This window comes from Clostridium estertheticum (assembly GCF_011065935.2).
In the GTDB taxonomy this organism is placed as follows: domain Bacteria; phylum Bacillota; class Clostridia; order Clostridiales; family Clostridiaceae; genus Clostridium_AD; species Clostridium_AD estertheticum_A.
The window spans coordinates 2509527-2567197 of the sequence record NZ_JAAMNH020000001.1; the positions used below are offsets into that span (position 1 = coordinate 2509527).

Annotated in this window: 63 protein-coding genes and 3 pseudogenes (2 of these 66 cut by a window edge); 38 read left to right on the forward strand and 28 right to left on the reverse strand. The window is 31.3% G+C overall.

What is annotated here, in order from left to right:
* Positions 1-338, forward strand: partial view of an SRPBCC family protein gene (locus G9F72_RS11700; RefSeq protein ID WP_164957518.1) — the 3' portion only. The gene continues 103 nt to the left of window position 1, outside the view; only the last 338 of its 441 coding nucleotides appear in the window; the start codon falls outside the window, past its left edge; the stop codon is at positions 336-338.
* An 81-nt stretch (positions 339-419) separates the two neighbouring features.
* Here the strand turns inward: G9F72_RS11700 and G9F72_RS11705 are convergent.
* Positions 420-727: pseudogene (locus tag G9F72_RS11705) on the reverse strand (aminotransferase class III-fold pyridoxal phosphate-dependent enzyme); the annotation flags it as partial.
* 109 nt (positions 728-836) lie between these two features.
* Here G9F72_RS11705 and G9F72_RS11710 point away from each other — a divergent pair.
* The 4 genes from G9F72_RS11710 to G9F72_RS11725 all read left to right on the forward strand — a co-directional run bounded on the left by G9F72_RS11710 (position 837) and on the right by G9F72_RS11725 (position 3783).
* Positions 837-1370, forward strand: coding sequence for a GNAT family N-acetyltransferase (locus G9F72_RS11710; RefSeq protein ID WP_164957517.1), 534 nt, complete (start codon positions 837-839; stop codon positions 1368-1370).
* Between the two features lie 268 nt (positions 1371-1638).
* The gene (locus G9F72_RS11715) at positions 1639-2175 is read left to right on the forward strand and encodes a hypothetical protein (protein WP_164957516.1); all 537 of its coding nucleotides are present in this window, start codon (positions 1639-1641) and stop codon (positions 2173-2175) included.
* A gap of 387 nt (positions 2176-2562) precedes the next feature.
* Positions 2563-2694 carry an EAL domain-containing protein gene (locus G9F72_RS11720; RefSeq protein ID WP_164957515.1) on the forward strand — a complete coding sequence of 44 codons (132 nt, stop codon included), beginning with the start codon at positions 2563-2565 and terminating at the stop codon, positions 2692-2694.
* A 174-nt stretch (positions 2695-2868) separates the two neighbouring features.
* The gene (locus tag G9F72_RS11725; protein ID WP_164957581.1) at positions 2869-3783 is read left to right on the forward strand and encodes a DMT family transporter; all 915 of its coding nucleotides are present in this window, start codon (positions 2869-2871) and stop codon (positions 3781-3783) included.
* 199 nt (positions 3784-3982) lie between these two features.
* Here the strand turns inward: G9F72_RS11725 and G9F72_RS11730 are convergent, their stop codons facing one another.
* Positions 3983-4291, reverse strand: coding sequence for a hypothetical protein (locus tag G9F72_RS11730; protein ID WP_164957514.1), 309 nt, complete (start codon positions 4289-4291; stop codon positions 3983-3985).
* A 445-nt stretch (positions 4292-4736) separates the two neighbouring features.
* Here G9F72_RS11730 and G9F72_RS11735 point away from each other — a divergent pair, with 445 nt between their 5' ends.
* Both G9F72_RS11735 and G9F72_RS27420 read left to right on the forward strand, forming a co-directional pair.
* The gene (locus G9F72_RS11735) at positions 4737-5618 is read left to right on the forward strand and encodes a sulfite exporter TauE/SafE family protein (RefSeq protein WP_164957513.1); all 882 of its coding nucleotides are present in this window, start codon (positions 4737-4739) and stop codon (positions 5616-5618) included.
* Positions 5619-5748: 130 nt separating this feature from the next.
* Positions 5749-6675 carry an MBL fold metallo-hydrolase gene (locus G9F72_RS27420; RefSeq protein ID WP_224676094.1) on the forward strand — a complete coding sequence of 309 codons (927 nt, stop codon included), beginning with the start codon at positions 5749-5751 and terminating at the stop codon, positions 6673-6675.
* Between the two features lie 9 nt (positions 6676-6684).
* Here the strand turns inward: G9F72_RS27420 and G9F72_RS11745 are convergent, their stop codons facing one another.
* Complete coding sequence (locus G9F72_RS11745; RefSeq protein ID WP_164957512.1) at positions 6685-7551, reverse strand: polysaccharide deacetylase family protein; 867 nt, start codon at positions 7549-7551, stop codon at positions 6685-6687.
* 163 nt (positions 7552-7714) lie between these two features.
* A complete protein-coding gene (locus G9F72_RS11750) occupies positions 7715-7873 on the reverse strand; it encodes a lmo0937 family membrane protein (RefSeq protein ID WP_164957511.1) in 159 nt (52 codons plus the stop codon).
* Positions 7874-8216: 343 nt separating this feature from the next.
* On the opposite strand from G9F72_RS11750, the gene G9F72_RS11755 reads away from it, so the two are divergent.
* From G9F72_RS11755 to G9F72_RS11780, 6 genes are all read left to right on the forward strand, one after another.
* On the forward strand, positions 8217-8795 hold the full coding sequence (locus G9F72_RS11755; protein WP_164957510.1) for a TerD family protein: 579 nt from the start codon (positions 8217-8219) through the stop codon (positions 8793-8795).
* Between the two features lie 32 nt (positions 8796-8827).
* The gene (locus tag G9F72_RS11760) at positions 8828-9427 is read left to right on the forward strand and encodes a TerD family protein (protein WP_164957509.1); all 600 of its coding nucleotides are present in this window, start codon (positions 8828-8830) and stop codon (positions 9425-9427) included.
* A 566-nt stretch (positions 9428-9993) separates the two neighbouring features.
* Positions 9994-11316, forward strand: coding sequence for a hypothetical protein (locus tag G9F72_RS11765; protein ID WP_164957508.1), 1323 nt, complete (start codon positions 9994-9996; stop codon positions 11314-11316).
* Positions 11309-11956, forward strand: a complete 648-nt coding sequence (locus G9F72_RS11770) for a class D sortase (RefSeq protein ID WP_164957507.1) — start codon at positions 11309-11311, stop codon at positions 11954-11956. The genes G9F72_RS11765 and G9F72_RS11770 overlap by 8 nt, the downstream gene beginning before the upstream one ends.
* Before the next feature lie 256 nt (positions 11957-12212).
* Positions 12213-12461 carry a hypothetical protein gene (locus G9F72_RS11775; RefSeq protein WP_164957506.1) on the forward strand — a complete coding sequence of 83 codons (249 nt, stop codon included), beginning with the start codon at positions 12213-12215 and terminating at the stop codon, positions 12459-12461.
* Between the two features lie 329 nt (positions 12462-12790).
* Positions 12791-14413, forward strand: a complete 1623-nt coding sequence (locus G9F72_RS11780; protein ID WP_164957505.1) for a tetratricopeptide repeat protein — start codon at positions 12791-12793, stop codon at positions 14411-14413.
* Between the two features lie 60 nt (positions 14414-14473).
* Here the strand turns inward: G9F72_RS11780 and G9F72_RS11785 are convergent, their stop codons facing one another.
* A complete protein-coding gene (locus tag G9F72_RS11785; RefSeq protein WP_164957504.1) occupies positions 14474-15118 on the reverse strand; it encodes an adenylate kinase in 645 nt (214 codons plus the stop codon).
* 475 nt (positions 15119-15593) lie between these two features.
* Here G9F72_RS11785 and G9F72_RS11790 point away from each other — a divergent pair, with 475 nt between their 5' ends.
* A complete protein-coding gene (locus tag G9F72_RS11790; protein ID WP_164957503.1) occupies positions 15594-16073 on the forward strand; it encodes a hypothetical protein in 480 nt (159 codons plus the stop codon).
* A gap of 69 nt (positions 16074-16142) precedes the next feature.
* Here the strand turns inward: G9F72_RS11790 and G9F72_RS11795 are convergent, their stop codons facing one another.
* Positions 16143-16922 carry a TrmB family transcriptional regulator gene (locus tag G9F72_RS11795; protein ID WP_164957502.1) on the reverse strand — a complete coding sequence of 260 codons (780 nt, stop codon included), beginning with the start codon at positions 16920-16922 and terminating at the stop codon, positions 16143-16145.
* 19 nt (positions 16923-16941) lie between these two features.
* Positions 16942-18330, reverse strand: coding sequence for an MATE family efflux transporter (locus tag G9F72_RS11800; RefSeq protein ID WP_164957501.1), 1389 nt, complete (start codon positions 18328-18330; stop codon positions 16942-16944).
* 343 nt (positions 18331-18673) lie between these two features.
* Here G9F72_RS11800 and G9F72_RS11805 point away from each other — a divergent pair, with 343 nt between their 5' ends.
* Positions 18674-19534, forward strand: a complete 861-nt coding sequence (locus tag G9F72_RS11805; protein WP_164957500.1) for a YitT family protein — start codon at positions 18674-18676, stop codon at positions 19532-19534.
* Positions 19535-19660: 126 nt separating this feature from the next.
* Here G9F72_RS11805 and G9F72_RS11810 read toward each other — a convergent pair whose 3' ends face one another.
* The gene (locus G9F72_RS11810; protein ID WP_164957499.1) at positions 19661-20194 is read right to left on the reverse strand and encodes a GNAT family N-acetyltransferase; all 534 of its coding nucleotides are present in this window, start codon (positions 20192-20194) and stop codon (positions 19661-19663) included.
* Positions 20195-20365: 171 nt separating this feature from the next.
* Positions 20366-20515: a DUF975 family protein gene (locus G9F72_RS11815; RefSeq protein ID WP_202054857.1), complete on the reverse strand. Its 150-nt coding sequence runs from the start codon at positions 20513-20515 to the stop codon at positions 20366-20368.
* A 236-nt stretch (positions 20516-20751) separates the two neighbouring features.
* Here G9F72_RS11815 and G9F72_RS11820 point away from each other — a divergent pair, with 236 nt between their 5' ends.
* Together G9F72_RS11820 and G9F72_RS11825 are read left to right on the forward strand one after the other, a co-directional pair.
* Positions 20752-21537, forward strand: a complete 786-nt coding sequence (locus tag G9F72_RS11820) for an ABC transporter ATP-binding protein (RefSeq protein ID WP_164957498.1) — start codon at positions 20752-20754, stop codon at positions 21535-21537.
* Between the two features lie 2 nt (positions 21538-21539).
* Complete coding sequence (locus G9F72_RS11825; RefSeq protein WP_164957497.1) at positions 21540-23204, forward strand: hypothetical protein; 1665 nt, start codon at positions 21540-21542, stop codon at positions 23202-23204.
* Between the two features lie 145 nt (positions 23205-23349).
* Here G9F72_RS11825 and G9F72_RS11830 read toward each other — a convergent pair whose 3' ends face one another.
* Positions 23350-23622, reverse strand: a complete 273-nt coding sequence (locus tag G9F72_RS11830; RefSeq protein ID WP_164957496.1) for a hypothetical protein — start codon at positions 23620-23622, stop codon at positions 23350-23352.
* A 219-nt stretch (positions 23623-23841) separates the two neighbouring features.
* Between G9F72_RS11830 and G9F72_RS11835 the strand changes: the two genes are divergently transcribed.
* Positions 23842-24423: a manganese efflux pump MntP family protein gene (locus G9F72_RS11835; protein ID WP_164957495.1), complete on the forward strand. Its 582-nt coding sequence runs from the start codon at positions 23842-23844 to the stop codon at positions 24421-24423.
* A gap of 134 nt (positions 24424-24557) precedes the next feature.
* Here the strand turns inward: G9F72_RS11835 and G9F72_RS11840 are convergent, their stop codons facing one another.
* A complete protein-coding gene (locus G9F72_RS11840; protein WP_224676095.1) occupies positions 24558-25193 on the reverse strand; it encodes an SH3 domain-containing protein in 636 nt (211 codons plus the stop codon).
* 135 nt (positions 25194-25328) lie between these two features.
* Entirely contained in the window at positions 25329-25709 is a 381-nt protein-coding gene (locus G9F72_RS11845; RefSeq protein WP_224676096.1) for a hypothetical protein, read from the reverse strand.
* A 199-nt stretch (positions 25710-25908) separates the two neighbouring features.
* Here G9F72_RS11845 and G9F72_RS11850 point away from each other — a divergent pair, with 199 nt between their 5' ends.
* The 6 genes from G9F72_RS11850 (at position 25909) to G9F72_RS11875 (ending at position 33474) form a co-directional block, all read left to right on the forward strand.
* The gene (locus tag G9F72_RS11850) at positions 25909-26700 is read left to right on the forward strand and encodes a GntR family transcriptional regulator (RefSeq protein WP_224676097.1); all 792 of its coding nucleotides are present in this window, start codon (positions 25909-25911) and stop codon (positions 26698-26700) included.
* An 86-nt stretch (positions 26701-26786) separates the two neighbouring features.
* Positions 26787-28529 (forward strand): NAD(P)/FAD-dependent oxidoreductase, encoded by a 1743-nt coding sequence (locus tag G9F72_RS11855; protein ID WP_164957493.1) that lies wholly within the window; start codon positions 26787-26789, stop codon positions 28527-28529.
* Complete coding sequence (locus G9F72_RS11860; protein ID WP_164957492.1) at positions 28516-29772, forward strand: NAD(P)/FAD-dependent oxidoreductase; 1257 nt, start codon at positions 28516-28518, stop codon at positions 29770-29772. The genes G9F72_RS11855 and G9F72_RS11860 overlap by 14 nt, the downstream gene beginning before the upstream one ends.
* A 17-nt stretch (positions 29773-29789) precedes the next feature.
* Positions 29790-30158, forward strand: a complete 369-nt coding sequence (locus G9F72_RS11865; protein WP_164957491.1) for a DUF1667 domain-containing protein — start codon at positions 29790-29792, stop codon at positions 30156-30158.
* Position 30159: 1 nt separating this feature from the next.
* Positions 30160-31722: an FGGY-family carbohydrate kinase gene (locus G9F72_RS11870; protein WP_164957490.1), complete on the forward strand. Its 1563-nt coding sequence runs from the start codon at positions 30160-30162 to the stop codon at positions 31720-31722.
* Between the two features lie 24 nt (positions 31723-31746).
* Positions 31747-33474, forward strand: a complete 1728-nt coding sequence (locus tag G9F72_RS11875) for an FAD-binding oxidoreductase (protein WP_202054856.1) — start codon at positions 31747-31749, stop codon at positions 33472-33474.
* Positions 33475-33550: 76 nt separating this feature from the next.
* Here the strand turns inward: G9F72_RS11875 and dsdA are convergent, their stop codons facing one another.
* The 4 genes from dsdA to G9F72_RS27610 are packed head-to-tail and all read right to left on the reverse strand — an operon-like array spanning position 33551 to position 35719.
* Entirely contained in the window at positions 33551-34918 is a 1368-nt protein-coding gene (gene dsdA / locus G9F72_RS11880) for a D-serine ammonia-lyase (RefSeq protein WP_164957489.1), read from the reverse strand.
* Positions 34919-34954: 36 nt separating this feature from the next.
* Positions 34955-35368 (reverse strand): hypothetical protein, encoded by a 414-nt coding sequence (locus G9F72_RS11885; RefSeq protein WP_411955933.1) that lies wholly within the window; start codon positions 35366-35368, stop codon positions 34955-34957.
* 58 nt (positions 35369-35426) lie between these two features.
* Complete coding sequence (locus G9F72_RS27085; RefSeq protein WP_202054854.1) at positions 35427-35609, reverse strand: hypothetical protein; 183 nt, start codon at positions 35607-35609, stop codon at positions 35427-35429.
* On the reverse strand, positions 35600-35719 hold the full coding sequence (locus G9F72_RS27610) for a hypothetical protein (protein WP_411955934.1): 120 nt from the start codon (positions 35717-35719) through the stop codon (positions 35600-35602). The genes G9F72_RS27085 and G9F72_RS27610 overlap by 10 nt, the downstream gene beginning before the upstream one ends.
* 377 nt (positions 35720-36096) lie before the next feature.
* Between G9F72_RS27610 and G9F72_RS11895 the strand changes: the two genes are divergently transcribed.
* The 3 genes from G9F72_RS11895 (at position 36097) to G9F72_RS11905 (ending at position 39707) form a co-directional block, all read left to right on the forward strand.
* A complete protein-coding gene (locus tag G9F72_RS11895) occupies positions 36097-36651 on the forward strand; it encodes a helix-turn-helix domain-containing protein (protein ID WP_164957488.1) in 555 nt (184 codons plus the stop codon).
* A gap of 330 nt (positions 36652-36981) precedes the next feature.
* Positions 36982-38682 carry a methyl-accepting chemotaxis protein gene (locus G9F72_RS11900; RefSeq protein WP_164957487.1) on the forward strand — a complete coding sequence of 567 codons (1701 nt, stop codon included), beginning with the start codon at positions 36982-36984 and terminating at the stop codon, positions 38680-38682.
* A 203-nt stretch (positions 38683-38885) separates the two neighbouring features.
* Positions 38886-39707, forward strand: coding sequence for a metallophosphoesterase (locus G9F72_RS11905; RefSeq protein WP_164957486.1), 822 nt, complete (start codon positions 38886-38888; stop codon positions 39705-39707).
* Between the two features lie 86 nt (positions 39708-39793).
* Here G9F72_RS11905 and corA read toward each other — a convergent pair whose 3' ends face one another.
* The 3 genes from corA to G9F72_RS11920 all read right to left on the reverse strand — a co-directional run bounded on the left by corA (position 39794) and on the right by G9F72_RS11920 (position 41639).
* On the reverse strand, positions 39794-40747 hold the full coding sequence (gene corA / locus G9F72_RS11910; protein WP_164957485.1) for a magnesium/cobalt transporter CorA: 954 nt from the start codon (positions 40745-40747) through the stop codon (positions 39794-39796).
* A gap of 170 nt (positions 40748-40917) precedes the next feature.
* Entirely contained in the window at positions 40918-41298 is a 381-nt protein-coding gene (locus tag G9F72_RS11915) for an MATE family efflux transporter (RefSeq protein WP_224676098.1), read from the reverse strand.
* Entirely contained in the window at positions 41295-41639 is a 345-nt protein-coding gene (locus G9F72_RS11920) for an MATE family efflux transporter (RefSeq protein ID WP_224676099.1), read from the reverse strand. The genes G9F72_RS11915 and G9F72_RS11920 overlap by 4 nt, the downstream gene beginning before the upstream one ends.
* A gap of 255 nt (positions 41640-41894) precedes the next feature.
* Between G9F72_RS11920 and G9F72_RS11925 the strand changes: the two genes are divergently transcribed.
* Positions 41895-42335 (forward strand): GatB/YqeY domain-containing protein, encoded by a 441-nt coding sequence (locus G9F72_RS11925; RefSeq protein ID WP_164957484.1) that lies wholly within the window; start codon positions 41895-41897, stop codon positions 42333-42335.
* Between the two features lie 108 nt (positions 42336-42443).
* Here G9F72_RS11925 and G9F72_RS11930 read toward each other — a convergent pair whose 3' ends face one another.
* On the reverse strand, positions 42444-42716 hold the full coding sequence (locus G9F72_RS11930) for an SHOCT domain-containing protein (protein WP_224676283.1): 273 nt from the start codon (positions 42714-42716) through the stop codon (positions 42444-42446).
* A 124-nt stretch (positions 42717-42840) separates the two neighbouring features.
* Between G9F72_RS11930 and G9F72_RS11935 the strand changes: the two are divergent.
* A pseudogene (locus G9F72_RS11935) lies at positions 42841-43179 on the forward strand (methyl-accepting chemotaxis protein); the annotation flags it as partial.
* A 206-nt stretch (positions 43180-43385) separates the two neighbouring features.
* Here G9F72_RS11935 and G9F72_RS11940 read toward each other — a convergent pair.
* The gene (locus G9F72_RS11940) at positions 43386-43838 is read right to left on the reverse strand and encodes a hypothetical protein (RefSeq protein WP_164957483.1); all 453 of its coding nucleotides are present in this window, start codon (positions 43836-43838) and stop codon (positions 43386-43388) included.
* A 329-nt stretch (positions 43839-44167) separates the two neighbouring features.
* On the opposite strand from G9F72_RS11940, the pseudogene G9F72_RS27615 reads away from it, so the two are divergent.
* The 3 genes and pseudogenes from G9F72_RS27615 to G9F72_RS11950 all read left to right on the forward strand — a co-directional run.
* Positions 44168-44304 (forward strand): annotated as a pseudogene (locus G9F72_RS27615) (aminotransferase class I/II-fold pyridoxal phosphate-dependent enzyme); the annotation flags it as partial.
* Between the two features lie 116 nt (positions 44305-44420).
* Positions 44421-45152, forward strand: coding sequence for a lysoplasmalogenase family protein (locus G9F72_RS11945; protein ID WP_164957482.1), 732 nt, complete (start codon positions 44421-44423; stop codon positions 45150-45152).
* A gap of 86 nt (positions 45153-45238) precedes the next feature.
* Entirely contained in the window at positions 45239-45463 is a 225-nt protein-coding gene (locus tag G9F72_RS11950; RefSeq protein ID WP_164957481.1) for an alpha/beta-type small acid-soluble spore protein, read from the forward strand.
* Positions 45464-45535: 72 nt separating this feature from the next.
* Here the strand turns inward: G9F72_RS11950 and greA are convergent, their stop codons facing one another.
* On the reverse strand, positions 45536-46000 hold the full coding sequence (gene greA, locus G9F72_RS11955; RefSeq protein WP_164957480.1) for a transcription elongation factor GreA: 465 nt from the start codon (positions 45998-46000) through the stop codon (positions 45536-45538).
* A gap of 265 nt (positions 46001-46265) precedes the next feature.
* On the opposite strand from greA, the gene G9F72_RS11960 reads away from it, so the two are divergent.
* Positions 46266-47609, forward strand: coding sequence for an MATE family efflux transporter (locus G9F72_RS11960; protein ID WP_164957479.1), 1344 nt, complete (start codon positions 46266-46268; stop codon positions 47607-47609).
* A gap of 60 nt (positions 47610-47669) precedes the next feature.
* Here G9F72_RS11960 and G9F72_RS11965 read toward each other — a convergent pair whose 3' ends face one another.
* The 3 genes from G9F72_RS11965 to G9F72_RS11975 form a co-directional block, all read right to left on the reverse strand.
* Entirely contained in the window at positions 47670-48179 is a 510-nt protein-coding gene (locus G9F72_RS11965) for a DUF2179 domain-containing protein (protein ID WP_164957478.1), read from the reverse strand.
* A gap of 258 nt (positions 48180-48437) precedes the next feature.
* The gene (locus G9F72_RS11970; protein ID WP_164957477.1) at positions 48438-49289 is read right to left on the reverse strand and encodes a thiamine pyrophosphate-dependent enzyme; all 852 of its coding nucleotides are present in this window, start codon (positions 49287-49289) and stop codon (positions 48438-48440) included.
* 1 nt (position 49290) lies between these two features.
* Positions 49291-50967, reverse strand: coding sequence for a 2-oxoacid:acceptor oxidoreductase subunit alpha (locus G9F72_RS11975; protein ID WP_164957476.1), 1677 nt, complete (start codon positions 50965-50967; stop codon positions 49291-49293).
* A gap of 400 nt (positions 50968-51367) precedes the next feature.
* On the opposite strand from G9F72_RS11975, the gene G9F72_RS11980 reads away from it, so the two are divergent.
* Positions 51368-51922: a flavodoxin family protein gene (locus tag G9F72_RS11980; protein ID WP_164957475.1), complete on the forward strand. Its 555-nt coding sequence runs from the start codon at positions 51368-51370 to the stop codon at positions 51920-51922.
* 25 nt (positions 51923-51947) lie between these two features.
* Entirely contained in the window at positions 51948-53105 is a 1158-nt protein-coding gene (locus tag G9F72_RS11985) for a DUF362 domain-containing protein (protein ID WP_164957474.1), read from the forward strand.
* Positions 53106-53178: 73 nt separating this feature from the next.
* Here G9F72_RS11985 and G9F72_RS11990 read toward each other — a convergent pair whose 3' ends face one another.
* Together G9F72_RS11990 and G9F72_RS11995 are read right to left on the reverse strand one after the other, a co-directional pair.
* A complete protein-coding gene (locus G9F72_RS11990) occupies positions 53179-53535 on the reverse strand; it encodes a YopX family protein (protein ID WP_164957473.1) in 357 nt (118 codons plus the stop codon).
* Between the two features lie 100 nt (positions 53536-53635).
* Positions 53636-53818 carry an aspartyl-phosphate phosphatase Spo0E family protein gene (locus tag G9F72_RS11995; RefSeq protein WP_164957472.1) on the reverse strand — a complete coding sequence of 61 codons (183 nt, stop codon included), beginning with the start codon at positions 53816-53818 and terminating at the stop codon, positions 53636-53638.
* A 256-nt stretch (positions 53819-54074) separates the two neighbouring features.
* On the opposite strand from G9F72_RS11995, the gene G9F72_RS12000 reads away from it, so the two are divergent.
* From G9F72_RS12000 to G9F72_RS12010, 3 genes are all read left to right on the forward strand, one after another.
* Entirely contained in the window at positions 54075-54569 is a 495-nt protein-coding gene (locus tag G9F72_RS12000; RefSeq protein ID WP_164957471.1) for a DUF6106 family protein, read from the forward strand.
* Between the two features lie 39 nt (positions 54570-54608).
* Positions 54609-55247 carry a hypothetical protein gene (locus G9F72_RS12005; protein ID WP_164957470.1) on the forward strand — a complete coding sequence of 213 codons (639 nt, stop codon included), beginning with the start codon at positions 54609-54611 and terminating at the stop codon, positions 55245-55247.
* Between the two features lie 349 nt (positions 55248-55596).
* A complete protein-coding gene (locus tag G9F72_RS12010) occupies positions 55597-56145 on the forward strand; it encodes a hypothetical protein (RefSeq protein WP_164957469.1) in 549 nt (182 codons plus the stop codon).
* A 438-nt stretch (positions 56146-56583) separates the two neighbouring features.
* Here the strand turns inward: G9F72_RS12010 and G9F72_RS12015 are convergent, their stop codons facing one another.
* A protein-coding gene (locus G9F72_RS12015) for an NADH-dependent flavin oxidoreductase (protein WP_164957468.1) crosses the window boundary here: on the reverse strand, positions 56584-57671 show its 3' portion. It continues 31 nt past the right edge of the window; the window shows 1088 of its 1119 coding nt (coding positions 32-1119); its start codon lies beyond the right edge, outside the window; the stop codon is at positions 56584-56586.

A 57671-nucleotide genomic window follows, 5' to 3' on the forward strand; every position in this document is an offset into this window, starting at 1 on the left:
TAACTAAATGGAACAATGCTTCAGATGATTGGCACACACCGTTTTCTGAAAATGATTTAAGGGCTGGTGGTAAATTTCTTTCAAGAATGGAAGCTAAAGATGGTAGCTTTGGATTTGATTTTAGTGGTGTTTATGATAAAGTGAAATTAAATGAGATTATTTCTTATATTTTAGATGACGGGAGAAAAGTCAAAATCACCTTTATAAGTCAAGAAAATAATACAAAGATACTCGAAGTTTTTGAAGCTGAAAAAACCAATTCAATTGAGCTGCAACAGAAGGGATGGCAGAACATTTTAGATAATTTTAAAAAATATATTGAGAAATCAACAATTTGAAAATGTAAACTGAAAAGCAGGTATCTAACGCAATATTTGTGATAGAAAACTGCTTTATTACTATATATACTTATTATATACGAGGGGATTCCCACCAAAGGTGCATCCATGATCACCGGGTACAAAAGTCGTTGAAGCCTTTTCATTGGTAATCCGCCGCCTAAAGCCTTAGCGATACAGATTACATCAGGAATAACTGAAAATTTCTTATAAGCAAATAGACTTCCCAGACGTCCCATGCTGCATTGCACTTCATCCGTTTGATACTTCTCCTGCCCGGTAACAGAAAGTGCGCCCATAGTTCTACCATGAAAAGAGTTGTCCATATATATGAATATATTTTTATATGGCACCATAAAAACACAGTGGATTTTTCTTAATATTTTTAAAATTCACTCTAATTTTTTAACCAATACTTAACGAAATATATCTTGTCTTTTGATTTAATACTATGTATAATTACTCACAGAAATAAATGTGATATGGGGAGGTAGATCCATGGAAAAAATGTCTTTTGAAATTAGAAAAGCGGTTTATACCGACATTGAAGAAATACGAATACTAGCAAAGGAATCCTTTAAGATGTATACCGAAAATGCTGCAATTACAGAACTTATTGCACCTCTTGAGGAAACCTATGAGGAGATAAAAAAGGCTATAGAAACCACTGAAGTTTTTGTAGCTCTATATAACGAAGAAGTTATTGGTAGTGTGAGAATTGAAATAAAACTAGATAGTACTGCTTATTTAAGTAGATTCGGTGTTTCACTTTCACATCAAAATAATGGTATTGGTAAAATATTAATGAATGCAATTGATAACTTAATGATAGAACTGGGGATTACCTCTTTATATCTTCACACTGCATCCAGAATGTTTTCACTTATTAGATTTTATTATGGAAGAGGCTTTTATATAGAATCCACAACTAATGATCGAGGATATATAAGAGCATTGCTATGTAAGGAATATATAGCAGATAAAAGTGAGGATTCCTTAGACAATGATTATGAAGATCGTTCAGTAGTATAGTAGAAATAATAAGTAAAACAAGCTGAACTTGGCTTAAAATAAAGCTGTGTCAAAAATATTATAATATTTTTGACACAGCTTTATTAAAATTATAATCTATTGCATCTTTTACAAAACCTAACATATACATTGCTTCTTCGTTGGTTACAATAGGACTTTGATGAAAATACATAACGTAACTTAGAAGTACTTTTCCCTGATAATAAAGAATATACTACTAATGGATATGACTGAAATAATTTAACTTAAAAGGGAGGGGCTGTGTACTGTGGTGTATACTAATATAGATATTATAAATGTGTTTAATAGAAATCTATTAGAGGCGCAGGATGAATTAAAGCAGTTGAAATTTCGTGCTACTGATAGTACACCTAGCTTTACAGCATTGGGTGGTTGGGTATTTGAGGAGACAATATGTGATTGCTTTTCAAAGGAATTAAAAAATTTACCGTTAAATAGGTTGGTACAATTTCAAGTAAAGGAACAGTTCAAGCTTAGCGGTTTTAAAACTGGAAGCAGGGGAGTTAGTGATTTTAGAATAAGCAATGGAGATAAACATATACTTTTAGAGGTAAAATCAAGTGGTCTTCATAGCCCTAAGAATTTTGTTACTTATAAAGCCTACCATGGAATTATTAAGGCACAAGTAGGATACGAATACTTATATATAACTGGTTGCGAAACGTCGAAACCCTATAAACAAGAGACACAGAATATATTTGGAGTTGAAAATTCCTTCTTTTTAGATACAGATACAGATGCTTGGGAAAAGTTTGTACAAAGAGTATATGATATCCTTATATAAATTTAAATAACCTAAATATGAATAAAAAAAGCGCAAGGATTTTATCAATCTTCTTGCGCTTTTACTATAGGGCAGACTACTGCATTTATAAGAAAAAAATGTATTTTTATATACAAATATAGTATAATATAGTACTATGATAATGGGTGATTAATATGAAACTCCACGAAATTATTCAGGGTTGTATTAATAGCAAATCTGATTTTAATATTATTTCTTTATATATTTTCAAAAACATTTTTACTGAAAAAATTTACTAATATAGAAATTGATAATACTCATACAAATATCAAAGTTGTGCTTAATTACATTGAAAGAGATCAATAATAATGGTTTCAATAATTTTTTCCTTAGGTATTTTAACATTACTTGCACACAGTGTAAAAAATGGCAGCAGAAGGAATTGAAACAGATACAGAATTTGCTCTGTTAAAGGAACTTAAGTGTGATTCTATTCAAGGGTATTTAATTGGGAAACCAATGATATCCTTTGATTTTGGAGAAAATTTTATCAAGTGAAAACTACCCAGTAGTTATTTTAAATAGCTATCTACTGGGTGATTTTTGTGTATTTTTCCTCTGGATTTAACAAATATATCTCTTCCTAAATCTTGTGCTTAATTATCAAAATTTCTTGATATGATAGCCATGAGATATTTGTATAATAAAAAGAAGAAAGTGAGTTTGAATATAATGAATTGCAAGCCAAGAATAAAAGGAATAATACTTGTAATAATAGGGGCTACACTATGGGGTGTATCAGGCAGCGTTGCTCAATTCTTGTTTCAGCAAAAGGGATTTAGTGCAGAATGGCTTGTTGTTATTCGTCTACTAGTATCAGGAATAATTTTATTATTATATGCTTTAATAAAAGGTAATAAGAACATATGGAAAATATGGGAAACTAAGCATAACTGCTGGAGTCTAATAATTTTTAGCATTATAGGGATGGTAGGTGTGCAGTATACATACTTTGCTGCTATTAAATATGGAAATGCTCCAACAGCCACGATACTTCAATATTTATCAGCGGTGATAATTGCTTGTTATTTGATTATTTTCAATAAAAGAATTCCGAATTTACAAGAAATCATAGCCATTATACTCGCAATGGTGGGTACATTTTTTATTATTACAAAAGGCAATATACATATCCTGTCTATTTCTAAGTTAGCATTATTTTGGGGAATTTGTTCGGCGTTTACGGCAGCTTTTTACACATTGCAACCTCGTTATCTTCTTGCTAAGTATGGTTCTACAATTGTAGTTGGATGGGGGATGCTCATTGGTGGAATAGCTTTTAGTTTTGTCCATCAGCCTTGGACATTTACAGGTCAGTGGTCAATTATTTCAATGTTTGCTGTTATATTTGTGGTGTTATTTGGAACACTTATCGCATTTTGCTGTTATCTGGAAAGCTTAAAGTACATACAACCAACAGAAACAAGTGTACTATCTTGTGTTGAACCATTATCTGCAGCCTTTTTATCTATATATTGGTTGAATGTTACTTTTGGCGTATCGGAATGGTTAGGAACGGTGTGTATTATAGGTACAATTATAATTTTGTCTCGGGTGAAAAATAAAGGGAGCAATAAGGGGGAGTAGATTATTTGTAGGGATATCTTCAGCATCTAAATAACCTTTAATATTGACTACTCCCTTTAAAAATAAGACAAGAAACATATTATGCATATAATATGTTTCTTGTCTTATTTTCTTTGAGCAAGAGCCAAGGAATATTAGCTGGCAACTTCTGACTATGATTTAATTCTTCTATGGTTTAGCTATCATAAACAATGTATTATTATTCTTTCCTGCAACAATTCTTATGAACCCAGCTTTCTAACTCTGTATAACAAATTACTTCTCCTGGAGCAATAGGGTTACTACATACCTGACAAGTTGAGTTATAGTCAGCTATCTTTGTTTTCCCCAGCCATAGGGGTTTATTAAGTTCTATTAATTCCTTTTGTAGTTCATCCTCTGTAAATCCCTTGCAAACTAACTCACGTAAATAACCAGAAAAATTATTGTCTCCATGAGTTAATTTAGATTTTCTTAATGCTAACCTATACACATGTTCTGGCATACTAATTGATATTTTTCTAATCATTATCAATAACTCCTATAGTATTAATATCTACTTATATAATATGACGATAAATATAATTGGTGCATACACTGTATACAAAATAGCTACCTTTGTAGATTAAGAGGCTTAGTGGAAGAGAAAAAAATATTTTTTCATTGAAATGTATAAATATTTTTCAGTGGTTTTTATTGTGAAGTTTTAACAATTACAGGATAATATCAGCAATTTATGTATACTCTATTAGTACATCACAAAAATTCTGTGAATAGAGGGTTTATAGTTATGACTACAAAGAAAAATAATTAGTTTTATGGTATTGCGATGGTAATAAAGCTAAAGATAAGCTTATAAATGTATAAGGCGTTAATATAATTGAGAATATTATGAATTATCTGTATATTTAAAATTCATAATGCTATAAAATTTAATAAAATATATTGCTATAATGCAAGAATGGAGATGTTTTATGGTTAAAATACTATTAGGGTCACTGATTTTGTTTGTATCATACTTTGCTTTTATTTATTTCTCAGATGTTCTCAGAGCGGCAAAGACAGGAAAAATCAAAAATAAAAATTTTATTGTTTTTGGTGGAATAGGATTTATAGCTAATTTTTTTGATACTTTAGGAGTAGGAAGCTTTGCTATTATAACATCTATAGTTAGGTTCTTCAAATTGACGGATGATAGAACCCTCCCTGGCACTTTAAATGTATCTTGTACGATTCCAACTGCTTTGGAGGCGATTATTTTTTTAACTGTTATAAAAGTTGATAAAATAACATTGATTTCAATGATTATGGCTGCAGTTTTAGGTGCAATAATAGGAGCAGATATTGTTGCCAAATTTAACATAAGAGATGTAAGAATTGGAATGGGACTCGCGCTAATTGTGGTTGCTGTTATGATGCTTTCGGGACTGCTTCATCTTATGCCAATTGGCGGAACAGCCAGTGGGCTTATAGGAATTAAACTTATGGTTGCTATTGGTTGTAATTTTATACTTGGAGCACTAATGCAACTTGGTGTTGGCCTGTATGCTCCTTGCATGGCACTAATTTATGCACTTGGAATGAACCCTCTTGCTGCTTTTCCAATAATGATGGGCTCCTGTGCTTTTCTAATGCCTGCGGGATCTGTTCAATTTGTAAAAAAAGAAGCATATGATAGAAAAGCATCTATAGCTATTACTCTGTTTGGAAGTGCTGGGGTATTAATTGCTGCGTATATTGTTAAATCACTGCCACTAAATATTGTTAAATGGTTAGTGCTAATAATCGTAATCTATACATCTATTATGCTATTAGTATCTGCCCATCAAGCACGAAAACAAGTGAAAAATTCATAGAGATATACTCTTAGCAAACATAAACTTGCAGTTTCTGTGAGTAACTGTTGGTATTGCAGAATAAAAGAGATAATCATTACAAGGTATTTATATTACATTGTAATATTCCCTCCTTCAATATATTATTAATGTGGTTGGAACTCATCCTCATGAGGATCACATAGGTGGGCTTGATTATATAATTAATAGATTTAAGGTAGGAAAAATATACATGCCTAAAGCTACATCAACTACTAAAGCATTTGAAGGTGTAGTAACAGCCATTAAAAATAGTGGAATGACCGCTACAGTTCCAACACCAGGAAAAGGCTTTAAAGTAGGGGATGCTACCTGTGTAATTATAGCACCAAATGGAATTAACTATGAAGACACTAATAATAATTCTATAGTTATTAAAGTAAGCTTTGGAGAAAATTCTTTCTTATTTACTGGAGATGCTGAAGCGATTTCCGAGAATGAGATGTTAGCAAGTGGTTATGATCTTCAAGCAGATGTACTTAAAATAGGTCATCATGGTAGTAATAGTTCAACAACGCAACAGTTTTTAAATGCAGTTAATCCAAAGTATGCAGTAATAAGTGTTGGAAAAGAAAATAATTATGGTCATCCTGCAAAAGAAACTATGGATAGACTTATAGCTCAAAATATATCTGTATACAGAACTGATGAATCAGGTAATATAATAGGAATTTCAGATGGTAAAAACATAACTTTTAATGTTATTCCAAGTGTAAGCATAGACAATAATCCAAGTATTACAGATGTAAAAATAACATCTATAGATTTAGCAAATGAGATAGCAACAATTAAAAATTTTGGAGCTACTGATGTAGATATGACAGGCTGGAGCTTGTTAAGCACAGAAGGAATGCAAAATTATGATTTCCCAGATAAATTTATTTTAAAAGCAGGTGCCAGCATGAATATTACCAGTGGAGCAAATGCTAAGGATGATGAAGTGGTATATTTGAAATGGACCGGATCCAATATTTGGAACAATCTTGGAGATCTAGGGGAGCTTTATGATGCAAACGATGGATTAGTATCATCTAAGTAAGGGTAACTGTTATCTGTAACCTTTAATATTTAACATATCAGAAATAGTTTTAATTTGATAGCCTTTAGCTTTAAGTTTTTCAATAATTTGTGGTAATGCTTCAGCAGTTGCAATTTTATCAGCGTTACTATGCATAAGTATTATTTCACCAGGACGAACATTATTAATAACAGTATCAACAATATGGTCTTTTTCCTTTTGAGACCAATCAAAGGTATCTAGTGACCATATAGCCATTTTATAATTATTTTCTCTAAAAACATTAATGACGTTATTATCTATAGCACCATAAGGTGGTCTAACTATGGAAGGCTTTTTTCCTATAAGCTTATATAATATATTATCAGTAGATGTAAGTTCTTTGGTAATGTCTTGTGAACTAAGCTTACTTAAATCAGCATGTGTATAAGAATGATTTAAAATTAAATGCCCTTCATTAAAAGCTCTTTTTACCACTTCAGGATTAGCTTTGGCACTTTCGCCTATAAAGAAAAAGTTAGCTCTTATATTATACTTTTTTAATATATCAAGTATTTCGGGTGTTATTTTTGAATCGGGACCATCATCAAAGGATAAGGATACGACTTTTTCTTTTGTTGGTCCATTTAAAAATATAACGCCAGGATTATCCCTTGTAAATTTAACTATATTATTTTTCCATTTTATATTACTTGCAAGTTCCTTTTTAGTGAATTTATCTGATGAACCTAATGGGTATAATATTTGGGCATCTTTATTATAGGACGTAGTGTAAATATTTCTTTCATTTATACCTAAGGCATTATGTGATTTTAAAAAATCACCAAAGAGCAAAGAGTTTGTTAAAATAATTATCAATGATATAAAAACAAAGAAATTGGTTTTCTTAGTACGCATAACAATGTCCTCCTTGAATTATTTATTATTTTATCTTATCTTCGTAAAACAGATGTTGGTTTATGCTAGCAATTATAATATTAAATGTATCGTAAACTTATATAGATTTTTATTAAAGTAAAAAAGAACCTAATTGGCTCTTCATTATTGTTGTAACAATCTTTTAAGTCCTTCTCCTTCTTCTTCCTGAAATAATATCCACGAATAATGCTATTGCAGCTATTACAAGTAACCAATGAATCATAAGACCGCCAATGCTAAATATAAACCCCAAGAACCAAAAAATTAATAATATTCCACCTATCCAACTTAAAAAACCCATTTAAAACACTACCTTTCATGTATTTAAATAAATATATATTTACTAAATCTCTTTAAATATTATAATTACCATAATTTCATTATGTATACTCATTATATTCATCATCAAATCTTGAATAATATCAGTTGAAATAGCAAAAATTATAAAAAAATATGTAGCATACTTAGTGATAAAGATACTGAGGACATTTTGTTCATAATTAACCATAGAGAATTATTAATACAATATTAACATATATTCTGTAATTATATGATAATATTGTATTAAGTTTATGATAAAACCAAGATTAAGTATAAAATTGTATATTTAAAAAAAATCATAAACAATGAAGGGAGAATTTAATATGGCAGTTAGTTTGAAAAAAGGACAAAAGGTGGATCTAACCAAAACAAATCCTGGTCTTAAAAAAGTACTTATAGGGCTTGGTTGGGATACAAATAAATATGATGGCGGCTCTGATTTCGATCTAGATTCAGCTGCTTTTCTTTTAGGTGAAAATGGAAAGGTATCTGGGGATGGAGATTTCATTTTTTATAATAATTTAAATCACGCTTCAAATTCTGTAAATCACCTAGGGGACAACTTAACTGGTAATGGGGATGGGGACGACGAACAACTGAAGGTTGATTTATCTGTTGTTCCACAAAACGTAACAAAAATTGATTTCACAGTAACTATTAACGATGCAGAAACAAGAAAACAAAACTTTGGACAAGTTTCTAATGCGTTTATAAGAATATGTAACGAAGAAACTGGGGCAGAATTAATAAGATATGACCTAGGAGAAGACTATAGTATAGAAACAGCTGTAATAGTTGCAGAATTATATAGGAACGGAGCAGAATGGAAATTTAACGCAATAGGTAGTGGCTTCGAAGGCGGGCTTGGCGCTCTATGTTCAAATTTCGGAGTGAATAATTAAATCAATTATAAAATTAAAAGAAGGTGCTTATAGTGACTATTAATTTGAAAAAAGGACAAAAAGTTGACTTAACAAAAGGAAATAGTGGAATATCAAAAATAGTGGTTGGACTGGGTTGGGATGCTGTAGCTTCATCTGCAGGCGGTGGTCTTTTTAAAAAAAAGGCTTCAGATATTGATTGTGATGCTTCAGTTTTAATGATAAATAGTGATGGTAAACTTAAAGGTATAGAAAATGTTATATATTTTGGGAATTTGGAAAGTCGTTGTGGGGGTGTAGTACATACTGGAGACAATAGAACTGGTGATGGTAATGGTGATGATGAACAGATACTTATAGATTTATCGAAAATTTCTGAAGGCGTAGATAAATTAGTATTTGTTGTTAATATTTACGATTGTATTAAAAGAAATCAAGATTTTGGCCAAATTCAAAATGCATATATAAGAATTGTAAATACTACAGATAATACTGAATTATTAAAATACAATCTATCTGAAAGCTATGCAGGTAAGACTTCTCTAATAACAGGAGATATTTATAGACATAATAATGAATGGAAATTTTCAGCTATTGGTGAAGGAACAAATGAAGGTTCACTAACTGGCCTTATTGAAAGATATAGAAAATAAATATTTAAAGTAAAGGGTATATCTTAGATAATTAAGATATACCCTTTACTTTAATAAGCTTAAAGACTATAAATAACCCCGCTGTATATTATATTAACAGTAAACTCTTATAAACAGATGGGATATTTTTTATAATATCAAGTGTAATTGAACTTACAAAAACCAAAATGCAATCTAATAAAAAGTGTCTTTAGAAAATGCATTTTCCCATTCACCTTTATAATATATAGAGCCATCAGACTTGTATGCAGTTCCTAAGCCATCTGGGCCGTCATTTTTTAATTTGCCGACATATTTATCGCCACTATTAAAATAATAAGAACCTATGCCACTACAGATCGGAATTGATTACAATATAATTAAATATATCTATATTATAACATAAATATATAAATTGTATAATTAGATGTGAAAATAATCTCAAAAAATTATAAACCGTTTATTTCAAGTCAGAACATTATAGGGAAATATTGTAATTTTCACCATGTATAACCTGTTTACAATTTGTTAACAATCTGATATAGTTTAAACGGATATCAAAAGATACCTATTGGGAGGTAGATGACATGACAAGATTTGCATCAAGGGGTTGCGCCTTTATAGTTGCTGTAGCTATGCTGGTTTTTGTATTACCAATTTCACTGGCAAATGCTCAAACAAAGACTCTTTCAGAGGCCATAATGAAGACAAATATGGCAACATCAGTGGAGAGCAATGGAAAATTAAACTTGACATTTAAGGCTGAAGGACTTTCGCAGCAAGGTCAAGAAGAGTTTGCAATGGTAAGTGAAATTTTAAACAACTTACAAGTAAGTTGCAATTCTAAAATATCTGGAAATAGTAATGGAACGATTTCAAGGCAATATGTTAAGATGTCAGCAACTGTAGGTGGAAGTCCTTACAGTGGAGAATTATGGAGTGATATGAACCTTACTGGTAAAACCCCTGTAGTTAAGGAAATTGTAAAAGCACCACAGCTATTTGAAATGATGTTATCTCCTGAATATATGAATAAATATATGCTACTCGATTTTAATCAGATAAAGAAAATACCGGAAATAGATGCTGGAATAGGTAGCATGGATTTTGGCAAAATGCTAAGTGAAAACAAAGGATTACAAGGAGCGATATTAACTCTTATTGAGAAATATTCGTCACAATTAAGCTCAGGTTATAACTTTATATCTGAGGAAGGAAATGAATATAAAGTTAAAATTGATGACGCCACATTTAAAGACCTTATAAGAAAAGTAGTTAATTTGACTGCAAAAAATGAAGAAATACAAAAACTCATAAAAGATTTAATTCTTACAGAGATGAAAAATAGTGGAGCATCAACTGAAGAAATTAATAACTCAAAAGTTGATATGCAACAGATGTTTACTACACTTGAATCACAAGGGTTTTTGGACAAGTTTAATCAAATGATGGACAAGCTTGAGGATGTAAAAATTCTTGGAGATAAAGGAATTGATATTACATATACAATTGACGAAAATGGATATGTAGCAGGTACAAAAGGTGTTATAGAACTTGTTGTAGACATGGCAAAGCTAGATAAAGTATTTGCTGAAAGTGCAATTGAAAGTGAAAGTATCCCAACAGGAATATATATAGTGGGTATAAATTTCGAAGTAAATAACAGAAATATTAATGGAAAAGTAAATATAGTTATACCAACACTTACATCAGCAAATTCATTTAATATTGTGGAATTATTTGCTGAACCACAACCTCAAACAGAACCAAAACCGGTAATTGTCACACACACTGTTACAGGTGGTCAGCTTCCAAAAACCTCTACACATTTGTATGAGATACTTCTTATGGGTGGATTTTTAACGCTGGTGGGTGCCTTAACTTGGCCACGTAAAAAGCGTTATGAATAAAGTAAAACTATCATGGGGCAAGATATCCCTGGCATTTTTAGTCTTGGGATTAGGATGTATTTCTTGGTCACTGTTTAGTATATGGACACAGTCCCATTATACAGGCTATGACGCTACCAGTAGCGATTTAATCCCAGCAACTTTTTTTGTAGATCAAAGCAAGTTAAAGGGAGACAATACTACTCCTGTGGAATCAGATCCTATCCTTTCTCATAAATCACTTTACCCTTTATATCCTACAGAGGGTGATAATATTGGAAGTCTTACGATTCCAGCATTAAAGAGGAAACTGCCCATTTTTCAGGGGACCGGTTCGAAGGAGCTTACGAAAGGTGTAGGGCATTTCTTGCAGAGTGTACTTCCTGGGGAAAATGACAATTGTGTTCTCGCTGGACATCGGGATACGGTATTCAGACAATTAGGCAATCTTAAAATAGGGGATAAACTAATTGTTCAAACATCTGCGGGCGTATTTACCTATGAGGTGAGTGGGACACGAATCGTCCATGAAGACGACAAAACGGTGATTGTACCTACCGACCATGCCGTCTTGACGGTGACAACCTGCTATCCCTTCGATGCTATTGGAAATGCTCCGGATCGCTATATTGTCTCCGCAGCTTTAATAAAAAGTAAGTAAAACATTTAATTAAATAGCTCCTTCGAAAAACCCCTGTTGTTATAAGTATAAATTAATAAAATCCTATCCCTACAATTATATATGTAGAGATAGGATTTTATTTTTATTTGCAATTAATAATTTTACATAAAAATTAAGGATACATTAGCATAATAACTTGATTTGGTGTCGTTTCCAGTTCTACTTTATAAAAAAATGGGTAAACTATATAATGCACTGTATATATAGTATTTATATATTCGAAAGGAGAACACTAATGAACGAAAATAAGTTAGGTAAAACAAATATAACAATTAATGAATTAGATGATGATAAAGGCAGTAGTGGCGTTTCAAACATTGAGATGGCTGTTATGTATAACATGTACAATATGCTTAGCGACATTACTAATGTCGCTTTAGAAGAAAAAAGAAAATTAAATAATGTATCATCTACTAATATAGATACGGTTAGTGTTTCAAACGTGGATATGGCTAGTATGTATAACATGTTAAAGAATAAGTAAAAAAGGTTAAAATCTAAACAAAATCTATAGGTCTTCCCAATAAATTGGCTCAGATTGATTTATTTTCATATTAATCTCCCTTCAAACAAATGTTTAGTCTAATAAAAAATATATTGAAAGAGTTCTTATAATTAAGCAACGGGTATTTAAAAAGTTTACTATGCTACCTTTGAAGTATATATGATATGGGTGAAAAAAAATAACATATATCAAGGGCTAACTTGCATGGCACTTTACTGTACATCTTTGAGTGCTAATAGTATAATTATTTTGATAAGTATATTATTAGTTGAAAAAATATTTTAGTTTTTTACTTAGGAGGGCTTGTTTTGTCAAAAAAAGTTGAACAATCCAATGTTATTAAAGATGTTAAGGCAACAACCGAGGAAAATACTGCAGTAATACTTGAAGCAGAAAAGCAATTATCGCAATCCATGATATGGAACCTACAGAGTGATTTCTTTGCAAACCAGGGACCAGAAGCTTGGATAAAAGGAATTGTACCTCAATACATAACAACTAATCCTTATATAGCAAACCTGTATGCTAAAACTATATTCGGATATTGCAGAGACTATGTTACAAGGACTGATATAGAAAAAAAATCTACCATATACATAATGGAGCTTGCATCTGGTGTAGGCAGATTTACCTATACCTTCCTTAAAAGATTTTTACATATAATCGAAAATTCTTCCCTAAAAGGGCTAAAGTTCAAATATATAGTAACCGATTTTTCTGAAAAGAATATTGAATATTGGCAGAATCATAGCTTTTTAAAGCCATATTTTGACTCTGGAATACTTGATTGTGCAACCTTCGATATAACTAAAGATGATCAGCTTAAATTAAGAAACAGTGGCGAAGTTTTAGCCGGTGGAAATCTAAAGAATCCTTTAATTTTAATTGCTAATTATACCTTTGACAGCCTTCCACAAGATACTTTTTATGTGAATAAGGGAGAGATTTTTGAAGGCTTGATTACAATAACTTCTCCAGAACTAGGGGCAAGCCCTGAGGACAAATCAATACTGGCTGGCTTAGATTATTACTATACAGACAACCAAATTGATGGCAATAATTATTATGAAGATGATGACTTTAATGATATCCTTTTATATTATAAAAATCGTTTAGAGGATACATCTTTTTCATTGCCAATAATGGCCTTGTGTTGTATCTCTAGATTAAAAAGAGCATTTAATGATGACATAATTTTAATTTCCGCAGATAAAGGTTATAAAAATGAAAAATCCATGTTAAAAAACTCTCATCCATTTTTATCAAAACACGGATGTATTTCAATGACGGTTAACTTTCATTCCATGGAACAATATTTCAAAAATATTGGTGGAAAAGCAATACATAGTATCTATGAACATGAGAATATAAACATGTCACTATTTTTATTAACTAACAGCACTCATGATTTTGTAGAAACCACCATGGCCTATAATGAAATTATTGAAAGTATAGGACCAGATGATTTTTATAATTTAAAAAAAGCAGTTGTGCCTTTATGCGAATCACTAGAAACAAAACAGATACTAACCTTTCTTAGGTTTACTTTATGGGATGCAAGAACCTTTCAAGAGGTCTATAACATATTGCTTGAAAGAATAGATACGGAGGAAGATTTTCCAACAGAAGAACTGGTTATAGTAATGAATAGTGTTTGGGAGTACTATTTCCCTATTGGTGAAGAGGGCGACTTAGCATTCTATATAGGCTTATTGTTTGGCTATATTGGCAATGATAGTGATGCTCTAAGATTTTTTGAATATTCACATGAATTATATGGTGCTAGTGCTGAAATTTATTATAAAATTGCGGTTTGCTTCTATAATCTAAGCGAAATTGAAAAAGCCTTAGAGTATACAGAGAAATCACTAGCCTTAGATCCGGTTTTCAAAGAGAGCAAAACTTTAAAAATTTTAATCCAAGAAAAATAATATAAAACATAAAAAAAACTTCTCAATTGAATGTTAAATTGAGAAGATTTTTTTTATATATTAATTATCTAATATTGAAAAAATATTTTTTGAAACTGTAAGGATATCATCCCTACCATCGACTGTAGATAATGAATGATTAGTCTTATAATAATCTATAAGAGGATGGGTCTGATTAGTATAAACATTAAGTCTTTCCTTAACTGTCTCTTCATTATCATCATTTCTTTGAATCAATTTCCCGCCACAAAAGTCACAAATACTTAATTTTTCAGGTGGATTAAACTTTATATGATAACTCCGTCCACAGGAAGAACATATCCTTCTTCCTATATTTCTTTCCAGAATAAATTCGCTGGGAACATCGATTAGAAGTACAACATCCAAAGTGTTATTAATTCCCTGTAGAAAATTACCAAGTTGTTCCGCTTGAAAAACTGTCCTTGGAAATCCATCTAATAGAAAGCCGTTTTTGCAATCCTCTTTCACTAGTCTATCTTCTACTACTTGAATAGTTAGATCATCAGGCACCAACTGACCCTTAGCAATATATTCTTTTGCTTGTACACCAAGGGTAGTTTTGGTGGAGATGTTCATTCTAAAAATATCTCCAGTTGATAGATGGGTTATGTTATATTTCTCGCATATTAGCTTTGCTTGAGTACCTTTTCCAGCTCCAGGGGCACCTAATAAAATCATTCTCAAATTAATGCCTGTCACTTAAAAGCGTAATAAACAGCTTTAGCATTCTATTCGTTAAATAGAGCGGTGGTATCATGGGTTAATGATTAACCACAGTGCAGGATTTTCGCCTACCTTTCTTATGATATTTTCATGTATTCGTTTAAATAAAGATTTGCAATTCACAAAAAGTTATTAGACTATTAATAATATATAATTATTATACAATATATTTGATGAATTACCAAATAAAGATTTATTCGGAAATTTATAGTAGAGAGTTTTATTTTTTTATTTAGTATTTCTTTTGACCAATCTCTGCTTAAGGTGGGGATTTTTTCGCTGAATATGGTATAATAATAAGAATTAAAGTAAGTTTGTAGTATATTTATATATTATTGATATAAATAGGGTGGGTTAAATGAAATGGGCATCAGTAGCTTTAAGTAATAGCTGTTGGTGTTCATTTTCATCATATGGCGTGAAAGGGGATTTTCAAATGAAAAAATTAATGCGAAGAATTAAAAAAGAAATTAAAGAAAAATCTAAGAAATACGGAACTCATGGTACTGGAAACTTAAGTATAACTCTAATATTAACGGATAATGAAATAGGTGAATTTCAAACGGTTAACCTTGATAACCATTATATTTATGATTTAGAAGAAAATGAATTATGCATAAATTATGTAGAAGAAGTTAGTGAGTGTATGAATGTTTATGTTGATGATTTAAGCCAAGTATTTGATTTAAAAAAGTTAGAAGAGGAAAATGGTATTTTTGAATATAATAATAAACAATTACGGTTAATTCAAGATGCATATCTAAGTAAGTTAATTGGACATGAGGGTGAATATACTGCATTAGCAATAGACAATGGAGGAAGATTATATAATATTGTATGGGATATAGTAAACTTTGAAACAGAGGACAGGCCACAAATTTGTAATTGGGATAAATACACAGTTAAAAAAATATAATTGCAATAATAAAGAGCCTAATTGGCTCTTTATTATTGGTAAAATAATTCTAAGATCTTCTTCTTATTATTACCTATTTTCAAGTATGGTATTTAACTTAATACCCTCATTAATTAAATTTTTTCCATATTTATTTTTTAACTTTAAAAGATATATATCATTATGAATATGTTCAGAAACAACGGAAGCTAAGAGAACATTGTCTGTAAAAGTACCTAAGAACTCTTCTCTATGTGGGCCTCTATCTGCAATTAACGTTTTTTCGCAATCTACGACTAACATTATTCTTGTTTGTTTTTCTAAACAACTTTCTTCATTATGAGTATATATTTCTACCGGTAGGTTTTCACTATTAACTTTAGCAAAGGAAAATATAATTATTCTAACTTGTCTTTTTTCAAGTTCAATAAATTCTTTTGAGAATAGTTGTAAATCAAAGTCAGTATTTATGTAAACTTCTTTTTTTGATGTTAATAGCAATTCCTTTGCTTTTGAAATAACATTATCATAACCTGATATATTTAAATACCTTTCTTCTGAATCAGAGTTTTCCAGTTGTTGTAATTTAACTTCTAATAAATCTGTGGTTTCAACAAATTCATTTTTCATTTTATTTGTTAGCGTTGTAGGATTTTCCGCTTTATATAGCTTGGAATTTCCAGGCAGTGAAAACACAATGCCTTTTTTATATAAATTATCTAGAGCAGAATAAACTGATGAACGAGACATATTTAGATTTTTAGCAATTTGATATCCATTTAAGCTAGAATTTTTCAATAAATCAACATAAACTGCCGCTTCTGTTCTTGAGAAACTAAGCTTTTCTAATAAACTTAATATTTCATCCATACTTGATCTCTCCTCTCTTTTAAAGGACTTCTTCTATCATAACTTTTAGATTCACTTCTGTTAAATTGTCCATCCATTTCCTTGAATGCATTATTTTAAGACCAATAATAAATCTTACAAATTCTTCACTTGAAATTATTAAATAAACCCAGTGGACTGGTAGTTTTAAAACAAAGGCTGAAACAAAACCTATAGGAACCCCAATGCACCAGGTTCCAATCATATCTAAATAAAGTGTATATTTAGTTTTTCCACCACTTCTTAAGATTCCACCACCTATAATCATATTTGATACTTTAATCCATAAAACTATGCTAAACATAACTAATAACTTAAATGTACACTCCTTCAGATCACTAGTTATATTAAATACAGAAATATATAAGTTTGAACAAGCTATTAATAAAACACCAAAAACGGCTGAACCTATAATACCCATTTTAATGAATTTCTTTGAATATTTAAAAGCAAGTTCATTTTCTCCAAGCCCTAATTTGTTTCCTATCATAATTCCCGCTGCACTACTCACACCTGCAAATAAACCTATACTTAAGCTTTGAATAGGATAAGTCAAGGTCATTGAGGCAACTTCTGAGGTTCCCATTCTTCCGTATACAATTGAATACATAGTTTCGCCTAGAGCCCACATAAATTCATTTATTAACAGTGGGCGAGCTATAGTAAGGATTTTTTTCATAAATACAGATGAAATATTACACAGATCCCTTATTTTATATGCGCCTGGATAATTATTAACATACATAAAGACTATAAGTAACACTGCTTCAAGAAATCTAGTAATAGTTGTAGCATATGCTGTGCCTAGAAAGCCTAATTCAGGAAATCCAAAATTACCAAATATAAGCAAGTAATTTAATAAAGTATTTAAAACTACAGCAAATACTCCTGCATACATTGGAGATTTAACATGACCTGTACTTCTTAGAACTGATGCATAAACCATTATTAAAAGCATTGGTATATACGAAGCTGCATTAATTATAAGATACTTACTTCCTAGTGTAACTATTTTCATATCATTAGTATATAGTCCTAATACTTGTTTTGAAAATATTAGCGAAATCAAAGAAAATGTTATGGTTATAATCATTCCTAATAGTAGATTTCCTCCAATTACATTTGCTATATTTTTATTATCCTTTTTACCCCAATACTGAGATATCATAATAGATGTTGTGCAGCCCACAGCTGATAAAGTTATTAGAAAAAGGAACGGAAACCTAGATCCGAGTCCAACAGTTGCAATTGCTTCCTCTCCCAATTGTCCTACCATAAATTGATCAATAACACTTAAAGAAGCTTGAAATAAACTTTGAATAGAAACTGGTATGGCTATTGCTAGCATTGTTTTGAAATATGACTTTTCATTAGAATATAGTTTGATCATGCTACACCTCCCACTTTAAATTGATTTTGAATAAATTTTAAATTTACTTACACTCAATATATAATTTTTTATTTTATTTGATTTTAATTTAGTAGTACACGGAGTACTACTAAATTGTTATAATGATAATACATTTTTATCCTATTGTCAATATGCTATTTTATACATTTATAAATGCACTTATAAAAAAGGGCTATGTATTTCATAACACTAACCCCTTCACAATATGATACTCTTGTGGCACAATATAAGAAGTAGGTTAATATTCATTGTGTTTCCACAAATAAATATCAAAAATATTATAAGAGTCTAAAAGTAGATTTATTAGAAGGGCGGAAACGAAATGATTAATTTTATAAACAAAAACATTATTAAAAATATTTTTTTTATACTAGTAGGAAGTTTGATATCTTCACTTGCAATTAATCTGTTTATATCCAAAGCAAAACTTTTAAGTGGTGGTGCTTCTGGCATATCATTAATTATCCAGTATTTATATAAATTTCCCGCTGGATATTCCATATTGTTATTAAATATTCCATTATTAATGTTAAGCTATAAATTTCTTAACAAACGATTTACTATTCTTACATTTATAGGTACAATCTCATTTTCATTGTTTTTAATTTTAACCGCTCCCCTAAAAGCAGTGATTGACACAAACGATACATTGTTATTATGCTTGTATGGTGGAGCATTAAATGGAATTGGCATAGGAATAGTTTTCAGCAATCACGGTTCCGCAGGAGGACTCAATATTATTTCAGCTCTTATAAAAGTGAAGTATGATAACTTTAAAATAGGGCAAATATCCTTTTGTATTAATATTATAATTGTTGGTATCGCTACATTCTTTTTTGGAGTAACCAGTGCATTATATACTATAGCTGCTATGTTTATAACGGCAGAAGTTACTGATAGAATAGTAATTGGAATTGGCACACAAAAATTAGTTCTTATTATTACTGCAAAAGAAAAAGAAATTTGTAGTGGAATCTTGTATAAAATGCACAGAGGAGTTACTTACCTATATGGGGAGGGTGCCTATACTGGTAAGCATGAAAAAATATTATTTTGCACAGTGCCACTCCATGAGATCCCTGAATTGAAATTAATTGTTAAAGAAATAGACAATGATGCTTTTATGATAACAGTTGATGCTTCTGAAGTAAGGGGAAAGGGTTTTAAGAACGATTTAATATAGAACAGTGCAGATAATGGGAAGGTGTATTTACTAAAGTCATTTGAGTTCAAATATATTCGTGTGCAAAAATAGAGTTAGTGGATAAATATTTATCCACTAACTCTATTTGAAAGTTGAATTCATTTTTTAAAGAATCAAGCCCATCATAATTGTATTACCATAAACTCCATTTACATAATTATCTTTTTTAAGTATGCCTTCTACTTCAAATCCAACTTTCTTATATAACTCCATGGCTCTATAATTATTTTCACTAGTTACAAGGCTTATTTTTTTAGTGATGCCATTTGCATTTGCCCACACTATAAGATAATCTAAAAGTTTTCTACCTAGTCCTAGTTCACAATATTGCTCTGCTATTACTATTCCAAATTCTCCCACGTGCTTAAATCTAGCCTTTGGACTAGAATTAATTGTGGCTATACCTATTATTTTATTATCAATTTCTGCAAGCAATATTATTGAATTATCTTCCTTACGGGTATTTTCTAAAAAATCCTTATAATCATTTAAATTTTTCACAAATTCATTTTTCCCAAAGGAAAGAAAATCTGTTTCTCCACCAACTACATTATAAAAATCTATCATGAACTTTGCATCTTCTTTTGAAGCCTCTCTTATAATAACTTCTTTCCCATTTTTTAAATCCATTTTTTCCATGTAAATCAGCTCCCCCTATTTTTTTAACTTTAACTACAACATTTCAATATATGATGCAACCTTCTCTATATTTAAATAAATTAGATATCTCAAATTCATGTAAATATAAAAGGCAATTTAGCATTATTATATCATATTATTGACGAGGAGCAACAAAAAGTAATACTGCACCTAATAAATACAACCCAATAAATACAACCCAATAAATGAAAGATCTAATGTCCACATATTCATTTTATCACCGTCAGTCATTTTATAACTTAATTCTAGTGCACGATTGCGGCCAATGCATGGATTGTCTGACAAAATATAAGGTGCCATATATGTATAATTACTTTATGATTGTTTTAACAATGACAGTATTAATTCTCTGCAATAATGTACGAGGTTGGTTTTAATAATAAAATTAAACTAAATTGAATTATTTAAAGGAAAATTATGGTTTGTATAGAATTACTTTAATTATTACTATAATTTATTATTACTATATAAGATATGTAAAAAACGGTTTATGTTAGAGCTTTTAAGTATGAAAAACTAAAGAAGAGGAGGGTATCATGGGAAATTTAGAAAGTATAATATCAATTAAAGATTTATATATGAGCTATGGGAGTAGTAAGGTACTAAATGGAATAAATTTAGAAATTCCTAGAGGACAGATAATAGGATATATAGGGACCAATGGCGCTGGTAAAAGTACAACTATAAAAATAATGCTGGGGATATTAGAAGGTTACGAGGGAACAGTAGAAATACTAGGACAAGATATAAGTAATGGAAGCATAGAGTATAAAAAGAAAATAGGTTATGTACCTGAGCTTGCAGATATATATGAAAACTTAACTGCTTCTGAGTATATAAGCTTTTTAGGTGAAATATATGGATTAGAAGAGAAAAAACTTATTGAGAGAGCAAAAAAAATGATGGGTTTGTTTGGAATTAAGGTTGTTATAAATGCCAGAATATCCTCATATTCAAAAGGTATGAAACAAAAGCTACTTATAATATGTAGTTTGATTCATAATCCAGATATATTATTTTTTGATGAGCCTTTAAGTGGACTAGATGCTAATAGTGTTATGGTGTTTAAAGAGGTTATGAAGACTCTTGCAAAGCAAGGTAAAACAATATTTTATTCTTCCCACATAATGGATGTTGTAGAAAAGGTAAGTGATAGAATATTACTTTTGAATAATGGACGAATAGTTGCGGATGGAAGTTTTGAAGAGCTTAAGAATAATCAGAAGGAAGGTTCACTTGAAGAAATATTCAATCAGCTAACAGGATTCAATGAGCATACAGCCATTGCTGAAGAATTTGTTTCTTTGGTTTGCGAGGTGTAATTATGAAAGATTTCGCCATACTCAAGATATTAGATAAATTTCAATTATTATATGAAAAATCAGGCGTTAACTATAAGACTATGAGAATGATCCTGCAGCTAAAACTAACAATGGATGGTCGTAGAGTAAGTACTGTTATGGGAAATAATAAAAAAACAGACGAGAATAAGGGAAACAATAACTATCTATTCTTATTGCTTTTTAACTTATTTATAAGTATTTTTATTGGACTCATAATGACGGGTAACATGAAAGCTATGATATCTACTAATATTGTAATAGGGATAAACCTATTTATGATGATTTCACTTATGATATCTGACTTTTCTGCAGTGCTCTTAGATGTAAAAGAGAAAAATATATTATTACCTAAACCTATTGATAGTAAGACATTTAATGCAGCAAAGACTACTCATATATGTATATATTTAATGGGTTTATCATTGTCCCTAAATTTGATCCCGCTAGTAATTGGTACATTAAAATTTGGAGCTTTATTTTTTGTGTTATTTGCCCTGGAAAACATACTTGTAGTATTAATAGTTATAACTTTAACAGCACTATTATATACTTTAGTCTTAAAGATTTTTGATGGAGAAAAACTAAAGGATATAATAAACTATTTTCAAATATTGTTAGCCTTTATATTTGCTTTTGGATATCAGTTGGGTGCTAGGGTTTTTAATATTACTAATATGAATGTTAAATATGTACCTAAATTTTACCATGTATTACTTCCATCAATGTGGTTTGCATCACCCTTTGGAATATACATCGATGGGAATAAAGAACCTTTTCTAATATTTTTATGTACACTTGCAATACTCGGACCTATTATCTTAATGACACTTTATATTAAAAGAATAGTACCTTATTTTGAAAAGAACCTTCAAAAACTAAATGAAAATGGAGGGGCTGTAAGTAAGAGAAGTGAAACTATACAAGAATTTATAGCTGGACTCGTTTGCAAAGGCAGAGTTGAAAAGAGTGTGTTTAAATTTACTCAAAACATGATAGCTACAGAAAGGAACTTGAAGCTTAAGGTTTATCCATCTCTTGCAATGGCTTTATTTATGCCAATTCTATTTATCTTTATAGATAACGGAAATGGTGAATCCTTTATGAATAATATTCAAACAGGCTATGATGGGAAAATTCATTTATTAATGTACATAAGTATATTTTTACTATGCTTTTCTACAGCGTTTATAAGTAATAGTGATAATTATAAGGGGGCCTTTATATACAAGGTATTACCCATAGAAAATCCGGGAGTAATATTAAAAGGGGCAGTAAAAGGAGCTATATTCAAACTAATAATGCCAATATATATATTAGAGGCTATAGTGTTCACAATATTAAAAGGGCCATCCATAATTATTGACTTAATAGTAATGTTTTTAGTTCTTTTAATATCATCATTAGTTTATTTTAAAGTATCAGATAAGGCGTTACCCTTTAGCGTAAAGTTCGCTACAGCGGATAGTGGTAAGCTTATAATACCATCCATAGTCACAGGTTTGGTGCTTGGAGTATTTGCCTTAATCCATGTAGCTATTAGAAACAATATGATATTTGTTGGCATTTATGCAGTGGTGCTTTTGATAGTTAATGTAGTACTTTGGAAAATTAGTTTTAAGGAGTGCTGGAAAGACCTGGAAATATAAAGTCTGTATGTGGGAAAAGAATGTGTAGAGAAAAATTTATTGATTTAGTAATTGAAGAGCTGATGAAATCTAGCAGGATAGATAAATGCTAGATACTCGAAAGATTACAGAAAAAGGAGATAATTTTAATTATCTCCTTTTTTAATTATAAATTAAAAGAATTTAATCCATTCATCATACTTGCAAAAAATGCACCAAAAAACGCAAGATATAATACCAATACAAATGCTAACACAATTAATTCAGCTTGACAATAAGTTTTCTTACTCTTGTTTACATCCTTGCCTAATGCCCAAACAAACAATAACACTATGTTCACAACAGGTATTGATAACAATAAAAACGTAATTATCCAATCTCCTAAAGCCATTGGTTGATCATTGACATCCCTAACTTGAATTTGATTATTATTTTCCATAATTAATACACCCCTTTTTACTTATCTCTAAGTAATAAAAAAACTTCCACTTCCATTTTATTCCAAACATTATGGAAATGTTACAGATAATGGGGTTGATTTTTTCGTTAACTCATATAATAATGAATATCATTTAGCACCCTTCCTTATTAGTTTCATAATATATACAAACAAAGGATGTATAGTGAAAAATCTACTGATAATAAGGAGGGGATTCTTATGAGTATTGGCCAATTTATAATAACTTTTTTTTCAATCTTGATTTTGGCTTTAACATTAAGCGCTGATGATTTTTCAGTTGGTGTAGCATATGGTCTTTTTAAGATCCGAATAACATTAAAATCATTGATCATATTGGTGCTAGGGTCTGCAACATCTACTTATGGCGCAATGCTAATAGGTAGATTCATATTTACTTCCATGCCTGGCTATATAACTGCTTGGTTAAGTTCAATTATCTTAGCTACCATTGGATGTAAAATGCTTTACAATGGTTGGAAAGGAGAAAGCGATGAATCTGAAGTTTTAAAGGACGAGCCAAAAAGAAAAGTTGCTTTCTGGGAAACTTATATAGTGGGTTTGGGGCTAGGGGTTGATGACTTTGCACAAGCCTTTGGTTTATCATTAGCAGGCTTTCCAATTATTTTAACTGTATTATTATTGGAAACTGCAGAAGTGATTGCAATTTTAACCGGTAACTATTTAGCTTTCAAAGGATTGTCAAAAAAGGTTAATGGAAAATTATCTATAATACCAGGTATAGTTCTAATCTTGGTGGCGCTATATCAGATATTATTTTAATCAATGCATGTTTAGAATAGAGTAAAGTAAAGAATGTACCGCCTTAAGTCTACACTATTTTTTAATTTCGTGTTTACTTAAGGGGGTATAATTCATAAAAGGTATATTTTATTTTATGCAGATTTTATATTATTTTATTGTATATAATTTAAATATTTTCTAGAAGCATACCCTTGAATACCGTTTATGTTTATTTTTAGCCAGTTACCATCACTTGAATAACCTGTAACTTCTGCATATTGCTTTTGTATTAGAATACCTACTATTGCACCTGTTATTGTTGGACTGTTTCTTATGTTTAATTGATAAGCATAAATTAATGTTACATATTTACCAGTAGGAACTAATGTTATTAAGGTAGAAGATACCCAGCCTACCTGACCATTGTAATTAACTTGGTACCAGCCGGAGGAATAATCTATTAAATAAATAATAGTACTTTTCGGTATAGTACCAATTATAGCAGAGCTTTGTGATGAAGTAGCTCTAAAATTTGCAGCATAATCAACCTTTGATATTTGAGCAAAATTACCAACATTTGGTAGTGATGGAGCTGGAGCAACGGTATCTTCTCCTATGTTTACATATCTACCAGGTAAATAACCTTTATTTATTTCATTCATACTAATGAAATATTTTTTAGTACCCTGTATTCCACCATAAATGCAGTCTGGAGTTGATTCATATGTAAAAGCCCCATAAGTTCCATTATAAGTGCCCCATTTATCAAAAATTACAACATGATCATATGGCTTGTCCAGAATATCCATATGTTTAATTTCACTTAAACTTATTTTAGTAAAGTAATTATCAAATAGTGTTGAGGTTGATAACTTATCATCCTTTATATTAAAGGCGGCTTGTATAAAACCTGAACAATCTATTCCAGCAGTTCCAGCAATACGTCAGAGTCCTCCTTCCGTGTTAACATTTCCGACAAAGGCGCCTTTATCAACAGCATCCAAATAGTTAGACCAGGCTTCACTGTATGAGCTAGAATCTAAACCATCATTACCTCCCCAATTATAAGGTATTCCTATAGCTTGCATGGTTGAAAGATTTAGAAATTGACTTGGCTGGGTTACGTAAGCAGCAAGGCTTGAGTTTAGCTGTCCATTTTTATTACGGTCATAAGTCCACTTTAAATTCGCCATGGTTAGGGCCCGTTGTTCCACTTGAATTCTTGATATTACACTTTGCGTTAAACCGTTTACTTTTAATGATGGAAAAATAAAAACAGTTGTTAAAAATATTAGACTAGTTACTAGAACATTAAATTTTCTCATTTACGACTCCCCCTTAAATTGCATTTAGTTCATAAATATACTGAGCATATAACATAATTATAGGGGGAAGAGTATGGGTCATCAATGCACAAATTCTGGTAATTAACTGAAAGATTATATAATAGCAAACTCAGCTAATAGTTCAGAGTTTAGCATAAATAACTTTATTTTGTTAAAGGGATTATGCTATAATTATATAATGACAATAAGTGTTAATAAGATGCCACTTGCCACGTGGGTGGCACTAAATATAGGAAGTGAATATATAATGTTTGATAGAGAAATGCATGTTCCATTATACATACAACTTAAGGAAGAATTAACTAGTAAGATTAAAGAAGGCACCTGGGAGATAGATTCGCAAATCCCCACGGAAATAAAACTTATGGAGGATTACAAGGTTGGTAGAGCTACTGTAAGGCAGGCTGTATCCTTACTTGAAAATCAAGGGTATTTATATAAGAAACAGGGAATAGGGACTTTTGTAGGTAGAGTACAGCCATCGCTGGGATTTGAACCGCTTATAAGTTTATCATTCTCATTAAAAGCTCGAGGGATAAATCAAAAGAATATTATTGTAGATAACAGAACAATTACGCCAGATAAAAAACTTTTAAATATTATGAAGTGGAAAGAAGTGAAGGACTGCTATTATATGAAAAGGATAAGGTATGCAGAGGGTATACCTATTGCTGTGGAGCATTCTTATTTTAAAGATGAATATAAAGAGGCGCTTAATAAATATGACCTTAGTGGATCTGTGGCAAAAATTATAATTGAAGATTTAAAACTTAATATTGTGAAGGTAAATCAAATTATTGAACTTAAAGTACCAACAAAACAAGAAATTGAAGAACTTAAGCTTGAAAAAAATATAAAACTTTTGAATATGCAGAGATGGATTTATATTGATGGTCTAGAAGATCCATTTTTCTATTTAAATTTTATTGTTCCAGAAAATATATATTCTTTTCCTATAGAAAACTTATAAAAATAGGTTGCAAAATATTCAAAACATTCATATAATTATAATTAGAATAAGAGGTTCGGACGTCCTAATGTTAAGGAGTGATTATTTTGAGTATTAGTTTGCATCGACTTGAAAATGATATAAGAAAGAAAGTATCTTTAGATGTTCACCTTCGTGAATGGCATTCTTCTATTATGCTAGAAGGTACAGTTTCAACTTGGGATGGATTAATTATTGCAGGGAAAATGTGTACAAAGCGTGGCTACAAAGGGGTAGTAAACAGAATTAGGGTTAACAATTTAGAAATTCCAGAAATGAGAAAACCGAGACTTTGTGATAATTTTCTAAATGGTAAAAAATTTGATGTACTTATAATTGGTGGGGGAATAACAGGCTCCGCCATAGCAAGAGAACTTTCTAAATGGAAGCTTACAATTTTACTTGTGGACAAGGAAGAGGATTTGGCAATGCATGCTTCTTCTAGGAATGATGGCATGATACATCCAGGTATTGAGAGTAAAATAGGGTCTAAAAGAGCTATATTTAATGTTAGAGGCAATGAAATGTATACTAGAATTTCTGAGGAATTGAATGTACCCATTATCAGATGTGGTTCTAGTATTCTATACGATAATAAATGGCTAGCAATGGCGAAACCTGTGCTAAATATACGAGCTAAAAAAATGGGGGTTATTGGGGCCAGGTTTTTATCAGCGGATGAAGTACTTAAAAGAGAACCAAATATTGCAGTGCCAATTGCTGGAGCTATTCATTTTGATACTACAGGAGTAACGTCTCCCTACAAGATGACAGTGGCCTATGCAGAAAATGCAGTGGAGAATGGTGCTGAAGTTTCACTTAATACTGTGGTACTTTCAATCAAAAAGAATAATGAAAAGATTATAGGTGTAGAAACAAATAGGGGAACTGTAATTCCAAAAGTAGTTATTAATGCTGCTGGCGTTTTTGCAGATAAAATCGCAGATATGGTAGACGATCAATTCTTTTCTATACACCCAAGAAAAGGAGAGATAATTTTTCTTGATAAAAAGAAGGGAAGACTTATTAACGGAGTTATAGCAAAACCAAGTTTAGCTTTGACGTCGGGAAATACTAAGGGTGGAGGAATAGTAAAAACAGTAGATGGAAATGTGTTAATTGGCCCAGATGCCTATGAGCAACCCTTTACTGAAGATTTTACAACTAACATGAATAATATAAATGCATTAATGAAAAAACATTTTCCTATAATAAAGGGGCTTAGTCCAGCAGATGTAATTACCTATTGCGCTGGCATAAGAGCTGCTACTTATGAAGAGGATTTTGTCATTGAAAGGTCTGAATGCGTTGGAAATCTAGTATATGCAGCGGGAATTCAATCTCCAGGTTTTGCCTCAGCACCTGCAATAGCAGAAGAAATAGAAAAGATAGCTTGCAAAGTTTTATCAGAGGTTATGGAAGTTAAGGCGAAAGAAAACTGGAAGCCTAGAAGAAAAGCTATTCCAGATTTAAGTAAAATGGATTATGAAACCAGAAGCAAAATAATCAAAGAAAATCCTTCCTACGGTGAAATTGTTTGTAGATGTGAGGGAACAAGTAAGGGTGAAATAATAGATGCAATTAACTCGCTAGTACCAGTTTATACTGTAGATGGAATTAAGAGAAGAGTAAGAGCCGGTATGGGAAGATGCCAAGGTGGTTTCTGCCTTCCAACTGTTATGAATATACTATGTGACGAGACGGGTTTACCTATGACAGCTATTACAAAGAAAGGAAATATCTCAAATATATTAGTAGAAGAAACAAAAAACAGTGCTGCATATGAGGTGAATATAAATGAAGAAATATGACGTTATAGTTTTGGGTGGTGGTCCTGCTGGTCTTTCAGCTGCCATAGCATCTTTTGATAAGGGCATGAACACTTTAATAATTGAAAGAGAGAAAAGACTAGGCGGAATTCTAAAACAGTGCATTCACGATGGCTTTGGATTAATTGAGTTTAAAGAAAAATTAACTGGTCCAGAGTATGCAGAAAAATTTATAAAAGTAGTTATGGAAAAGAATATTCCACTGCTTTTGAATACCTTTGTTATCGGGGTAGAAAAAGCAGATTCAGGTTTTCAACTTACTGCGGTAAATTCAAAAAATGGTGTGGAAAAAATATGGACTAGATCATTAATTCTAGCCAGTGGATGTAGGGAAAGAACTGCTAAACAGGTTTTTATAAATGGTACAAGGCCTGCAGGAATTTTTTCAGCAGGAACTGCTCAACATTTAGTAAATATTGAAGGGTATCTACCTTGCAAGAATTGTGTGATTTTAGGCAGTGGAGATATTGGTCTTATAATGGCAAGAAGACTTACCTTAGAAGGTGCAAAGGTATTGGGAGTTTATGAGGCGAAAAGTACTCCGTCTGGGCTGTCCAGAAATATTGCTCAATGCTTAAATGACTTTAATATACCCCTCCATATATCAACTACTATAACAAGGGTAATTGGAGATGACAGGGTAAAAGCAGTGGAAATAGCTCGGGTAGATGATAAAATGAAGCCTATTAAAGGCACAGAAAAAATCATACAATGTGATGGAGTAATACTTTCAGTGGGCTTAATACCTGAAAATGAAATAGCAGAAATGCTAGGAGTTAATTTCGATAATGCTACCAAAGGTCCTGTGGTAGACCAGAATTTCATGACCACCGTGGAAGGTGTGTTTTCTTGTGGAAATGCACTGCATGTAAACGATTTAGTAGATTATGTTTCTGAAAGTGGAAAACTTGCGGGAGAAAATGCTGGTGATTATGTTGTGGGAACTCCTGCTCGAAAATTTATAGATGTAAAAATGATTGGGAGTGATTTTTTATATGTTGTGCCTCAACAAATTGATGTAAATTCTATAAATAAGGATGTAGTTTTGTATTTTAGGTCTAGGGATGTTAGAGATAATATGAAAGTTACCATTAAATCAGGAGAAAATATATTATTTTCAAAAAGATATATGAAGCTTAAACCACCAGAAATGGAAAGGGCTCATTTGCATTTAGAAGGCGATTTTGCAAGTGGCAAGGTAGAAATTTTCATGGAAGGGTTTTAAAGAGGGGGGGTATCTAGATGGAAAGCTTTACATGTATATTATGCCCTAACGGGTGTAGCGTATCAGTTGAAAAGGTGGGGCAGGAATATGAGGTAAAAGGAAATAAATGCCCTAAGGGAAGGGAATTTGCAATAAACGAAATCGTGGATCCAAGAAGAAGCGTATGTTCAACAATAAAGACCACATTTGAAAAAGTCCCAAGATTACCGGTAAGAACAAATGGAGAAGTTCCATTAGAAGCCATTTTTAATGTAATGGCTGAGATAAACTCAAAATATCTTGACATGCCAGTGCATGCGGGAGATGTGGTAATAGAAAATGTGGGTGATACAGGTGTAAATGTAATTGCAACTTCTGATTTGTACTATTTACTGGGGGAGGAATAGAATGAGTAGTAATGGGGGCTATATTTTAACTCTTGATTGTGGTACTCAAAGTGTACGAGCAATACTATTTGATGATAGTGGAAGCATAATTGGGAAAGAAAAGGTGGAATTTGAACCCTATTTTTCTAAGGAGCCGGGCTGGGCAGAACAAGATCCAGATGTATTTTGGAATAATTGTTGCATTGCCTGTAAAACCTTAAAAATCAAACAACCCAATGACTTTAAAAAAATTATTGGAGTTACAGTTACAACTCAAAGGGATACAGGAGTTATAGTTGATAGTGAAGGTAAACCACTAAGACCTGCAATAATATGGCTGGACCAAAGAATGGCAAAATGTGAAGAGCCGCTGGCATTTTATGATAATGCTCTTTTTAAGACTATTAGAATGGATAAGACAATTGAGATGACAAGAAGAAAAGCAAAGTCCAATTGGATAATAGAAAATGAGCCAGAATTATGGGAAAGAACACATAAATATCTTTTATTATCAGGCTATTTTATTTTTAAACTAACTGGTAAATTTGCAGATTCTATAGCAAGTCAGATTGGTCATATACCCTTTGATTATAAAAACCAATGTTGGCCAAAATCTAAAGTCAGTTACAGGTGGAAAATGTTCGGAATAGAAAGGGAAAAACTATATGATTTAGTCCAGCCTGGAGAAATAATTTCTGGTGTTACAGCTAATGCAGCTGTGGATACAGGAATTAAAGAAGGCACACCGGTTATAGCAGCAGGCTCAGATAAAGGCTGTGAAACACTGGGAGTAGGGTGCCTAGATCCTTCTACTGCCAGCATGAGTTTTGGAACTACTGCCACTGTTCAGATTACTTCAGATTCCTATATGGAGCCTCTTCAGTTTATGCCACCTTATCCTGCATCTAGACCAGGATATTACAATCCTGAGGTGGAAATATTTAGAGGATATTGGATGATAAGTTGGTTTAAAAAAGAGTTTTGTGCTAGAGAAGTGGTAGAGGCTAAAGAAAGGGGAATATCTCCGGAGAGTATACTTAATGAAAAATTAAACGATATTCCTCCAGGATCTCAAGGGCTTATACTTCAGCCATTTTGGGGGCCGGGGCTCAAGATGCTGGAGGCCAAGGGTTCACTTATTGGATTTGGGGATGTTCATACTAGAGCCCATATCTATAGAGCAATAATAGAAGGAATAAATTATGCCCTAATTGAAGGACTGGAAAAGATAGAGAAGAAATCTAAAGTAAAAGTAAAAACAGTAATAGTTTCTGGTGGGGGTTCCCAAAGTGATGCTATATGCCAAATAACTGCTGATATGTTTAATAGAACTGTGCTTCGCGGACAAACTTATGAAACTTCTGGACTTGGCGCAGCAATAAATGGATTTGTGGGGCTGAAAATATTTAAAAGTTATGAAGAGGCGGTAAGCAATATGGTTCATTATACTAGTACCTTTAGGCCGGATAGTGAGAATACAGAAATATACAGAAAACTATATAAAAAAGTATACTGCAAAATATATCCAAAGCTAGAAAGTTTGTTCAAGGAAATAAAAAAAATTACTAACTATCCTAATATATAAAACAGTTTAGAGGGGGAATAAATTTTGAGTAAAAAATATACAGGATTTACACCAGATTGGTATGAAGAAACGGCCCCAGAAAAATCCTACAGATCCATTTTAAGATGGGGGAATCCAAAAGAATTTAAACATCCTAACTGGAGACTTTATAAGCTTATGAAAAGCACCTTTAATATGACAGATGAGGATTTTAAACAAAAACAGAAAATGGGACTAGAAGAAGTTTCATATAATTTGCCTATTGCACTTACAAGTGCGCAAATAGATTCATTTAAGGAAATAGTAGGTGGAGAAAATGTACTGGAAGACGAGTATTCAAGACTTCAAGTGGCATATGGAAAGACAATGATTGACCTTATGAGACTAAGGGAAGGAATTGCTGAAAATGTACCAGACATAGTAATTCATCCAAGGGATAAGGAAGATATAAAAAAAATAGTTGAATACTGTAATAATGAAAAAATAAATGTGTATGTGTATGGTGGCGGATCTTCAGTAACTAGAGGAGTAGAGTGTACAAAGTCTGGAATTACCCTTGATATGAGAGTACATATGAATAAAGTAATTAAATTTAATGAAATCAATCAAACCATAACTGTAGAAGCTGGTATGTCTGGTCCTGAGTTAGAAGAGACGCTAAATAATGCAGTGCAACTATTTAATGCAAAAAGAGCATATACCTGTGGACATTTCCCTCAATCCTTTGAATTTTCTGTGGTAGGAGGATGGGTGGTTACAAGGGGAGCAGGGCAAAACTCCACGTATTTTGGAAAAATTGAAGATATGGTTATTTGTCAAGAATATATTACTCCAGCAGGAATAATTAAAACTGAGGAATATCCTGCAAACGCAACAGGTCCATCCATTGATGAAATAATGATGGGTAGTGAAGGTGCATTTGGAATTTTAGTGTCTGCAACACTTAAAATATTTAGATATATGCCTGAAAATCAAAGAAAGTTTTCTTATATGTTTAAAAACTGGCAAGATGCTATGGATGCCGCTAGAGAAATAATGCAAGGTCAATTTGGTTTTCCATCTGTGTTCAGACTTTCAGACCCAGAGGAAACAGATGTGGCTATGAAACTCTATGGAGTAGAAGGTACACCTATTGAAAAAGTTATGGAAATGAAGGGCTTTAAAAGTGGAGAAAAATGCATGTTCCTTGGCTTTACTGATGGAGAAAAAGACTTTACAAAAGTTGTTAAAAAAAGTGTTCACAAGATATGCAAAAAATATGGTGCCATGTATACTACTAAATATGTAACTGAAGGATGGGAAAAAGGAAGATTCAGAGATCCATACATGAGAGAAGACCTTCAAGACTATGGCATAATGACAGATACACTAGAATGCAGTGTGACCTGGGATACAATGAAAGAAGTCCACGCAGGGGTAAGGAAGTATTGTAAGAGTAGGCCGAATACAATATGCATGACCCATATGTCTCATGTTTACCCGCAAGGAGCAAATTTATATTTTATATTTATTGCAAAAATAAATAATATAGATGAATACCTAGATTATCAATATGGAATATTAGATAACATACAAAAATATGGAGCAGCCATGAGTCATCATCATGGTATTGGAAAGATGACTGCACCTTGGCTGGAAGATCAAATTGGAAAAAACCAAATGGAAGTTTATAGAGCGCTAAAAAATCATTTTGATCCTAACAATATAATGAATCCTGGTGGAACCATAGGACTTGATCTGCCTGATGATAAAAAGAGGGTAGTAAAGAGGTAAGTAAAAAGCCTTGCAGATCAATGCAAGGCTTTTACTACTTTTATTCTTAAATAATTGTGCAGCTTTATTGTTATTATTAATAATTTTTTAAAGCTTCGAGTCCTAATCTATAATATTCATCCATAGATTCTTTTGGTACAAGGCTGCCACCTGTAGCCCAAGCTATATGCACTGCATTTGACATTTTATCAATTAAATTATTTTTCTTAAGATATTCTAAATGAGATTCATTTTTAAATAGTTCCACAATTCCAGGAATTCCAGCGCAAGCTGAAGGCTCTAAATAAATTTTTTCAGTATCAGCTAAAGTACTTAATAGAGCATGTAATTTATCATCCTGAACTGTATAAATACCACTCAATAATTCTTCTAAAGTTTTTCCCACAAAACCAGAGGGTCTTCCAACAGCTAATCCATCAGCTGCAGTAATGTTATCAATGCCGAAGTCTTGGACACATACTTCTTCATTCTTTTCTGTCATCATGCCTAAAAGCATACATGGAGAATGGGTTGGTTCTGCAAAGAAGCAGTGGACATTGTCTTTGAATATCAATTTTAATCCAAAGGCGACCCCGCCAGGACCACCGCCAACGCCACATGGGAGATATACGAAAAGTTGGTTGTCTGGATTAATGACTATATTCATATCCTCTAATTGTTTTTTTAATCTTCCTGCAGCAACACTGTAGCCCAAGAATAAATTTTCGGAATTTTCGTCATCTACAAAGTAGCTTTTTGGATCTGCATCAGAAAGCTTTCTTCCTTCTTTAACTGCTTCACTGTAATCTGACGCATATTCAACAACAGTAACACCTTTACTTCTTAAAAGATCTTTTTTCCACTGTTTTGCATCTGAAGACATGTGAACTACTACTTTATAGCCTACTTTTGCACTCATTATACCAATACTTAATCCTAAATTCCCTGTAGAGCCTACTTGAATAGTATACTGATTGAAGAATTTTCTGTATTCATCCTGTGCTAATTTTGAATAATCATCTTCGAGTGTTATTAAGTTGTTTTCTAAAGCAAGGTCCTCAGTATGTTTTAATACTTCATATATTCCACCTCTAGCTTTAATAGAACCTGCGATGGCAAGATGACTGTCCATTTTTAAAATCAAATCACCAAGTGTTTCTTGATCAAACATTTTTGAAATAGCTCCCTGCATATTTGGAATTCTTACTATAGGAGATTCTATTATTCCATTTTTATCTTTTGTTTCTGGAAAATGAGCCATTATAAACGGTGAAAAACGATTTAATCTTTCTTCGGCATCTTTTACATCATCTTCTGTTAAATTTATCTTTTTCGCAGCTTCATCAAAAACAGTGTATTTAGGATTTACCCAAAATACCTCTTCATCATTTATCATATTATTTATTAATGGAAATCTTGAAGTCCATTCCTGTATAGTCTTACCTGCAACCAGTTTGTTTTTCATAATAATTACCTCATTTCTTTCAATTTATTTATGTTATTATAATAGAATTATTTGCAATAAAAATGCACAAGCTATCATTGCAACGACTCTTCCCATTGGAGAGACAAAGCCCAGAGCCTCCATCATTGGAGTTAACATTGTTGGAGCTGTTATCATAGCAACAGTACCTGAACCTATTGCAGTTCTAAATATTGCACCTATAATAAAAGGTGCTAAAATACCAATGTTCAAACCTGAAAAAGTAACCACTAATAAATCTTTTAATGGAGAAGCTTTTAAAAGTCCACCGAAAGCTCCACCTGCACCAACTATAAGTACAATTTGCCCAGCTATTTTTAAAGATTCACCAAATTCACCTTCAAATGTAAAAACTTCCTTATCAAGTGGTCTTAATTTCATATATGTTTTCAAAGCTAGTAACATACCTATTAATAATGATATGACAGGCATTCCTAAAAATTGAATAAAACTGATAAACATATTACCCGATATGTCTTTGAATTTAAAGTCAAAGTGCCACAGCCATAGTGGTCATACTTGTTTTTGTGTCTCTACTTAATCTTTTAGCAATTGGTGCTAAAATAACGAAGGCTGAGTCACAGAATACGGGGATTGATACAAAGAAACCTGTTATAGCAAGTCCAAGTGCAGCATACTTTTTTCCAGTAACTTTTAATATTGCTATTGCCATAGATTCAGCAGCACGCATTTTTCAAGAAGTGTGCCTGTAACAGTTCCTATGGCGATAACGATCCCAATACTTGAAACAGTATCTCCTAATCCACTACTAAACGCTTTCATGGCTACGTTTACACCCATTCTAGAAAATAATGCAAAAACAAAGGATGCAGATGCGCATAATTATATTTAACAACAAGTTGTTAAATATAAATTCAACTTGCTCAAGTATATTTAATTAGATTAAATATATTTTAATTTTGTTAAATATACTTTAGTTATATTAAAAATATTATAACAACAGGTGTAAAAAGTGTCAAGTATTTAACAAAATATAAAATGTATTTTATTTATTATGATTAATCTTAATAGTTCTATTTCTTAGATAATCTAAAATTTAAACAATTATGTAAATTTCATATGATTATTTTTTTACTTATATCAGGTATAAGTATATGATATAATAAATTGTAAACTTAGTTAAGAAAAGGGGATTTAATATGGAAGATACTAATGTTGGACAAAAAATTGCTGAATATCGAAAAAGTAAAAGTTTAAATATAAGAGAATTAGGGAAATTAGCAAAGGTAACGCCTTCAATGATAAGTCAGATTGAAAGGGGATTAGCTAATCCTTCTATAAATACACTTAAGCTTATAGCAAAAGCTCTTGAGGTACCACTATTTACTTTTTTCATTGATTCAGTGAGTACTTATGATCGAGTTGTGAGAGCCGATAAGCGAAAAAAGATAATTTTTCCGGATAGTAGAAATTTTGGGTATGAATTGTTATCACCAGATTTGAATGGATCTATTGAACTAGCTTTAATGACATTAACGCCTAATTCCTGCTCTTCAGAGGAAGTAATGTCTCATAAGGGAGAGGAAGCCGCATTAGTAATTAAGGGGAAAATAAAATTATCCTTAGGTGATGATGAAATTATATTATATACTGGGGATAGTGTAAGAATACAACCGCACGACAGACATAAATGGGAAAATATATTTGATAGCGATGCAGAAGTTGTATTTGCTATTACTCCTCCTAGTTTTTAATTAATATATATTATTTATATCAGTATTTTGTTATCCACAATGAATTACTCTAATTCAACTAAATTAAAGCAGCAGAACCCCCCCTTATTAATTAATTAGTATGGGGGTTATTTTTGTGCTTTAATTAACTTATATTTTATCATATTATACATAAATTTGAAGGGTATTTGCAATGTCTATAGAATAGTAAACTTAGACAAGTAAAATTCAGGAGATGAAAACTTTAGTAAGGACATAAATAAAATTGTTAATAGAACATTTTATAATATAGTATAAAATATAATGAGAGATTGCAAAAGCACAATATCCAACAAAGGAGGACATTGAATAATGAAGACAAAGTTTAACATTAAGTTAAGAGGTAAAATTTTATGTATATTTATTTCTATTTTAGTATTATTGAGTATGCTTGTCCTAGTAACTGTTTATAAGGAATTGAAATCTCTAGCATTTAAAGATATTGAGACTCAATTGGATTCTGCCAGTAATGTAGGATACTCTTTATTGTCACAAAAATATCCAGGAGATTGGAAGGTGGAAGGGGATAAACTGTACAAAGGAGATAAAGTCATAAATGCGGACACGGATTTTGTAGATACAGTTAAAAAAGATACGGGGAATCTTGCCACAATATTTTTAGGAGATACAAGAATATCAACTAATGTTTTAAAAGAAGATGGGACAAGAGCCATAGGAACTAAGGTCTCTGCTATAGTAGCGACTGAAGTTTTAAATAGTGGAAAAGTTTATGTTGGTGAAGCTACAATCCTTAATAGTTTATATCAAACAAAATATGTTCCAATTAAAGACGCCAGGGATAAAGTAGTTGGAATTTGGTTTGTAGGTGTTGATAAGGCAAGTATTAATAATATTATTAACAATTTAATGTTAAAAATTGTAGCTATAAATATTGCAGTTTTGATATTATCAATTACTCTTGTAGTTATGTTTGTAAATTCATTAAAGAAAAATATAAATATAATTTCTACTTCTTTAAATTCAGTAGCAACGGGTAAGTTAGATGGTGAGTGTATAGTAAAATCTAAGGATGAATTTGGTGAAATTGCTGAGTACGTTAATTCTATGATCTTAAATCTAAAAGAAATTGTGCAAAAGTTTCAGGGCAGTTCCAAAATGGTAGACTCTTCTTCTTCTAATTTATTGGGCATTTCTAATGAGATGAGCTCTGTGGCAGAAAATATAGCAAATTCAATTCAAGAGGTTGCTAGTGGAACAGGTACGCAGGCTAGTGATATGATGAACATTACTTCCTTGTTAAATAGTTTTGGAAGTGAAATAGACTTAATTGCTCAGAAAATTAGCAATGTAAATGATTCTTCTGGCTGCATAAATACTATGGCAAGTGAAAGCAATGAAGGAATGGAGTCTTTAGTAAGTTCAATTAAAAATATTAAGGCTGCTTTTGATGACTTTACTACTAGGTTTAATGTTTTAGGTGTTAATTTAAACAAGATTAACGAGATAACCGCTTATATAAAGTCTATCTCAGATCAAACAAATTTATTGGCATTGAATGCTGCTATCGAAGCTGCTAGAGCTGGCGAGGCTGGAAGAGGCTTTTCTATTGTAGCTGATGAAATTAGAAAATTAGCAGAACAATCCAAGGATTCATCTCAGAGTATAAATGAACTTATTAATACTATTTCTATTGAAAATAAGATTATTATTAGCTCTACAGATTTAATGAAATCAGAAATAAATAATCAAGTCACAGTTATTAACTGCGCAACTGATTCTTTTAGAGGAATATTAGGGTCAGTGTGTGATGTAATTCCTAAAATTGTGGCAGTCAATGACTCCATTTTAATTATAAATAAAAACAAAAATATTATAATTGATAAAATACAATCAAGTTCTTCAATTGCAGAAGAAATATCTGCTTCTTCACAGCAAATAGCAGCAGCATCTGAGGAGTTAAATGCGTCAGCGGAAGAGGTTTCTGCTACCGCACATATATTAAATTCTATGACTAAAGAAATACTTGATATAGGTAATAAATTCAAAATATAAACTGCAAAATTATTAACTGTTACAAACCTTGGGATATTAATCGAAGGAGAGAGTACATTAAGAACATGGAAAATGGTAATACTTAATTAAGATGAGAAAAAACTAAGCAAGAGAGGTAAATACAAGAAGGTATTTATAAATGCATTTGAACTTATATAAATCTCAATAATAGAAATTTGTGGAGTTTCACAAGGGAGCAAATTATGACTAATACATTTCAAGTTTTAACATACTTATTTCTTTTTTTTACATTATGGATACTAATTGAAGCTCAGGTTTATAGAGTTCGAAGGATTAAAGTTGCGAATAGCAAGATACCTAAAGGTTTTAAAAAATTTAAAATCATTTTTATATCAGATATTCACTATGGAAAATTCTTCAGGGCGCAAAGGTTAATAAATGTAGTCAATAGAATTAATAAACTAGAGGCAGATATTATAATAATAGGTGGAGATTATTTAGATATTTCAGTAAAAAGTAAGAGGGATGTAAGTTCATATTTAGATAAAGAGTTTGATACATTAAGAAGACTTAAAGCTAAGTTAGGTATTTATACTGTTCTAGGAAATCATGATTATTATAATAGGAGAGATGCATTGCTAAATGAAATTAATTCAAGCTCCTTTAAGCTACTTAAAAATACGAAGGCATTTATTAATATTGGGAAAGATAGTATAGAACTAATAGGAGTAGATGATTTATTTGAAGGAAATCCAAAAGTTAATGTACTTAAAGAAAATAACAATAATTTTACTATCGCTATATCACATAATCCGGATTTTTTCGGTAATTATAAAAACCTAATTAATTATGACTTAGGGCTAGCAGGACATACTCATGGAGGTCAAATAAATTTTTTTGGATTATATGCTCCATACACATCTTCTAAATATGGCCAAAAGTATTTAAAAAAGATAGTTCATGAGGAAAATAGAGATATAATATTAACTCGTGGAATAGGTAATGGAATGCTACCTATAAGATTTTTTGCTATGCCAGAAATTTTAGAAATTAATTTAGAATAATGATGGAAGGATTATTATGTTATCTATAATAGTTGCGACTATTTAAAAAAGTAAAACACCATTAATTTGGTGTTTTACTTCAAATATTACAACCATTTTTTCTTTTTAAAATATAATATTTGGCAAAAAGAACTAAAAATCATTATAAATATAATAACAAAATAACTGTATTTAGCATGTAGTTCGGGCATATTTTCAAAATTCATACCATAAATACCAGTTATAATTGTGAGTGGCATCATGATTGTAGAGATTATAGTTAAAACTTTCATTACTTTGTTCATCGAATTAGATAATTGCGAGGAATAAAGCTCTAAACAAGATGTAACCATTTCATGGTCAGATTCAATTAAATCATATATGCGAAGTATATGGTCATATATATCAGAGAAATATAGTCTGTGTTTTTCAGTTATAATATCATCATGTCTCAAAAGAGTATTTAAAACTTCGCGCAAAGGAGAAACAACTCTTCTCAGCTTGATAATGCTTTTTTTTACTTTTATTATATTATTAAGAGTATTTTGAACAGGGTTGTTCATGGTTTCTTCTTCTAAAGTGTTAATTCTTTCTTCAAGTTTATCTGTTATAATAAACAATTGATCTATTGCTTCATCAAGAATATGATACAAAACAAAGTCACTTCCATTAGAAACAATATCTAACCCATTGTCTATATCATTCATAATCTTTTTCACTGATTTATTTTCGCCGTAATGTATTGTTATAATATAGCTGGAGCTAATGTACACATATATGTTGTTATAAGAAAACGTATTATTTGGATGACTATCTGATGTAGTAATAATTAAAAAATGATAATCATTATAGTCGGTTATTTTACTCCTCTTAGTCTTATGAATGCAGTCATCAATAGTAAGCTGATGAAACTTGAATTTATCTTTTAAAAACTCAAAATCACTATCAGTTGGATTATTAATGTTTAACCAAAACACTTCTTCATTATTTAATGTTTTATTAGCAAAAGGTTCCTCTATGGTGTCAAATTCATGTACCTCACTATTAATATAAGTAATCAAAAAAATCGCTCCCTTTATTGAAATATAGCAATAGGAATATTAACTCTATTATATATTTTTATTAATATAAATAGAGGATATTAAACATAACTCTATTATAACTGATTTTATTTAAACAAACAGACTTTATTATTTTACTATTGTGAACCTCCACTTTTGTCTAAATAGAGTTAAGTGTTCGCTGGCATTTTTATAACAATATTACGCTTCCATTTTCCTTTTTTAAACCTTATAAAATATAAGCTACCGCGAACAACCCAATCAATAACCATACCTAGCCATACCCCCACAAGACCAAATTTTAATACAACACCTAATAAATAACCTAAGGTAATTCTAAAAAGCCACATTCCTATAATTGTAGTTATAAGTGTATATTTAACATCTCCTGCACCTTTTAGCCCTGATGGTAGAACAAAAGCTATTGACCACAAGGGAATGCATAGTGAATTTACTATAAGAACAGTGGATGCTAAGTGAATTATTTCCTTATTATTAGTAAATAGTGATACCACATTTCCGGCAAAGGGTATAAATATTAAGGCTATCACAGTTTAAAAATGGTTGAAAGTGCAGTAATGTAGGATAGTGAATTCTGAGCCTCTTTGGCTTCGCCTCTTCCCATATATTTTCCAACAAGTGCGGTGGCTGCAATACTCAGTGAATTTCCTGGCACATTAAGCATAGTTGCAACGGAATTCATAAAGATACTAATTTTCATAGGAGTTTTTGTATCTCCAGCTCCACGGAGTAGTCTATTAGCTACTAAATCAATAGTTATTAATGGATAAGTAAGTAAAGTTATACATAGATATGTATGTGCGTTACTTATTACTTCAGGTTCAGCTGAACCAAAAAGTGTAGCAATTATAGGACCTTGAAACAAAAACATTAAAATTGTTCTGTTAATATTGGAACTGCTAAATTAAATACATCTTTCCTTATCCATTTCATTCATGTCGCCTCTTAACTAGTTTTAATCTATACATTATAACATTATAATTCTTTAAATTCAGATGTTTATGGTTTTGTTAGAAAAATAATGTCAGTTTGTCTTTTATAGCAGATTAAGGGTATAATGTATGTATATCAATATAATTTAAGATAACTTAGTGAAAAACACTAAATCAATTGGAGGTACGTACATATGTTAAAACAAACATTAAAAGAGGATATTATTAAATATATGAAAAGTAGGGATAAGGTAAGACTCACTGCTTTAAGGACTTTAATGGCTGAAGTTAAATATAAGGAAATGGATTTAAAGAAAGAACTTGAAGACACTGAATTAATTGGGATTATTGAGAAAACAATTAAACAATTAAATGAAACTCTTAGCTTTGCTAAACAAGCTAATAATGAGGAGATTATAGCTGAAACAGAAATTGCTATTGAGATGTTCACAGTTTATATGCCAAAGCAATTTACTGACGAGCAGGCAAAGGCAATTGTCATTGAAGTTATTGCAGAAAATGCATTTAAGGGAAAGGGTGACATGGGAAAGACTATGAAGGCTGTTATGCCTAAGTTAAAAGGAAAGTATGATAGCAAGAAGATAAATCCTCTTGTAAATGAATTACTGGCATAGGAGAAAATTTTGAAATAGCACTATATCTTATTAAAAAAATTATGGTGGCCAAGGGCTACCATAATTTTTATGCTACATATTAATTTACAAGACTTAGGCTTAAATAATTTATAGTGTTTTAGCATTTAGTAGTAAATCTTTTTTACGGTTATATTCTTCTTCGTTTATTTCTCCAGCTGCAAATCTGTTATTTAAGATATCTAAAGAAGTATTTCTAACTCCTGTATTTTTAAAATCACTATTGTGACCATGATTATAGACTACAAACACAATCACTCCAATTATAATTATAGGAATTATCATCATTCCAAACCAGCCTCCCATCATATTATATCCATATCCATATCCATTTCTAATCATACTATATCCATTTTCCATCATATCAATCAATCCTTTCTTTTAATTATTTCCTCTTAATATACATAGTTTACTACCCAATTGTGTTGCAATTATGAGGGTAATAATACATTATTATTTTTGAAATTTATAGGTAACTTAAATGATAAATCTATTAGCACTTAACGCAGCTATAGAAGCTGCAAGAGCGGACGAGCAAGGCAGAGGGTTCTCAGTAGTAGCTGATGAAGTTCGAAAATTAGCAGAGCAATCACAAAATTCTAATCTTCAAATTTCTAATATTTTAGGTGATATTAAAAGTAAAATAGGAGAGGTATCTACAGAAATTAATGGATTACAAGCCTCGGCTGTTAATAGTAGTGAATCTGTGAATAAAGTTATTAGTGCTTTTGAAATCATAAATTCTAATTCAAAAGAAATGGTTTCAAAGTCTTCAGAAGTAGATACTATGACTTTGAAAATTGAAAAAACTCTTCACAAGTGTTAAGTAATATTTCGAATTTATCATCAACAGCGCAAGAAACAGCTGCTTCAGTGGAGGAAATTTTAGAAGGAATCAATGAGCAAAATACGAGAATGGAGAATATTATTATAAGCTTTAAACATGTAATCATAATATTCCGCCTCCTGTTAATTTGAGTTTTAAATCTCATAAAAAATTGTATTTAAATAAATTTATTGAATTTCTATAGATTAGATTGCTCTTTTTAAGGTTGGTTGATTTTCATTTATTGGATCCAATGATACAAGAATGGGGGAGTGCATATTTGTTATTCCACTTTTAAATTTATGTAAATATAGATATTGGGAAGCATTGTACATCTTTTTTCGATGATTTATTACTTCTTCTCCAAACATGTACTTTATTTCCTTCAGAAAATGACTATTTATCTTAATTTGCTCAAAATTAAACTCAGTGATAATTTTTAAAAACCTATCTACTTCACTTTGAAAAACTTTAGCAAAAAAGGCATTTTCTTTATTGCCATCGCAAATTAATATTGGGTTTAGTGGCCCTTCATCAATAGTAGCTTTCAATTTATCAATACTTCTTTTACTCTTTCCTATAAAATAGCCATAATTAATATAGTTGGGATCCTCATCTTTTGGAAAAATTACATTATATAACAACTCTTCTTCTTTCATCTTAATACTCACCTTTCTAACAAATTATTAGATTAATATAATTAAAATTTTAAAAGATACTTATATATAAAATACTTATCTAAAAATGTATCCGTTTCGGTTATTCTAGCAGTTCATTGTAAAGTATATGTTATGAATTTGGTTGGAATCAGTTAAAATTCAAATTGAACTTTCAAGTTTTTATGATATACTAGGTGAGTTAACTTTTTGAGATAAGATAATAGATATTTTTACTATATTGGAGGGATTATTGTGGAAATGAATGAATTACCAAAGTATTTTAAAGAAATTGATAATGAACTGTGGTTTGAGGAAGTTGAAGTTGAAACTTTCGTTCTTTAATGGCAGATCTGCCATACAATACTATAGGAGTATATTCATATTCAAAAAAATTTGGAGTAACGGCTGGCGTCTTGGAACTATTTCACTTTATGAAGATAATGTATTTGATAAATTATTAAGGCAGCAAAAGATATTTGCCGTAACCACAAGAAACTTTTGTTCCAAGGACGTGGATTAGATTTAGTAGTAATGGAATGAGTATAAAACAAGTAAACAATAATTAATAAGCGGTGATTTGAAATGAAAAATAGAGATTTTAATAGTTTGATGGATAAGGTATTAGTTGGAATAATAGTCATTTTATATACTTGCTTTTTATATATGGATTTTTATAATAAAGATTTTTTTATTGCCTCTTATTATATAAAGTATATATGTATATTACTTTGTTTTGTGCTATCCATATTTGCTAATAAAAATCCACTTTCAGATATAGAGAAGCACAGAGATGTATTTCTACTTCAGTTGGCACTGTTTATAACTGCCATAGCAGATTTATGCTTAGTCATTTTTGATTTTTATATTTTAGGCGTAGTGCTCTTTTCTTTAGTTCAAATTACATACAGTGTGAGGTATGCCAGTAAAAAACCTAAAGCAACACTTATAAAATTTTTAATCATTTTTTTATGCATAGCATTCTCATATTGCACCGCTAATATATTTATTGAGGAGATCAATATTTTGTTTCCTGTTTCATTATTTTATTTTATATGCTTACTTTTCAGTGTTAGTGGGGCTATAGTAGCTTTCAAGGATAACTTATATCCTTCTCCAAGTAAATACATGATAGTCTTCGGTATGATATTTTTCCTTTTATGTGATATATGTGTAGCTTTATCTAATTTATCTGGACTTTTACCATTAATAGGACACTCCATGGGATTGGTTCAACATATATCCAGTTTGCTAATTTGGTTTTTCTACCTTCCTTCACAGTTATTATTGGCTTTAAGTGGAAATGATAAAATTTAATAGAGCTGATGAATAAAAAAGCTGTTTTAAAAAATACTAACTGTAGATATACAAGGTAGAAATAAAAATTATAGGGAGGTAGTAAAATGACTAAAAGGATACTGGTACCAGGCTCAGTGGGAAAACTTGAAAAATTTAAAATGGAAGTAGCAGAAGATATGGGACTAGGCGACATTGAAAGTAAAAATGCATACATGGGAGATGTTCCCAGTGGAGTTGTAAATAAGATAAAGAATTCAGGTAATGTTGGTGGAGAGATGGTAAGGAGAATGGTAGAAGCAGCAGAAAAAAATATGGTGGATAATAAGTAATACAACCTAATAAAATTGAAAAATATAAGCAGAGATTATTCTCTGCTTATATTTTTGCTCCGTTTTTTACTTCTAGTAAATTTTTTCTATAACGACTTCATAATTACCCTCTGGAGCTACAACAATACATGTATCTCCAAGTGATTTTTTATATATTGCCATTCCAAGTGGAGATTCAATACTTATATTCATTAATTCTGGGTCAGTCTCTACTGTAGATACCAGACATACTTTCTCAGTTTCATCTGTATCAAGAAATTTAATATCCGCCTCACCACCAAGACCTAAATGGTCATCATTACTATAGTCTTCTACCACTGTAGAGCTCCTAAGCAATTCTTGTATCTTAATCACTCTATCATTATTGGTTGCTTCATCATCTTTTGCGGCATCGTATTCTGCATTTTCACTTAAATCGCCGTGGCCTTTTGCTTCTTTAATTGCTGCTGTTATTTCTTTTCTTTTTTCCCCTGTGCGAAGTTCTAATTCTTCTTCTAATTTAGCCACTCCGCTAGGTGTTAATATTGTACTTTTCATAATTTAGTCACTCCTAACAATTTTATCCTATATAATTGATTCTCTCTATTTAAATATATTATCCATATTAAATTAACTTAAATATTGAGAAGACAATAAAGAATTATTATATCATATTTTCAGTTAAAATATTTAATGAAATATTATAATTCAATAATTTATAAATTATAAAAACATATGATATACTTGAAAGTAGATATAGTGATGGTGGATTTTTCATACCCAGACATTTTATATTTATATTTTTGATATGGAGGACATTTTTATGAATCAAACAAAAGCATTAGGAACAGAAGGTATAGGGAAATTACTTTTTAAGTTTTCGGTGCCTGCTATAACTGGAATGATTGTTAACGCACTATATAACATTGTAGATAGAATTTATATAGGCCATATTAAGGGGGTAGGCTCCTATGCTCTATCAGGACTTGCGATAACCTTTCCTATATCAGTTATTATAATGGCCTTTGGCATGCTTGTTGGAATAGGTGCTAGTGCAGTAATATCAATAAGACTAGGAGAAAAAAACAAGGAAGCAGCAGATGATATTTTGGGAAATGCAGTTATACTTATAACAATAATATCAATAGTACTTAGCGTACTTGGGATTTTGTTTTTAAATAAACTTCTAATCATATTCGGGGCAAGTGAAAATAGCATTCCTTATGCAAAAGCATATATACAAATAATACTTATGGGAGCTGTTTTTCAAAATATAGGATTTGGTATAAATAATATAATTAGAGCTGAGGGTAATCCTAAGATGGCAATGATTACAATGGTATTTGGTGCAATTATTAATATTATATTAGATCCAATATTAATATTCGGTTTTAATATGGGGATTCAAGGCGCTGCAATAGCAACCGTAATTTCTCAAGCTTTTAATACGTTATGGGTGCTTAAATATTTTACATTTAAAAATAGTGGAAGCGTACTTAAAATAGTGAAAGCCAATTTAATGCTACACTCAGATATTATAAAGGACATTTTTGCTATTGGCATGGCGCCTTTTTCTATGCAAATTGCATCAAGTCTTGTAGTTATTTTATATAATAAAGGTCTTTATTCTTATGGAGGGGATCTTGCAATAGCTGCCATGGGAATATTAAATAGTGTTTCAATGCTTATTTTCATGCCTATATTTGGTATAAGTCAAGGAATACAGCCTATAATAGGTTATAATTACGGGGCTAAATCCTATACCAGAGTTTTAAAGGTTTTAAAGTATGCAGTAATTGCAGGTACTTGCATTGCTACAATTGGATTTATCACTGTACAACTATTTGCCAGGCCTCTTATTGCTGTGTTTGTAGGTAATAATCCTGACTTAATAAATCTAGGTGCACGTGGGCTTAGAATTGATTTGATTTTTCTACCGATTTTAGGGTTTCAAATTTTAGGAGCAAGCTATTTTCAAGCAATAAATGAAGCGAAAACCTCAATGATTTTAAGTATTTTAAGACAAGTCATAGTACTAATTCCACTTATTCTTATACTTCCATTATTTTTCAAGTTGGATGGACTATGGCTTTCACAACCTGTGGCAGATTTGATTGCTACGGCATTAACAGCATTTTTTCTTTTCAAAAGCATTAAGAAGATCTAGTGTCACCCACGTGGCAAGTGGCATGTGTTTTCATCATGTCACTTGCCACATGGGTGGCACTTATTTTCTAATTCCGTAGCCCCCATAGATAGTTTTAGTATCCGACAAGGAAATTACAGCTTTAATGTTGGAACTCGTTATTAATCTTAATACTTTAGATTTTCTTTTTCTTTTTACATGTAATATGAGTATTTTCTTAGCTTCTTTTAGTCCCTCAGCATCCATAATAGTAACACCTACATTCTCTGATCTCAATATTTTAGCTAATATTAGGCCATCGTTTGCAGATACTATTGCTTGTATGGTTACTAGTCCTAGTGCTAGTTTTTCTTCTAAAATGCAACCAATATAATTTCCACAAGCAAACCCTAATGCATATGATACCATTTTGAATGGTTCTTCATTTATTCCAATAAGAACTGTGGTAATTAAATATAACCATATAATTACTTCGAAAAAGCCGATAAGAGAACCAAAAAACTTTTCACCTCTAGTTATGAGTACAGTTCTAACTGTGGCTAAGGAAACCTCAATTATTTTAGCGAAAAAAATGAGGAAATAAATAAACATATGCAGCACTCCTCTATTAAAATATTTATATCTCGTAACTGTTCTATTATATTCTATAATTTGATTCAATAAAAGGGTTTTACTAACACATATTGTCGAAATCTAATATATATTTTTCTGATAACCATAAATGTAAAAAGTACATGGTAAATAGACAAATAACAAGATACAAAGTAATCAATAATTTAGCCACTTTTCGCATCTTGCTATTTATCTAAATATATAATTTATAAATATACAATTTAAAAACATTTTTGACTAAACAAAATCCTTCATAAATTCACTAATTTTATTTAAATCTATTTCCTTATTTATTAGTGGTTCTCCATCTCTTAAAAAATCGATTTTATCATGAAAATCATGTTTGATTTCTTTATATAAAATTCCTAGTGGAATCTTATCACCCCATTCCATGGATTTTTCAATTGCCTTAAGCTTATTAGTTGGATCATAACCTTCTTCCAATTTATATATCCTTTTATTGTACCATTGGAATGTATTAACTTTATTAAAACTTACACAGGGTTGCAGAATATCTACAAGTGCGTAGCCCTTGTAATTTATTGCCTCTTCCATTATATGTTTAAGATGTTCCTTGTCTCCGCTAAAGGCCCTTGCTACGAAGCCTGCACCTAAAGAAATGGCGAGAAGCATTGGGTTCATAGGAGTATTATTTGAACCATAAGGTTGAACTTCAGTTACATGTCCAACATCAGTTGTGGGAGAGGCTTGCCCTTTTGTGAGGCCATAAATCTGATTATCATGTACAAAATGTGTTATATCTACATTTCTTCTTATATTATGAATAAAGTGATTTCCACCCTCACCATAGGAGTCTCCATCCCCAGTATCTATTATTACAGTCATATTTTTATTAACAATTTTTGCAGCAGCCGCTGGAGGTAATGATCTTCCATGAAGACCAGAAAATCCATTAGTATTTAAATATTGGGGAGTTTTAGCTGCTTGACCTATACCACCCACAATAAGTACTTCATGGGGCTTTTTACCGAGAGCGATAAGGGTTTCTTTTAATGCATCCAATATAGCGTGATCACCACAACCTGGACACCAAGCTGTTTCAAATGTTGAAATACTACAATCCTTCATTTTACTTTACCTCCTTTAGCTTATCATATATTTCTTCAGCCGAGATTGGCCTTCCGTCATATTTTAAAATACTACTTTTGAACTCTATACCTGTGTTTTCTCTAATAAGTGAAGCTAATTGCCCAGTAGCATTTTGTTCAATATTAATTATTTTTTTTGCCTTACTTGACTTTTCTTTAATTAAATTTTCTGGGAATGGCCAAACATCTCCAAAAATCAATGCAGAATATTTGGTTTTACCATCTTCATTTAAGAGTTTTACGGCTTCCATTATTGGACTGTGCAGAGAACCCCAGCCAACAAGTAAGGTATCAAAGTCATCTTTTCCAATAAATTCTGGTTCAATTAATTCCTTTTTCAAAAGTTCCATTTTTCTTAGCCTCTTATCATTCATTTGAACTCTAACAGAGGCAGATTCAGTTATATGTCCATATTCATCATGTTCATCACTATCCACCATAACAAAATTATGAGATATGCCACCTGGAATTATTCGAGGTGAAATGCCTGATTCTGTTATTTCATATCTTTTATATTCTTTGCCATCTAAATAATCATCATCACTTAAATGTCTTTCGATTTTAACTGAGCTAAAATCAAAAGGTTTTATAGTTCTCTGGCAATCTGCAAGATATTGATCACCTAGGAGTATAACTGGTATCTGATATTTATCTGCCAAATTAAATGCTCTTACAGTTTGATAAAAAGAATCCTCAGGATTTTTTAATGCAATAACCATCCTTGGAAATTCTCCTTGCGAACAGGTGATAACAAATTTTAAATCGCTTTGTTCAGTTCTTGTAGGGAATCCTGTAGTTGGACCTGGTCTTTGTATTTCAGCCACAACAAGAGGCACTTCAAGCATACTAGACAATCCTAGTGCTTCTACCATTAGTGCGAAACCTCCACCGGAGGAAGCTGTCATGGCGCGAGCACCTGCATAAGATGCACCAATAGCCATGTTAATAGCTGCTATTTCATCTTCCGCTTGTTCCACTACGATTTCAGCTTGTTTAATTTTAGAAGAAAGATAATTCATTATACTTGTAGAAGGTGTCATAGGATAGGCGGAGTAAAATTTACAGCCAGCTGCTAAAGCGCCTAAGGCTATTGCTTCGTTACCATTTATTAATATACTATTATCTTTATGTTTAGTTACAATAGGAAATTTAGATTGGGTAAGTTTATATCCCTCTTCAAAAGCAAGTATATTTTGCTTTGCAATTTCTGGTTTAAATGTTTCATTGAGTAAATCCTCCACATATTTTAAATCAAGCTTGAAAAGCTTCATGATTGCACCAAGTGCAACATTACCAAATACTCTTGGATTTCCTACTTGTTTTGCTATAGTCTTTAAGGGTAAGCTTAATACTCTATCATCATTATATTCAATTTCTTCATCAACAATAATGAATCCATTTTCATTGAGATTATCAATATGCAAGGAGATAGTTTCACTGTTTAAAGCAATGATTCCATCTATTTTATCGCTATGAGAATTTATTTCTTCGTTTCCAAAGCGAATCTGAAAAAAGTTATGTCCACCTCTAACACGTGACATGTAATCCTGCAACGTAAAAGCACTAAATCCTTTTCTTTTAAGTAGTTTTACAAGCACTGAAGCGATGGTCTCCATTCCTTGACCTGCAGCGCCTCCAATTAGAAGATTATAAATCATAAAATCAGCTCCTTTTTATTTAATAGATTATAATACTTTTGACTCTTTTTTTATAAGCACACATAAACATAGCAATTTATAAAAAGAAAAGAAATATTTATAGTGTACATTTTATTCAAAATAAATGTAGATTCGTGAAAATATTTAGAATATTATGGTTATATACTAACATTCAATGTAGTACATTTCAATGTTTCATGATTTAATATAAATAAATTAACATTTTATACATTTGTTAGTGACTATAAATAAATTGCGGCCTGTCCCTTTGAATTTTATAAAATTAAATATTATTTTAGGTGGTGTAAACATTTTATGTTTTATTTGCTACTAGGCATTTAATGTAATAGAATAAAATAGAAAGCAAATCACAAAAAACGATTTAAATGGAGGGGTTAAAATGAAAATATTGATAATTACTTCAAGTCCTAACGATGATGGTTTAACAGCTGCCTGCGGTGAAGAAGCAAAAGTAGGAGTAGAAATGGGCTCTTCTGACGCCTTAACTATAAATCTAAACACACTAAATATGTCAGCCTGCCATGCTTGTGGAAATGGATGGGGGACATGTCATGATGAGCATACCTGCCAGGTGGAAGACGATTTTCAAAAGTTACACGGGAAAATGGCAGAGGCAGATGGTTATATAATAATTACGCCTGTTTATTGGCATGATATGAGTGAATCACTTAAGGTGTTTATAGATAGACTTCGAAGATGCGAGGCATTAAATAGTGAGAAAAGCAATTTAGCTGGTAAACCTTTCATATGTGTAGCTGCACCTGGAGGATCTGGAAACGGATGTATTTCATGCCTTGCTTCCATTGAGAGATTTGTAGACCATGTTAAGGGTGTAAAATACGATTTTATAGGGGTAACCAGAAGAAACAGAGATTATAAGTTAACTACCATAAGAGAAGCTGCAAAAAGCATGGTGAAAAGCTTAAAGCTATAGATAAAATTAAGGGGGCATAGCTTATATGGAAAAGGTTGCGCTATTAAAATGTACAGATTACAATGTGGATAATATTGAAAAAAAGCTTAGAGAAGGTTTTGAACTTTTGGGCGGTACTCCTTTTTTAAGAACCCTAATACCAGAAAATAGTAGGGTGTTATTAAAGCCTAATTTCCTAAGTGTAGTTGACAAAGGCTCTCCTGTTATAACACATTATGCAATATTTGAAGCTATTGTTAGGATAGTTAAGGAATATAGTAACAATATAGCATTTGGTGACTCTCCAGGTTCCGGTGATAGTAGAAGAGTTGCTGAGAAATCCGGACTAATGGAGGTTGCCAGCAGATATGGAGTCGATTTTGTTGATTTTAATGAGGAAATACATGTGGAACTTAATAATCCGTTAATGTATAAGTTCTGGAATATTGCAAGGGCAGCTTATGAGGCAGATGTGGTTATAACTCTACCTAAACTTAAAACTCATGCTATGATGTATTATACAGGAGCAGTTAAAAATCAATTTGGATGTATTCCTGGTTCTCAAAAGGCATCATGGCACACAAAACTGCCGGATGCAGTTAATTTTAGTAAAATGTTATTGGACTTAAATTCTGTGGTGAAAACTAGCTTCGCGATTCTTGATGGAATAATTGCCATGGAAGGAAATGGGCCTAGGAATGGAACACCAAAACAAATGGACACTATAATCATGGGGAAATCCCTTACCGCAGTTGATTCCACAGCTGTAAGGTTAATTGGCTATGAGGATGTGTTAACTATTCCCGTTCTAAAGGTAGCTTATGATACAAAGTGGGGGGCTGTAATTCCTGAAGAAATAGAGGTGCTTGGTGAAACAATTCAAGATATGAAATGTAAAACCTTTAAGCTCTCCCGAAACGCCAAGGTAATTAATTTTATAAGTCCTTCATTAAATAATTTTGTGGCTTCATTGACGGCACCTAATCCAGTTGTGATAGAGGAAAAATGCATAGGTTGTAAGAAATGTGATGAGGTATGTCCAGAAAGAACTAAAGTAATATCTTTTGTAGTTCGTAATAATAAAACAATACCAAAATGGAATTATAAAAATTGTATACGCTGTTTTTGCTGTCAGGAACTTTGTCCTCAGGGAGCAATAGAAATAAAGTACAAGCCATTAAGCAGAATGATAGGCTTAAAATAGATGTAAATAGCACATTGTGAAGTTCTCAATGTGCTATATTTAGAGTATTCCAATAATGTTATTGATACTCATTCTATAAATCTGCATTTTCAAATTTATTGCCCACAATATTTCCCAAGGAGATATCAATAATACTACGACTTAAAGTGCCTTCTAGCTCCTCAAGCTGAAAATTTGATATAGTATCATTCCAAACCACCTTGTAAACAGTAGATGAAATTTTGATATAATCGCCTTCATATACATCTACTCCATTTTTATCAGATAAATATACCCATTGAAGTAATTCATATTCTTCAACTGGTCTCCAAGGCACCCCAGGAAGTTTCAGTGCAGTAGGAACGGAGGTTTTTGCATCAAAAGTCATGCCTTGTAATTTATGCATTTTCTGTCTATAATTATCCCAAGCTTTAAATTTTAATTGTTTCAATTTAGGTTACCACCTTTTCTAAAAAAAATATATTTGTTATTTTGACCAATTCGTCAATGTTATTTATAAATAGTTTATCCAATACTTTATTAAAAAACATCTAATATTTTTCCGAATAATGCATTAATATATATTTATCTAATCTTTGACTCAATTTTAATACGTCCTCATGATTTAAGCCTTTTAAAGAGATAAGGGCCTCTAATTCTTCTCTAAGTTTTTCTGTGGCAAGTATCACATTACCCACTAATATTATTCCTTTCTGAATTGTTATAATTTCCATAAATACAAATTATACTATAAGCCCACTCGAATATTGTTATAGTAACGTATATTGATTTTTTATGCAACAACTTGATCCATAAAGGTTACATGAAAATAGGAAACTTGATCTCCATTTATATATACGTTAATATATTCATATTTAAGGGGGTAAAATAAATTAAATGAAATTTAGCAAAATGAATTTCTTACCTGGAGCAATATTTTAAAAAAGTTTCAAAATATGGTATAATGTAAAAGACAAAGGGGGGGATAATATGGACCATTTTTATGAACAACTAATAACTACATCTAAAACAGGCATTTATAAAACCGTAAATGGAGCAATGTATGTATTTGCTATTGTGGGCCTGGCATCTTTTACGACAAACTTAATTTTGGTGGTAATTTTACTTGCAATGGCTGTAGCATGCTTTTTTTACAAGCAAAAGTTATTTGTAGAGTTTGAGTATCAATTTACAAATGGAGAAATTGATATAGAGAAGATAATAGAAATGAAAAAAAGAAGTAAAGTAGTTGCTTTTAATATAAAAGAGGTGGGACTTATAGCACCAGAGGGTAGTGATGCTGTTAAAGATTTTTATAACAAACCTAATACTATAGTAAAGTGCTATCCCGATACATCAAAGAAAAAAGTATATGTTGCAATGGTTACAGAGGGAAACAATAAAATGCAATTGATGTTTGTACCAGATGAGAAGTTTTTAGATCTCTGTTATAAAATTAATCCAAGGGCAGTAAAAAAAGAGTAGAATATATTAGTCAAATTTACTTTTGAAGGGGTAGGCGTTATGGTTGACATAAAAAGCATGAGCAATAAGAAGAAAGCTGAATATATCTGGGAATACTATAAACTACATATCATAGGAGTTTTAGCTGTTATATTTATAATAGCATCAATAATTCATGGACAAATTACAAAAATAGATTATGTGTTTAATCTTACTTTAGTTGGAAATAATATTGATGAGAATAAGAAGACAGAGGTAGAAAAGCAACTTGGAAGTATTGTCATCAAAGAGGGAGAAGGAAAAAAACAGGCCCTTATGGATGTTATCCCACTTGAAGGTTCAAGCAAAGCCAACGCTTCAATGTCAAGCGCAAGTACGCAAAAGTTTATTGCTAAGATATCTGTTGGAGAAATTGATGTTGTAATTTTAGATAAGGGCATGGCTCAGACTTATGCTAAACAGGATATGTTTTCAAGACTGGATAATATAAAAGAGTTAGATTTGGCAGGTATAAAAAATGAAAAAATTGAAGCTACCGGAAGTGATAATATTAAAGCTGTGTATGCTATAAACGCGGAAAATATTAAAATATTAAAAGATACGGGTTTTGATACAGAAAACATGGTAATTGCTATTATTAGTTCATGTAAACAAAAGGATAAGGCAGCCACGGTAATTAAATGGCTACTAAATAAATAGCAAACATAAAAGAAGGGCAATAGTATTAAAATTGTAATTTTATCTGTAAAATGATACAATGAATTTATAAGTATATATAGTTAAAAACAATAGTTGAGGTTTATAAATAAATATTTTAAATTAATGAATGGGGTGAAGTCTGTGTTAGTATACAATGATAGTAGTTCTACATTTGTAAAATATCTAAAAACATCTAACATAGGACTAGGTAAATTTACTCTAGTGAAAATTAATATGGAGTTAAATTATAATTCATTTTAAAACACCTAGAAAGTGATATCACTTTCTAGGTGTTTTATTTTTAGAATTTAAGAACTAAAAAATATGTGCAATTAAAAGGAGAATAATTATGAATAAAAGTGAGATTATAATTAAGGGATTACCTGTAAAAACAACTAGGCTAGAGAATGGGGACGTAAATTTACTTTTTAAAGTAGGTACTTATGATAATACGCAATCAATATATAGAGTAATTGTAAAAAAAGATTATTGGAGAGATGCAGTAATAGGTATGAAGGATGTAAATTACTTTGTGATTAAAGGGGAATTGAAAGCCTGTGTGAATAGCAAAGGTACGCCTTTTATTTCAGTAGAAGCAACATCAATTAAAATATTCCATTTGCTAAAAGATGAGAATGGACAAATAGATTTAAATTATGAAATGCCAACTGGAACTGATGAAATAATGGATATTTCAAAGCTAGTAAATGAAAATGAAGATCTATCAATAAAACGTTCAAAGAACAAAGCGATAAATTATATGAAAAATAATAATAAGTTTAGCAAACCAATTGTCGTTAAAAAGGAAAGCCTTGTAATAGTATCAGGATATGATGAATATGCAGCAGCGATAGAACTTGGAATAACTAATGTTCCGGTTGCATATGCTGAGAATTAACAAGTGGGAATAATATTCCCACTATTTTTTTGTGCTTATTAAATCTGTCATGCTTAAGATATCCGAATTACACCATATAACTACATAATGGGAGCAATATCTAGTATATGTTTCATTTTAACCTATATTTCACCTTACACGAATATTTATACAACTATAACATTTGTTCATAGTTTATGGAGTTATGTAAACGGACAATCCTATGATACCATATAAGTCGTTGGTTAAAATTAATATCTTGAGACTGTTTCGGACCTTGCAAAGGTAGGAGGCGAGCTAAAACTCGGTGCTACATTAGAATTTTGTAATGGAGCAGATGGCTATTCGGGACGAGATATTCTTTAAGTTTTAACACAATAATAAAAGTGCCAGATATAATTAATTTCATATCTGACACTTTTGTTATATAAACTCACTATTCAGTTTATACATACAAATTTATTCTGTAAGTGGGAACCAACCTGGTGTATTCATAATTGCATTCCAAAGAGGTTCTGGTATATCTAAAGATCTTCCAAGAGTTTTACTCAAAGTAGTACGTATTTCTAAGGGTTTTCCACTTTGAACCTTGCTTACCCAGTCTGGTTCCATTATTATTTCCCTACCAAGGGCTACAAAGGTAGCACCGCTGTTCAATGCCTTCATAGCATCCTCAGGTGTATGGATAGATCCCACACCGATGAAAGGAACCCTACCATGAATTTTATCTAGTATTTTGCAAATAATAGGGCTTGTATTCGCAGTATTTCTAATTGAACTTTGCCAAAAATCCATTATAGAACTATGCAAGTAACTTAGCCCTTGATTTGCTAATACATCTATAAATAAAAGGGTATCTTCTAAAGTTATGCCTGGATTCTCGGTTTCCTCAGGTGAAAAACGATAACCTATTATAAAATTATCTCCCGCTTTTTCTTTTACTACTTTTTTAACTTCTGCTATAACAGCCAATGGGAAATTCATTCGTTTTTCTACGCTTCCACCCCATTCATCTTGTCTGCGGTTGGAGTGTGGAGAAACAAATTGTTGTAACAAATATGTGTTAGCACCATGAATTTCTACACCATCAAAACCTGCATCTATTGCTAATTTTGCGGTTTCACCAAAGGCCTTAATGGTATCTTGAATTTCTGCCTCTGTCATTTCTCTAGGTGTCATTGCTCCTGGTCTGACTGGTGCTACAGCGCTGGCACTAATAGTTTGTCCATCTGGTATTTCAGCAGGAATTGCCATTCTACCTCCGTGAAACATTTGCAGAATTGCCAAGGCACCCTCACCTTTTATTGTTTGGGCTAATCTTTTAAGACCAGGTAAAAAGCTATTATCATAGGCCGCAAATTGTCCAGGAAAACCCTTTCCAGATTGGCTTACATATGTTGTTGCAGTAATAACTATCCCTACACCCTTTGATCTGGCTTTATAATAACTGAGTTCTGCCTCAGATACAGTTCCGTCTAGGTTTCCCGAAAAAGTTGTCATAGGTGCCATAACTATAGGGTTTTTTACATTTATTGATGAAGCTAAGG

Excerpts from the sequence above, each read along its gene's own strand:
- G9F72_RS11750 (WP_164957511.1), bottom strand. The coding sequence starts at position 7,873 with ATGGGTTTTTTAAGTTGGATAGGTGGAATATTATTAATTTTTTGGTTC.
- G9F72_RS12000 (WP_164957471.1), top strand. The coding sequence starts at position 54,075 with ATGGACCATTTTTATGAACAACTAATAACTACATCTAAAACAGGCATT.
- G9F72_RS11815 (WP_202054857.1), bottom strand. The coding sequence starts at position 20,515 with ATGGCACCTTATATTTTGTCAGACAATCCATGCATTGGCCGCAATCGT.
- G9F72_RS11960 (WP_164957479.1), top strand. The coding sequence starts at position 46,266 with ATGAATCAAACAAAAGCATTAGGAACAGAAGGTATAGGGAAATTACTT.
- G9F72_RS11865 (WP_164957491.1), top strand. The coding sequence starts at position 29,790 with ATGGAAAGCTTTACATGTATATTATGCCCTAACGGGTGTAGCGTATCA.
- G9F72_RS11925 (WP_164957484.1), top strand. The coding sequence starts at position 41,895 with ATGTTAAAACAAACATTAAAAGAGGATATTATTAAATATATGAAAAGT.
- G9F72_RS11945 (WP_164957482.1), top strand. The coding sequence starts at position 44,421 with ATGAAAAATAGAGATTTTAATAGTTTGATGGATAAGGTATTAGTTGGA.
- G9F72_RS11840 (WP_224676095.1), bottom strand. The coding sequence starts at position 25,193 with ATGGATATTCTGGACAAGCCATATGATCATGTTGTAATTTTTGATAAA.
- G9F72_RS27610 (WP_411955934.1), bottom strand. The coding sequence starts at position 35,719 with ATGAAAGCGTTTAGTAGTGGATTAGGAGATACTGTTTCAAGTATTGGG.
- G9F72_RS11790 (WP_164957503.1), top strand. The coding sequence starts at position 15,594 with ATGAAAAAATTAATGCGAAGAATTAAAAAAGAAATTAAAGAAAAATCT.
- dsdA (WP_164957489.1), bottom strand. The coding sequence starts at position 34,918 with ATGAAAAACAAACTGGTTGCAGGTAAGACTATACAGGAATGGACTTCA.
- G9F72_RS11900 (WP_164957487.1), top strand. The coding sequence starts at position 36,982 with ATGAAGACAAAGTTTAACATTAAGTTAAGAGGTAAAATTTTATGTATA.
- G9F72_RS11895 (WP_164957488.1), top strand. The coding sequence starts at position 36,097 with ATGGAAGATACTAATGTTGGACAAAAAATTGCTGAATATCGAAAAAGT.
- G9F72_RS11820 (WP_164957498.1), top strand. The coding sequence starts at position 20,752 with ATGGGAAATTTAGAAAGTATAATATCAATTAAAGATTTATATATGAGC.
- G9F72_RS11755 (WP_164957510.1), top strand. The coding sequence starts at position 8,217 with ATGGCAGTTAGTTTGAAAAAAGGACAAAAGGTGGATCTAACCAAAACA.
- G9F72_RS11775 (WP_164957506.1), top strand. The coding sequence starts at position 12,213 with ATGAACGAAAATAAGTTAGGTAAAACAAATATAACAATTAATGAATTA.
- G9F72_RS11905 (WP_164957486.1), top strand. The coding sequence starts at position 38,886 with ATGACTAATACATTTCAAGTTTTAACATACTTATTTCTTTTTTTTACA.
- G9F72_RS11845 (WP_224676096.1), bottom strand. The coding sequence starts at position 25,709 with ATGAGAAAATTTAATGTTCTAGTAACTAGTCTAATATTTTTAACAACT.
- G9F72_RS11870 (WP_164957490.1), top strand. The coding sequence starts at position 30,160 with ATGAGTAGTAATGGGGGCTATATTTTAACTCTTGATTGTGGTACTCAA.
- G9F72_RS11830 (WP_164957496.1), bottom strand. The coding sequence starts at position 23,622 with ATGGAAAATAATAATCAAATTCAAGTTAGGGATGTCAATGATCAACCA.
- G9F72_RS11725 (WP_164957581.1), top strand. The coding sequence starts at position 2,869 with ATGAATTGCAAGCCAAGAATAAAAGGAATAATACTTGTAATAATAGGG.
- G9F72_RS11975 (WP_164957476.1), bottom strand. The coding sequence starts at position 50,967 with ATGATTTATAATCTTCTAATTGGAGGCGCTGCAGGTCAAGGAATGGAG.
- G9F72_RS12010 (WP_164957469.1), top strand. The coding sequence starts at position 55,597 with ATGAATAAAAGTGAGATTATAATTAAGGGATTACCTGTAAAAACAACT.
- G9F72_RS11940 (WP_164957483.1), bottom strand. The coding sequence starts at position 43,838 with ATGAAAGAAGAAGAGTTGTTATATAATGTAATTTTTCCAAAAGATGAG.
- G9F72_RS11805 (WP_164957500.1), top strand. The coding sequence starts at position 18,674 with ATGATTAATTTTATAAACAAAAACATTATTAAAAATATTTTTTTTATA.
- G9F72_RS11860 (WP_164957492.1), top strand. The coding sequence starts at position 28,516 with ATGAAGAAATATGACGTTATAGTTTTGGGTGGTGGTCCTGCTGGTCTT.
- G9F72_RS11985 (WP_164957474.1), top strand. The coding sequence starts at position 51,948 with ATGGAAAAGGTTGCGCTATTAAAATGTACAGATTACAATGTGGATAAT.
- G9F72_RS11720 (WP_164957515.1), top strand. The coding sequence starts at position 2,563 with ATGGCAGCAGAAGGAATTGAAACAGATACAGAATTTGCTCTGTTAAAG.
- G9F72_RS11995 (WP_164957472.1), bottom strand. The coding sequence starts at position 53,818 with ATGGAAATTATAACAATTCAGAAAGGAATAATATTAGTGGGTAATGTG.
- G9F72_RS11765 (WP_164957508.1), top strand. The coding sequence starts at position 9,994 with ATGACAAGATTTGCATCAAGGGGTTGCGCCTTTATAGTTGCTGTAGCT.
- greA (WP_164957480.1), bottom strand. The coding sequence starts at position 46,000 with ATGAAAAGTACAATATTAACACCTAGCGGAGTGGCTAAATTAGAAGAA.
- G9F72_RS11850 (WP_224676097.1), top strand. The coding sequence starts at position 25,909 with ATGACAATAAGTGTTAATAAGATGCCACTTGCCACGTGGGTGGCACTA.
- G9F72_RS11885 (WP_411955933.1), bottom strand. The coding sequence starts at position 35,368 with ATGCCTGTCATATCATTATTAATAGGTATGTTACTAGCTTTGAAAACA.
- G9F72_RS12005 (WP_164957470.1), top strand. The coding sequence starts at position 54,609 with ATGGTTGACATAAAAAGCATGAGCAATAAGAAGAAAGCTGAATATATC.
- G9F72_RS11730 (WP_164957514.1), bottom strand. The coding sequence starts at position 4,291 with ATGATTAGAAAAATATCAATTAGTATGCCAGAACATGTGTATAGGTTA.
- G9F72_RS11770 (WP_164957507.1), top strand. The coding sequence starts at position 11,309 with ATGAATAAAGTAAAACTATCATGGGGCAAGATATCCCTGGCATTTTTA.
- G9F72_RS11970 (WP_164957477.1), bottom strand. The coding sequence starts at position 49,289 with ATGAAGGATTGTAGTATTTCAACATTTGAAACAGCTTGGTGTCCAGGT.
- G9F72_RS11800 (WP_164957501.1), bottom strand. The coding sequence starts at position 18,330 with ATGATCAAACTATATTCTAATGAAAAGTCATATTTCAAAACAATGCTA.
- G9F72_RS11965 (WP_164957478.1), bottom strand. The coding sequence starts at position 48,179 with ATGTTTATTTATTTCCTCATTTTTTTCGCTAAAATAATTGAGGTTTCC.
- G9F72_RS11930 (WP_224676283.1), bottom strand. The coding sequence starts at position 42,716 with ATGATGGAAAATGGATATAGTATGATTAGAAATGGATATGGATATGGA.
- G9F72_RS27085 (WP_202054854.1), bottom strand. The coding sequence starts at position 35,609 with ATGGCAATAGCAATATTAAAAGTTACTGGAAAAAAGTATGCTGCACTT.
- G9F72_RS11825 (WP_164957497.1), top strand. The coding sequence starts at position 21,540 with ATGAAAGATTTCGCCATACTCAAGATATTAGATAAATTTCAATTATTA.
- G9F72_RS11795 (WP_164957502.1), bottom strand. The coding sequence starts at position 16,922 with ATGGATGAAATATTAAGTTTATTAGAAAAGCTTAGTTTCTCAAGAACA.
- G9F72_RS11980 (WP_164957475.1), top strand. The coding sequence starts at position 51,368 with ATGAAAATATTGATAATTACTTCAAGTCCTAACGATGATGGTTTAACA.
- G9F72_RS11950 (WP_164957481.1), top strand. The coding sequence starts at position 45,239 with ATGACTAAAAGGATACTGGTACCAGGCTCAGTGGGAAAACTTGAAAAA.
- G9F72_RS11735 (WP_164957513.1), top strand. The coding sequence starts at position 4,737 with ATGGTTAAAATACTATTAGGGTCACTGATTTTGTTTGTATCATACTTT.
- G9F72_RS11920 (WP_224676099.1), bottom strand. The coding sequence starts at position 41,639 with ATGTTTTTGTTTCAAGGTCCTATAATTGCTACACTTTTTGGTTCAGCT.
- G9F72_RS11710 (WP_164957517.1), top strand. The coding sequence starts at position 837 with ATGGAAAAAATGTCTTTTGAAATTAGAAAAGCGGTTTATACCGACATT.
- G9F72_RS11810 (WP_164957499.1), bottom strand. The coding sequence starts at position 20,194 with ATGGAAAAAATGGATTTAAAAAATGGGAAAGAAGTTATTATAAGAGAG.
- G9F72_RS11835 (WP_164957495.1), top strand. The coding sequence starts at position 23,842 with ATGAGTATTGGCCAATTTATAATAACTTTTTTTTCAATCTTGATTTTG.
- G9F72_RS11745 (WP_164957512.1), bottom strand. The coding sequence starts at position 7,551 with ATGCGTACTAAGAAAACCAATTTCTTTGTTTTTATATCATTGATAATT.